At 61.0% G+C, this 55,880-nt stretch carries 54 protein-coding genes and 7 pseudogenes (1 of these 61 running past the window's edge); 34 read left to right on the top strand and 27 right to left on the bottom strand.

The features are described from left to right. Positions 1-616: the 3' portion of a Fic family protein gene (locus NKH91_RS29480; protein WP_352885455.1), read on the top strand. Its footprint begins 500 nt before the window's first position; the window shows 616 of its 1,116 coding nt (coding positions 501-1,116); its start codon lies beyond the left edge, outside the window; its stop codon occupies positions 614-616. 276 nt (positions 617-892) lie between these two features. Here the strand turns inward: NKH91_RS29480 and NKH91_RS29475 are convergent. Next, positions 893-1,882 (bottom strand): annotated as a pseudogene (locus NKH91_RS29475) (Tim44 domain-containing protein). Positions 1,883-2,233: 351 nt separating this feature from the next. Here NKH91_RS29475 and NKH91_RS29470 point away from each other — a divergent pair. The 5 genes from NKH91_RS29470 (at position 2,234) to NKH91_RS29450 (ending at position 7,116) form a co-directional block, all read left to right on the top strand. After that, the gene (locus NKH91_RS29470; protein ID WP_352484283.1) at positions 2,234-2,953 is read left to right on the top strand and encodes a FadR/GntR family transcriptional regulator; all 720 of its coding nucleotides are present in this window, start codon (positions 2,234-2,236) and stop codon (positions 2,951-2,953) included. Between the two features lie 15 nt (positions 2,954-2,968). Continuing rightward, entirely contained in the window at positions 2,969-4,174 is a 1,206-nt protein-coding gene (locus NKH91_RS29465; protein ID WP_352885454.1) for a mandelate racemase/muconate lactonizing enzyme family protein, read from the top strand. A 39-nt stretch (positions 4,175-4,213) separates the two neighbouring features. Beyond that, entirely contained in the window at positions 4,214-5,197 is a 984-nt protein-coding gene (locus tag NKH91_RS29460) for a sugar ABC transporter substrate-binding protein (protein WP_352484285.1), read from the top strand. A gap of 204 nt (positions 5,198-5,401) precedes the next feature. Next, positions 5,402-6,382, top strand: a complete 981-nt coding sequence (locus tag NKH91_RS29455; RefSeq protein WP_352590914.1) for an ABC transporter permease — start codon at positions 5,402-5,404, stop codon at positions 6,380-6,382. A 2-nt stretch (positions 6,383-6,384) separates the two neighbouring features. Beyond that, on the top strand, positions 6,385-7,116 hold the full coding sequence (locus tag NKH91_RS29450; RefSeq protein ID WP_031194992.1) for an ATP-binding cassette domain-containing protein: 732 nt from the start codon (positions 6,385-6,387) through the stop codon (positions 7,114-7,116). A 52-nt stretch (positions 7,117-7,168) separates the two neighbouring features. Here NKH91_RS29450 and NKH91_RS29445 read toward each other — a convergent pair whose 3' ends face one another. The 16 genes from NKH91_RS29445 to NKH91_RS29370 form a co-directional block, all read right to left on the bottom strand. Then, positions 7,169-8,083: a sugar-binding transcriptional regulator gene (locus NKH91_RS29445; protein ID WP_352717644.1), complete on the bottom strand. Its 915-nt coding sequence runs from the start codon at positions 8,081-8,083 to the stop codon at positions 7,169-7,171. Positions 8,084-8,266: 183 nt separating this feature from the next. Then, positions 8,267-9,322, bottom strand: coding sequence for a hypothetical protein (locus NKH91_RS29440; protein ID WP_352590919.1), 1,056 nt, complete (start codon positions 9,320-9,322; stop codon positions 8,267-8,269). After that, positions 9,323-10,405 carry an ABC transporter ATP-binding protein gene (locus NKH91_RS29435; protein WP_023722153.1) on the bottom strand — a complete coding sequence of 361 codons (1,083 nt, stop codon included), beginning with the start codon at positions 10,403-10,405 and terminating at the stop codon, positions 9,323-9,325. A gap of 80 nt (positions 10,406-10,485) precedes the next feature. Next, on the bottom strand, positions 10,486-11,811 hold the full coding sequence (locus NKH91_RS29430; protein WP_352590922.1) for an iron-containing alcohol dehydrogenase: 1,326 nt from the start codon (positions 11,809-11,811) through the stop codon (positions 10,486-10,488). Further along, a complete protein-coding gene (locus tag NKH91_RS29425; protein WP_352885453.1) occupies positions 11,804-13,333 on the bottom strand; it encodes a xylulokinase in 1,530 nt (509 codons plus the stop codon). Before NKH91_RS29425 ends, NKH91_RS29430 begins: the two co-directional genes overlap by 8 nt. A 65-nt stretch (positions 13,334-13,398) precedes the next feature. Then, a complete protein-coding gene (locus NKH91_RS29420; protein WP_352548605.1) occupies positions 13,399-14,928 on the bottom strand; it encodes an ABC transporter substrate-binding protein in 1,530 nt (509 codons plus the stop codon). Between the two features lie 47 nt (positions 14,929-14,975). Then, positions 14,976-15,875, bottom strand: coding sequence for a carbohydrate ABC transporter permease (locus tag NKH91_RS29415; protein WP_352590928.1), 900 nt, complete (start codon positions 15,873-15,875; stop codon positions 14,976-14,978). Next, a complete protein-coding gene (locus NKH91_RS29410) occupies positions 15,875-16,786 on the bottom strand; it encodes a carbohydrate ABC transporter permease (RefSeq protein ID WP_352590931.1) in 912 nt (303 codons plus the stop codon). Before NKH91_RS29410 ends, NKH91_RS29415 begins: the two co-directional genes overlap by 1 nt. 786 nt (positions 16,787-17,572) lie before the next feature. Further along, complete coding sequence (locus NKH91_RS29405; RefSeq protein WP_352484293.1) at positions 17,573-18,265, bottom strand: amino acid ABC transporter permease; 693 nt, start codon at positions 18,263-18,265, stop codon at positions 17,573-17,575. A 19-nt stretch (positions 18,266-18,284) separates the two neighbouring features. After that, a complete protein-coding gene (locus NKH91_RS29400; RefSeq protein WP_352885452.1) occupies positions 18,285-19,001 on the bottom strand; it encodes an amino acid ABC transporter permease in 717 nt (238 codons plus the stop codon). A 69-nt stretch (positions 19,002-19,070) separates the two neighbouring features. After that, positions 19,071-19,898 (bottom strand): transporter substrate-binding domain-containing protein, encoded by an 828-nt coding sequence (locus NKH91_RS29395; RefSeq protein WP_352484295.1) that lies wholly within the window; start codon positions 19,896-19,898, stop codon positions 19,071-19,073. Positions 19,899-19,922: 24 nt separating this feature from the next. Further along, on the bottom strand, positions 19,923-20,663 hold the full coding sequence (locus tag NKH91_RS29390) for an amino acid ABC transporter ATP-binding protein (protein WP_031212966.1): 741 nt from the start codon (positions 20,661-20,663) through the stop codon (positions 19,923-19,925). Positions 20,664-20,718: 55 nt separating this feature from the next. After that, positions 20,719-21,282 carry a peroxidase-related enzyme gene (locus NKH91_RS29385; protein ID WP_352817334.1) on the bottom strand — a complete coding sequence of 188 codons (564 nt, stop codon included), beginning with the start codon at positions 21,280-21,282 and terminating at the stop codon, positions 20,719-20,721. Continuing rightward, a complete protein-coding gene (locus tag NKH91_RS29380; protein ID WP_352848472.1) occupies positions 21,279-21,761 on the bottom strand; it encodes a CMD domain-containing protein in 483 nt (160 codons plus the stop codon). The genes NKH91_RS29385 and NKH91_RS29380 overlap by 4 nt, the downstream gene beginning before the upstream one ends. Then, complete coding sequence (locus NKH91_RS29375) at positions 21,758-23,227, bottom strand: NAD(P)-binding domain-containing protein (RefSeq protein ID WP_023723196.1); 1,470 nt, start codon at positions 23,225-23,227, stop codon at positions 21,758-21,760. Before NKH91_RS29375 ends, NKH91_RS29380 begins: the two co-directional genes overlap by 4 nt. Beyond that, the gene (locus NKH91_RS29370) at positions 23,224-24,207 is read right to left on the bottom strand and encodes a LysR family transcriptional regulator (RefSeq protein WP_023723197.1); all 984 of its coding nucleotides are present in this window, start codon (positions 24,205-24,207) and stop codon (positions 23,224-23,226) included. Before NKH91_RS29370 ends, NKH91_RS29375 begins: the two co-directional genes overlap by 4 nt. 230 nt (positions 24,208-24,437) lie before the next feature. Here NKH91_RS29370 and NKH91_RS29365 point away from each other — a divergent pair, with 230 nt between their 5' ends. The 4 genes from NKH91_RS29365 (at position 24,438) to NKH91_RS29350 (ending at position 30,680) form a co-directional block, all read left to right on the top strand. Continuing rightward, positions 24,438-25,508, top strand: a complete 1,071-nt coding sequence (locus tag NKH91_RS29365) for an NAD/NADP-dependent octopine/nopaline dehydrogenase family protein (RefSeq protein ID WP_031195544.1) — start codon at positions 24,438-24,440, stop codon at positions 25,506-25,508. An 801-nt stretch (positions 25,509-26,309) separates the two neighbouring features. After that, positions 26,310-27,983, top strand: coding sequence for a LuxR C-terminal-related transcriptional regulator (locus tag NKH91_RS29360; protein ID WP_352885451.1), 1,674 nt, complete (start codon positions 26,310-26,312; stop codon positions 27,981-27,983). Between the two features lie 202 nt (positions 27,984-28,185). Next, positions 28,186-28,866: a hypothetical protein gene (locus NKH91_RS29355; RefSeq protein ID WP_352885450.1), complete on the top strand. Its 681-nt coding sequence runs from the start codon at positions 28,186-28,188 to the stop codon at positions 28,864-28,866. Between the two features lie 62 nt (positions 28,867-28,928). Next, positions 28,929-30,680 (top strand): alpha/beta fold hydrolase, encoded by a 1,752-nt coding sequence (locus tag NKH91_RS29350; RefSeq protein ID WP_352885449.1) that lies wholly within the window; start codon positions 28,929-28,931, stop codon positions 30,678-30,680. A 201-nt stretch (positions 30,681-30,881) separates the two neighbouring features. Here the strand turns inward: NKH91_RS29350 and NKH91_RS29345 are convergent, their stop codons facing one another. After that, a complete protein-coding gene (locus tag NKH91_RS29345; RefSeq protein WP_023723149.1) occupies positions 30,882-31,928 on the bottom strand; it encodes an NAD(P)-dependent alcohol dehydrogenase in 1,047 nt (348 codons plus the stop codon). 727 nt (positions 31,929-32,655) lie between these two features. Between NKH91_RS29345 and NKH91_RS29340 the strand changes: the two genes are divergently transcribed. Continuing rightward, on the top strand, positions 32,656-33,075 hold the full coding sequence (locus NKH91_RS29340) for a hypothetical protein (protein WP_352885448.1): 420 nt from the start codon (positions 32,656-32,658) through the stop codon (positions 33,073-33,075). 1 nt (position 33,076) lies between these two features. Beyond that, positions 33,077-33,643, top strand: coding sequence for a type II toxin-antitoxin system VapC family toxin (locus NKH91_RS29335; RefSeq protein ID WP_023723151.1), 567 nt, complete (start codon positions 33,077-33,079; stop codon positions 33,641-33,643). A gap of 87 nt (positions 33,644-33,730) precedes the next feature. On the opposite strand, the gene NKH91_RS29330 is transcribed toward NKH91_RS29335, so the two are convergent. Continuing rightward, positions 33,731-33,910: a hypothetical protein gene (locus NKH91_RS29330; RefSeq protein ID WP_352885447.1), complete on the bottom strand. Its 180-nt coding sequence runs from the start codon at positions 33,908-33,910 to the stop codon at positions 33,731-33,733. A 167-nt stretch (positions 33,911-34,077) separates the two neighbouring features. Here NKH91_RS29330 and NKH91_RS29325 point away from each other — a divergent pair, with 167 nt between their 5' ends. Both NKH91_RS29325 and NKH91_RS29320 read left to right on the top strand, forming a co-directional pair. Beyond that, positions 34,078-34,431 carry a protein kinase family protein gene (locus tag NKH91_RS29325; RefSeq protein WP_023723153.1) on the top strand — a complete coding sequence of 118 codons (354 nt, stop codon included), beginning with the start codon at positions 34,078-34,080 and terminating at the stop codon, positions 34,429-34,431. After that, a pseudogene (locus NKH91_RS29320) lies at positions 34,374-34,766 on the top strand (phosphotransferase); the annotation flags it as partial. The gene NKH91_RS29325 and the pseudogene NKH91_RS29320, both read left to right, overlap by 58 nt. 290 nt (positions 34,767-35,056) lie before the next feature. On the opposite strand, the gene NKH91_RS29315 reads toward NKH91_RS29320, so the two are convergent. Further along, positions 35,057-35,296 carry a hypothetical protein gene (locus NKH91_RS29315; protein ID WP_023723155.1) on the bottom strand — a complete coding sequence of 80 codons (240 nt, stop codon included), beginning with the start codon at positions 35,294-35,296 and terminating at the stop codon, positions 35,057-35,059. A 45-nt stretch (positions 35,297-35,341) separates the two neighbouring features. Here NKH91_RS29315 and NKH91_RS29310 point away from each other — a divergent pair, with 45 nt between their 5' ends. Both NKH91_RS29310 and NKH91_RS29305 read left to right on the top strand, forming a co-directional pair. Beyond that, on the top strand, positions 35,342-35,731 hold the full coding sequence (locus NKH91_RS29310) for an antitoxin Xre/MbcA/ParS toxin-binding domain-containing protein (protein ID WP_031195508.1): 390 nt from the start codon (positions 35,342-35,344) through the stop codon (positions 35,729-35,731). Continuing rightward, on the top strand, positions 35,728-36,246 hold the full coding sequence (locus NKH91_RS29305; RefSeq protein ID WP_352885446.1) for an RES family NAD+ phosphorylase: 519 nt from the start codon (positions 35,728-35,730) through the stop codon (positions 36,244-36,246). The genes NKH91_RS29310 and NKH91_RS29305 overlap by 4 nt, the downstream gene beginning before the upstream one ends. 123 nt (positions 36,247-36,369) lie before the next feature. Here NKH91_RS29305 and NKH91_RS29300 read toward each other — a convergent pair. Next, positions 36,370-36,543 (bottom strand): annotated as a pseudogene (locus tag NKH91_RS29300) (integrase); the annotation flags it as partial. Between the two features lie 269 nt (positions 36,544-36,812). On the opposite strand from NKH91_RS29300, the gene NKH91_RS29295 reads away from it, so the two are divergent. From NKH91_RS29295 to NKH91_RS29270, 6 genes are all read left to right on the top strand, one after another. After that, complete coding sequence (locus tag NKH91_RS29295) at positions 36,813-37,622, top strand: class I SAM-dependent methyltransferase (RefSeq protein ID WP_352590970.1); 810 nt, start codon at positions 36,813-36,815, stop codon at positions 37,620-37,622. A gap of 628 nt (positions 37,623-38,250) precedes the next feature. Continuing rightward, on the top strand, positions 38,251-39,519 hold the full coding sequence (locus NKH91_RS29290; RefSeq protein ID WP_352885445.1) for an amino acid ABC transporter substrate-binding protein: 1,269 nt from the start codon (positions 38,251-38,253) through the stop codon (positions 39,517-39,519). 161 nt (positions 39,520-39,680) lie between these two features. After that, a complete protein-coding gene (locus tag NKH91_RS29285; protein ID WP_352496556.1) occupies positions 39,681-40,553 on the top strand; it encodes a branched-chain amino acid ABC transporter permease in 873 nt (290 codons plus the stop codon). A gap of 8 nt (positions 40,554-40,561) precedes the next feature. After that, positions 40,562-41,548: a branched-chain amino acid ABC transporter permease gene (locus tag NKH91_RS29280; protein WP_352496557.1), complete on the top strand. Its 987-nt coding sequence runs from the start codon at positions 40,562-40,564 to the stop codon at positions 41,546-41,548. Then, complete coding sequence (locus NKH91_RS29275) at positions 41,545-42,291, top strand: ABC transporter ATP-binding protein (protein ID WP_352885444.1); 747 nt, start codon at positions 41,545-41,547, stop codon at positions 42,289-42,291. Before NKH91_RS29280 ends, NKH91_RS29275 begins: the two co-directional genes overlap by 4 nt. Further along, complete coding sequence (locus NKH91_RS29270; RefSeq protein ID WP_352885443.1) at positions 42,288-43,004, top strand: ABC transporter ATP-binding protein; 717 nt, start codon at positions 42,288-42,290, stop codon at positions 43,002-43,004. The genes NKH91_RS29275 and NKH91_RS29270 overlap by 4 nt, the downstream gene beginning before the upstream one ends. A 130-nt stretch (positions 43,005-43,134) precedes the next feature. Here the strand turns inward: NKH91_RS29270 and NKH91_RS29265 are convergent, their stop codons facing one another. Together NKH91_RS29265 and NKH91_RS32440 are read right to left on the bottom strand one after the other, a co-directional pair. Continuing rightward, positions 43,135-43,374, bottom strand: a complete 240-nt coding sequence (locus NKH91_RS29265; protein ID WP_198030586.1) for a hypothetical protein — start codon at positions 43,372-43,374, stop codon at positions 43,135-43,137. Continuing rightward, positions 43,325-43,474, bottom strand: a pseudogene (locus NKH91_RS32440) (ISNCY family transposase); the annotation flags it as partial. The pseudogene NKH91_RS32440 and the gene NKH91_RS29265, both read right to left, overlap by 50 nt. 103 nt (positions 43,475-43,577) lie before the next feature. Between NKH91_RS32440 and NKH91_RS29260 the strand changes: the two are divergent. After that, positions 43,578-43,748, top strand: coding sequence for a hypothetical protein (locus tag NKH91_RS29260; protein WP_023723176.1), 171 nt, complete (start codon positions 43,578-43,580; stop codon positions 43,746-43,748). A 52-nt stretch (positions 43,749-43,800) separates the two neighbouring features. Here the strand turns inward: NKH91_RS29260 and NKH91_RS29255 are convergent, their stop codons facing one another. Beyond that, entirely contained in the window at positions 43,801-44,067 is a 267-nt protein-coding gene (locus NKH91_RS29255) for a response regulator transcription factor (protein ID WP_352885442.1), read from the bottom strand. Positions 44,068-44,208: 141 nt separating this feature from the next. Between NKH91_RS29255 and NKH91_RS29250 the strand changes: the two genes are divergently transcribed. From NKH91_RS29250 to NKH91_RS32435, 6 genes and pseudogenes are all read left to right on the top strand, one after another. After that, on the top strand, positions 44,209-44,664 hold the full coding sequence (locus NKH91_RS29250; RefSeq protein WP_023723175.1) for an SRPBCC family protein: 456 nt from the start codon (positions 44,209-44,211) through the stop codon (positions 44,662-44,664). A 203-nt stretch (positions 44,665-44,867) separates the two neighbouring features. Next, positions 44,868-45,926 (top strand): adenylate/guanylate cyclase domain-containing protein, encoded by a 1,059-nt coding sequence (locus tag NKH91_RS29245; protein ID WP_352885441.1) that lies wholly within the window; start codon positions 44,868-44,870, stop codon positions 45,924-45,926. Positions 45,927-46,808: 882 nt separating this feature from the next. Further along, complete coding sequence (locus NKH91_RS29240; RefSeq protein WP_031194889.1) at positions 46,809-47,237, top strand: SgcJ/EcaC family oxidoreductase; 429 nt, start codon at positions 46,809-46,811, stop codon at positions 47,235-47,237. Positions 47,238-47,307: 70 nt separating this feature from the next. After that, positions 47,308-47,493 (top strand): hypothetical protein, encoded by a 186-nt coding sequence (locus NKH91_RS29235; RefSeq protein WP_156948243.1) that lies wholly within the window; start codon positions 47,308-47,310, stop codon positions 47,491-47,493. 644 nt (positions 47,494-48,137) lie between these two features. Beyond that, positions 48,138-49,883: an adenylate/guanylate cyclase domain-containing protein gene (locus NKH91_RS29230; protein ID WP_352885440.1), complete on the top strand. Its 1,746-nt coding sequence runs from the start codon at positions 48,138-48,140 to the stop codon at positions 49,881-49,883. 161 nt (positions 49,884-50,044) lie between these two features. Further along, a pseudogene (locus NKH91_RS32435) lies at positions 50,045-50,181 on the top strand (integrase); the annotation flags it as partial. A gap of 179 nt (positions 50,182-50,360) precedes the next feature. On the opposite strand, the gene NKH91_RS29225 reads toward NKH91_RS32435, so the two are convergent. Both NKH91_RS29225 and NKH91_RS29220 read right to left on the bottom strand, forming a co-directional pair. Then, the gene (locus tag NKH91_RS29225) at positions 50,361-50,510 is read right to left on the bottom strand and encodes a hypothetical protein (protein ID WP_023721868.1); all 150 of its coding nucleotides are present in this window, start codon (positions 50,508-50,510) and stop codon (positions 50,361-50,363) included. Between the two features lie 348 nt (positions 50,511-50,858). After that, positions 50,859-51,073: pseudogene (locus NKH91_RS29220) on the bottom strand (LacI family transcriptional regulator); the annotation flags it as partial. Positions 51,074-51,318: 245 nt separating this feature from the next. On the opposite strand from NKH91_RS29220, the gene NKH91_RS29215 reads away from it, so the two are divergent. The 5 genes from NKH91_RS29215 (at position 51,319) to NKH91_RS29195 (ending at position 55,550) form a co-directional block, all read left to right on the top strand. Then, positions 51,319-52,107 (top strand): SDR family NAD(P)-dependent oxidoreductase, encoded by a 789-nt coding sequence (locus NKH91_RS29215; protein ID WP_352885439.1) that lies wholly within the window; start codon positions 51,319-51,321, stop codon positions 52,105-52,107. Next, positions 52,104-53,234 carry an S-adenosylmethionine:tRNA ribosyltransferase-isomerase gene (locus tag NKH91_RS29210; protein ID WP_352885438.1) on the top strand — a complete coding sequence of 377 codons (1,131 nt, stop codon included), beginning with the start codon at positions 52,104-52,106 and terminating at the stop codon, positions 53,232-53,234. Before NKH91_RS29215 ends, NKH91_RS29210 begins: the two co-directional genes overlap by 4 nt. 645 nt (positions 53,235-53,879) lie before the next feature. After that, entirely contained in the window at positions 53,880-54,488 is a 609-nt protein-coding gene (locus NKH91_RS29205) for a 2-hydroxychromene-2-carboxylate isomerase (protein WP_352590996.1), read from the top strand. 400 nt (positions 54,489-54,888) lie between these two features. Beyond that, on the top strand, positions 54,889-55,155 hold the full coding sequence (locus tag NKH91_RS29200; RefSeq protein WP_031194881.1) for an AbrB/MazE/SpoVT family DNA-binding domain-containing protein: 267 nt from the start codon (positions 54,889-54,891) through the stop codon (positions 55,153-55,155). Beyond that, entirely contained in the window at positions 55,152-55,550 is a 399-nt protein-coding gene (locus tag NKH91_RS29195) for a type II toxin-antitoxin system VapC family toxin (RefSeq protein ID WP_352885437.1), read from the top strand. The genes NKH91_RS29200 and NKH91_RS29195 overlap by 4 nt, the downstream gene beginning before the upstream one ends. An 87-nt stretch (positions 55,551-55,637) precedes the next feature. Here NKH91_RS29195 and NKH91_RS29190 read toward each other — a convergent pair. Further along, positions 55,638-55,781 (bottom strand): annotated as a pseudogene (locus NKH91_RS29190) (hypothetical protein); the annotation flags it as partial. Positions 55,782-55,880: the final 99 nt, after the last annotated feature.

Here is a 55,880-nt window from a genome sequence, read left to right as displayed (position 1 = left end):
GAAACCCGAAATGGATGCCTTCACTACTTGGTTCAACGATACCTCACCCAAAGGCAAGACACCGCTCCCAGCGTTGACGCGTGCCGCTATCGCGCACCTTTATTTCGAGAGCATTCACCCGTTCGAGGATGGCAACGGTCGCATAGGCCGTGCCCTCTGCGAAAAGGCGCTGGCGCAAAATCTGGGTGAGCCCAGCCTCATCGCGTTGGCCTATACGATAGAGCGCCGCCGCAAGGCCTACTACGACCATCTGGAGGCCAGCAACACGAGCAACGCGGTAACAGATTGGCTGCTCTACTTCGCCAACACGATCCTCGAAGCGCAGCGCGTAACGCTCGCTCGTGTCGAATTCTCCGTCGTCAAGGCCAAGTTTCACGAACGCTACCGGGATCACTTCAACGAGCGCCAGGAAAAGGTCATCGCCCGGATGTTCCGCGCGGGCATCGACGGGTTCAAAGGGGGGCTCAGCGCCGAGAATTATATCGCCATCACGCAGGCATCGCGCGCGACGGCAACAAGAGATTTGCAGGACCTCGTTGCCAACGGTGCACTGATAAGAACCGGCGAACGGCGACACACACGTTACGCGTTGAACATTCTTGATGGCCCCACGTAAACCAGAAGAGGCAGGCTGTCAAAGAGCCTGCCTGCCTGAGCATCGAGGGGTGGCGGGCTGCAACCCGGCAGGAGGTTCGTCGATTGGGTTACACGAGACCGGAAACGCAAAAAGTCGCGCGGTGCGATGCTGATTGTCCGGTCCCGGTTGAAGCCGGTGGTATAATGTTACCTCAACGCGCGTTGGGGGAAAGAAGCGCGCGGAAGGGGCGCGCTGGCCTTCGAGTGGTAGCGAGAAACCTGAACAAACTCTTGGCAGACATCAAGGCCGGGCACATCAGCTCGGCTGCTGTATTGCGGCAAGCTTCCAGTCACCGCCGTTCTGCCGCGTAAAGGTCCACAGTTCGGTTGTCTCTGTCGGCTGATCGGCCTGGCCCTCGACAATCTTGTCACTGATGCGATCGCGGGTCACGTCGCGAGACTCGTAGCGCAAAGCAGCGGTCGCGTAGTCGCGGTCATTCTCCCGCCAGCTTTCCGCAATATCGGCCTCCAACAGGCTGACGTCCGACACGTCATTCCGGACGCCCTTTTTGGCATTATCGGCAAGTTCCTCGGACAGATAGGAAACCATCTCGGGCGTCACCAACCGGCGCAAGGCAGCATGGTCCTCGCGCCCGAATGCTTCTTGAACTTCCGTCAGCCGTTGCTGGAACGTGTCGAGGTCGGTTTTAGTGAGCGTGATCTCATCGGAAGGGCTGGCCTGGCTCGTTCCGCCAAATCCCGACCCGATGCCTGGAATGGGGAATGCTTGGACGTTGCTCGGCTAGGGCCGGGCTGCTGCGCTTCGCCCAAAGCTCCCAGCACCTCGCGAGGCACCGGCCATAGCGGGCTCTGGGTTTTGCGCCGATTGCGAGCGGAAAAAGCGAATGGCCAGCATGACCACGCCGCCGATCAGCAGCACTTGAAGGAGAAGGCCGAACATGCCGGCCAAGCCGCCGAACCCATGGCCCAAAAGAACGCCGATCAAGCCGCCGAGCAGCAGCCCCCGCATCATCGATCCACCGAGGCCGTTGAAGAAGCCTGGACGCTGGAATGCCTGCGGCTGGCGGGCCGCATTGTTCGTTGCCGCATTGGGCGTCATCGAGCGCTCGACCGGTGCGGAAGGCTGTGGCGCCGTCCTGGTCGGCGGGACCGGCTGGAAAGTGCGCATGCCGCGACTGCCGAAGCTGCCGCCACGGCGCGCATCGGCGTGATCCACAGCGACCATGGAAAATGCCAGGAACAATCCCGCAAACAAAATTGCAAACCGTCCTGAACGCGAAATCAGCATAGGCAAGTCCTCAAGTGACACTCTTTCCGCTCATATGGGGTGCGTCGATCGAAATATCAGTGAATCATCCGCCAAGAAAATTCGAACGACATGGTCGGCGGCACGCCGCTGTTCACGACGAGAATGTCGAGCGCACCAAGCAGACAATCGCCTGCTCGACCGCGCGGGCTCCTGCACCCGGCCGACCCGGCGACGGTCGCGTCAAGAGCATCGTTCGTGCAAGCCTCTTGCCATCGGTCTCTTGGCGACGACGCCGGCCCGCCTGATCTTGACATACATCTTTCTCGCATACTATCAACACCTCAGGCAAACCTGCCATACAGGTTGGCCCCCTGAACTGGAGATTGCGTGAGCACGGCGGTATCCGCAAAACATTCCGACGCAGCGAGCCTGGTCAGCAATACGATCGGCGAGATCACGCGCCATATTCGCGCGCATGAACTCGGGCCCGGCGACCGGCTGCCCAGCGAGGCCGCGCTTTCGAGACAATTGAGCGTCTCGCGCACCGTGGTTCGCGAGGCCTTCAGCTCGCTCGCCGCCATGCGGCTTATCGACCTGAGGGCAGGCAGACGGGCTACCGTCGCCGAGCTGGATTATGGCGCCATGTCGCTGGTGATCGAGCATGGCGTCCACACCGAGCAGATCACGGTGCAGCAAATCTACGACGTGCGCCGCACGATTGAGACCCGCACCGCCATGCTGGCGGCCTTGCGCAGAACAGCCGACGAAGTGGAAAGGATCAGGACGCATGCGCTCGCCATGCGCGAGAATTTCCAGCGGCCGGAACAGGTCATGGAGCACGATCTCGCCTTTCACCTCGAAATCGCCAAGGCTGCAAAGAATCCGGTTTTCAGCCTCATCGTCGGCGCGTTCGAGCGCGTATCGCGCCAGACCTGGCCGATCGGCTGGCGGAGCCGCCCTTCGGATGCCGAGCAGTTGGAGATGATCCAAATCCATATCGATCTCGCCGAAGCAATCGAGACCGGTGATCCTCAGTCCGCTCGCGACCTGATGGCGAGGCATTTTGACGAGAGCGTCAAGGCCCTGCTGGCGGCTGGCATCGCCTGAGGAGCGGGGTGCGCGATGAAGATCACGAAACTGGAAACGCTGCGGCTCAAGGAGCGGCCGAACCTTCTCTGGGTCCTGGTTCACACGGACGAAGGCCTCGTTGGGCTGGGCGAGACCTTCTTCATGGCCGAAACCGTCGAGACCTATCTGCACGAATATGTCGCGCCGTGCGTGATCGGGCGCAACCCCTTGCAGATCGACCTGCTTGCCGCCGATCTCGTCGGCTATCTCGGTTTCCGATCGACGGGCGCGGAAGTCAGGGGCAACTCCGCTTTCGATATCGCACTGTGGGATCTGTTCGGAAAGGCGACGGGTCAGCCGATCGCACAACTCCTCGGCGGTTTCACCCGGCACGAGATCAGGACCTACAACACCTGTGCCGGTACCGAATACATCAAGAAGACCACCGGCCAGACGACGGCCAATTACGGGCTCGATAAGCCCGGCGACGCCTATGATGATCTGAACGGCTTCCTTCACCGCGCCGACGAACTGGCGCATTCGTTGTTGGAGGAAGGCATCACGGCCATGAAGATCTGGCCCTTCGACATGGCCGCCGAGAAAACGCGCGGCTTGTATATTTCGCAGCCTGATTTGAATTCCGCGCTGGCGCCATTCGAGAAAATCCGCAATGCGGTCGGCGACAAGATGGACATCATGGTTGAATTCCATTCAATGTGGCAGCTGCTGCCGGCCATGCAGATCGCCCGCGAGCTTGCCCCCTACAAGACCTTCTGGCACGAAGATCCGATCAGGATGGACAGCCTGTCCAGCCTGAAACGCTATGCCGAGGCTTCGCTGGCGCCGATATCGGCTTCGGAGACGCTCGGTTCCCGGTGGGCCTTCCGTGACCTTCTCGAGACCGGGGCGGCCGGCGTCATTATGCTCGATATCAGCTGGTGCGGCGGGCTCTCGGAGGCGCGCAAGATCGCTGCCATGGCTGAAGCATGGCACCTGCCGGTCGCGCCACACGACTGCACCGGTCCAGTTGTGCTCGGCGCATCGACCCACCTGGCGCTCAATGCGCCGAACGCGCTCGTCCAGGAGAGTGTCAGGGCCTTCTACAAGACCTGGTACCGCGACCTTGTGACCGCTTTGCCGCAGGTGAAGAACGGCATGATCACCGTGCCTTCCGGACCGGGCCTCGGCATGGAACTGAACCCGGAGCTCGATCGCGCCTTCACGGCGCTTCGACGGGTGACCGACGCATCGACTCTCTGAAAATGAACCTGAAGCAGCTTTCTACGGAGGAGGAGAACCATGAAGAAGCTACTTATCTCGGCAGCCTTGGGAGCAGTACTGGCTGGAGGCTCGGCAATCGGCTCACGCGCGCAGGAGCCGATGAAAATCGTCTTCACACATCATTCGTCGGCGTCAAACCCGTTCTGGCAAGCTGTGAAGAAGGGGTTTGACGACGCCTGCGCCAAGATCCAGGCCAATTGCCAGATGGTCTTCACGCAGACCGAAGGCTCGATCGAGCAACAATCGGCCAACATGCAGGCGGCGCTCGCGGCAAACCCGGACGCGCTGATCACCTCGATCGTCGACAACAATGCCTTCGACCAGATCATCGCCGACGCCCGCGCTGCCGGCGTCACGGTCATCGCATCCAATGTCGACGACACCGAGGGAGCCGCCGGCAATGCCCGCCAGGCTTTCATCGGCCAGGGCTTCATTCCCGCCGGCTACGAACTCGGCAAGAAGATGTCCGAGTTCTTCCCCAAGGAAGGCAAGATCAGGGCCCTCGTCGGCGTCTCCGCGCCCGGTCAGAACTGGTCGGAACAGCGCGCTGCCGGCGTCATGAAGTTTCTTGAGGAATACAAGGCCGCGAATGGCGGACGCGAAGTGGTCATTGAACGGCTCGACACCGGCACAGATGGCGCCGTCGTCGCCGATCGTGTTGGCGCCTATCTGTCTGCCCACCCGGACACCACGGTGTATTTCGACACCGGCCTTTGGCATGCCTACGTCGCCCAGGTACTGATCGATCGCGGCATCGAGCCGGGCAAGGTGCTGATGGGCGGCTTTGATATCGTCTCGGAAGTCCTGCAACAGATGGAAGCGGGTTATATCCAGGTCCAGGTCGACCAGCAGCCCTACATGCAGGGCTTCATGCCGGTGATGGAAGCCTATCTCGCCAAGAACGTCGGTCTGCTGCCGGCAGACATCGACACCGGCAAGGGCATCATCGTCAAGGAAGACGTGCCAAAGCTCAAGGAACTGGCCGCAAAGGGCGTGCGGTAGGCACGAAGCCGGCGTCCTCTCCTCGTTCTTACGGGGAGAGGTCGGCTGGACAAGGGGGAGGGCCAGGCAACACGGTCTTGGGCGTTGGCTCCGTCCCCATCCTCCAGCGGCATCTTCCCCGTCAAGGGCGGTAGAAGACAGACTGCCGCCATCCCCTTTGCCGATGCGATAACCAGCGGAAACGATCCCGAGCCGGAGCGAATGATGAAGCGTTTGATGAAGATTTATCTGGAGAAGCCGGAGCTTGCGGCGGTCGTGTTCCTGCTCCTGCTCCTCATCGTCTTTCAGATTCGCTCGAACGGCGTATTTTTGAACACACAGAACCTTCGCGGAATGCTTGGGCTGCTGCCCGAAATGGGGCTGGTCGCGATCGGCGTGACCCTGCTGATGATATGCGGTGAGTTTGATCTTTCGGTGGGCTCGGTCTTTGCGCTGACCCCGATGACCATGGCGGTGATGCTCGCGGCAGGCGTTCCGTTCGCGCCGGCCTTTGCCGCCGGCCTCGCGATCGCTGCCCTCATCGGCTTTTTCAACGGGTTCATAACGATTCGTTTCGCGATACCAAGCTTCATCACCACGCTTGGTATGCTGTTCATCGCGCGTTCGCTGACGGTGGTAATCTCCGGCGGCTTCCCTCCTGTCATACCAGCTAACGCTCTGCCCAAATGGCTGTTTACGGTCTATGTGGGACCGGGCGACCTCTTTCGCATGTCGTTCTTCTGGTTTCTCGCCGTGGCAATCCTGGTGACCGTGCTCCTGTCGCACACGAATTTCGGCAACTGGGTGCGCGCCACCGGCGGCTTTCTGCCCGCCGCGCAATCGATGGGCATCCCGACGGCCCGGGTGAAGGTCGCCTGCTTCATGATCTGTTCGGTGCTCGCCGGCTTTGCCGGTACCATTCAGGTGATGCGGCTCGGCGCCCCGCTGCCGTCGATCGGCGAGGGGCTGGAGCTGCAGGCCGTGTCGGCTGCCGTCATCGGTGGCGCCTCGTTGACTGGTGGCATCGGCACCATCTTCGGCGGCATCATCGGGGCTGCCCTTATCCGCGTCATCGACAACGGACTGGTGCTGAGCCAGGTTGACGCCAACTGGTTCAAGATGGCGATCGGCTTTCTGACTATCTTCGCGGTCGTCATGAACGCATGGCTTCGAAAGCGGGGCAGGGCAATGAAGGTCGAGACCTGATCATGGCGGCCCCCATCATCGCGATCAAGGGACTCCAGAAATGGTATTCCGGCGTCCACGCCTTGAAAAACGTTACGCTGGATATCTATCCCGACGAGGCACTGGGCCTCGTCGGCGACAATGGCGCCGGCAAATCGACGCTGATCAACATCCTCTCAGGCACCCAAAAGCCCGATGGCGGCGAGATCAGGATCGAAGGTGAACCGGTCCGCTTCTCTAACCCGCGCGACGCCATGGAACGCGGCATCGAGACGATCTACCAGTACAATTCCATGGTCCCGACCATGACCATCGCCCGCAACGTTTTCATCGGACGCGAGCCGGTGAAGGGTTCGGTTTTCGGTATCGGCATCCTGGACCAGAAGCGCATGCGTGACGAAAGCGTCAAGGCGATCGCCGACGTCGACCTGCATCTGCGGTCGCCCGACGCGCTGGTCGGCGAACTGTCGGGCGGCCAGCGCCAAGGCGTGGCGATCGCCCGGGCCATGCACTTCAAGTCGAAAGTCATGATTCTCGACGAGCCAACCAACCATCTCTCGGTGAAGGAAACGCGAAAGGTGATCGGCTTCGTTCGTGGCCTCAAGGCCCAGAACATCACTAGCGTCTTCATCAGCCACAACATGCATCATGTTTTCGAATGCTGTGACCGGGTCGTGGCGATGGCGCGCGGAGAGATCGTTCTGGACAAGCCGATCGGCGAGACTTCGATCGAGGAAATCCACGAGGTGCTGTGACGTGAAGAAGCAATCACTCGCGAGCCACTCTGCTGGTGGAGATCAGTCTGCGCTACGGCTTTTCCGTAAGGATCGCCTCAGCGGTTTTCTCGTCGGTGATCAGCACATCGACGACACCCAAGCGCAACACGGCGCGCAGCACCGGAACCTTGTCGAGGCCGCCGGAGGGCAGGATCACAGTGTCGACGTCGCGCAGATGTTCGGGGGCGAGGCCGATGACGCGACTGTTTAGCGGGTGATCGACCAGTTGTCCGTCGGCGCCGATCCAGTGGCCGCAAATATCGCCGACAGCTCCGGCTTGGCGGAGCGATCTGAGATCATCGTCCCCTACCAGTCCGATCCGAAAGATGGTGGCGTCCTTGTGCACCGCGCCTACCGAAACGAAAGCGGCGTCAACGTCGCGGGCATGGGTGAAAGCATCTTCCAGAATTGACTGGCGCATAAGCAGATCGCGTGTGGCCTCGGTATCCGTGAACACCGGTGCTGCGATGTAGAAGCATTCCGCGTCGAAGAGCGCCGCGAGCCGGGAAGCGATCTCGTAGATGTTGATCGCCGATCCACGTGTGAGCCCGCCAAGCAGGGAAACGATCGACATTCCTTTGACCGGGCGCACGGTCACCGACCGCAGACTGAGCTGGAGCGTCCGCCCCCATCCCACGCCCACCGATATCCCGTCACGGATTCTAAGCGACAGGGCTTCGCCGGCGGCGGCTGCGATGACCTGTGGCACCAGAGCAGGATCCGGCGGTGTCGGGACCACGATTGGATCCGAGACACCATAGGCGTCCCGCAGCCGGTTCTCCAACTCGATGCAGTTCGCCACCTTGGAATTGATGCGAATCTGAACGATCCCCCGCTGGCGCGCATGCGCCAGCATCCGGTTGACGCGAAGGCGGGTCAGGCCAAGAGACTTGGCGATTTGCGCCTGGGTGAGGTCACCGACATAAGCAAGCCAGGCGGCGCGCACGAGCAGCCCTTCCTCGCGATCGGCCGTGACGGAACTCGTTACGGCTTGGCGGCCGTCGCGTTTCTTTCGTGCTGGTTTCTCCATCAGATCATCCTGTCCACTCCGCGGCAGCGGGTTCAGAGCGGGCTCGGCCGAGCCATGTGCTCATCGATATGAGGCATCAATCGAGTTTCCCCGGCTCCGCTAGCCTCGATGATAGCGGTCGAAGGACAAAACCAGCGGAGCATCATGGCAAATCGCGTCGATGATGGCAGTCGTCAGCGGCAGGCGATCATGGGGAAGTACACCCCGGCCCATCATATTCTTCAAAGCCTGACCAAGGTCCAGCGCCAGTTGCGCCCCCTCAACCGTGTCCGAACTCATATGTTCGCGCTTCGCCACGGAATAGGGCAGGCCGCGGCCGAGCAGGCGTCCCATGCGACCGTTACGGCCCGCCTGGCAGGTCACATAAAGATCGCCGGAGCCGGCCAGCCCCAGCCCTGTTTCGATTTTTCCACCCAGAGCTTCGACCAGAATCGCCATCTCGGCGAGGGACTGCGAGAAAAGCGACGAGGCAAGGTTGTGCATGAGCGCACCGTTGGGCGCCTTGCCGTCTCGCTCAAGCAGCCCGACGGGAGCCCCAACGGCGAGTGTATAGAAGTTCTTGAAAGCGGCGCAGATCTCGACGCCAATGAGATCGGATGATGGTCGCGCATGATAGAAAGGCGCGCGCAGGATGCGTGACGCCGCGGCCAGCTGGTCGGGATCGTGCCCAGCCACGATCACGGAGGTATCGCGCTGTGCGGCCAGTTCGCCGGCAATGCAAGGTCCGCCGACGGCCATCACCGAGATCGACAAGCCAGTACGTTGCTCAATCTCGCGGGCAAGCAGATGCGGCAGGATTTCGATGCCTTCGTCGCTCGCGGCGAGTCCTTTCGTAATCATAAGTATCGGCATGGGCGACTTGATGCTTTCAGCAATGCGGTCGATCGCCCAAGGAACGCCGGCCGACGAGACGCCGAGTACAAGCAGGTCGGCTCCATCGTTCATCGCCGTCCCGAATTCGGTCCAGGAACAGGCGGCTACCGCGTCAGGCAGAGTGATGTTGAGGCGAGGGTGATGACCTGTGTCGGCCACAGAGCTGACGATCTCCTCGTCGAGATGGGTGCCGACAAGAGTGATGCGGTTACCCGCGTGAGCGGCCGGAAGCGTCATCGCAGAGCCCATGACGCCAGCGCCGAGGATAATGATCTTCGCCATTCAGCTTCTTTCCTTGTCCAGCCGCTCGCCGCTGCCTTGGTCGAACAGGTGGATTCGCTCAGGCGCTGGCTCCAGGTGGATCACAGCTCCAGGAGAGAGCTCCATGCGGTCATGCAGCACCGAGCAGATCGCAATGTTGCCCATGGCGGCAAAGATATGGATTTCGGGGCCAGTCGGCTCGACAACCGTAATTCTCGCCGGGATGCCGCGCCCGTCTGCCACAGGTCGAAGATGTTCGGGCCGAATGCCATAGATCACCTTTTGGCCGGGCCGGACCGCAGCCTCTGGCGGAAGCGGGAGGGATAGCTCGTCGGTCCGCACCACCCAGGCGTCGCGCTCGGAAGCCACCTCGCCATGGAACATGTTCATTGCGGGCGAGCCGATGAAGGAGGCGACGAAGAGGTTTGCCGGGCGATCGTAGACATCAAGCGGGCGCCCGATCTGCTCGATCTGGCCGTCGCGCATGATGACGATGACATCGGCCATGGTCATGGCCTCGATTTGGTCATGCGTGACATACACGGTGGTGGTCTTCAGCCGCTGGTGGAGCTCCTTGATTTCCGTGCGCATTTGCACGCGCAGCTTGGCGTCGAGGTTGGACAGCGGCTCGTCGAACAGGAAGACAGTTGGGTCTCGCACGATAGCGCGACCCATGGCGACGCGTTGCCGCTGGCCGCCCGAAAGCTGGCGGGGATACCGTTCCAGATAAGGGGTCAGATTGAGGATCGATGCCGCCCATCCGACCTTCTGTTTGATTTCTTCGTTGGGGCGTTTCTTCAACTGCATGGAAAACGCCATGTTGTCGAAGACGGTCATATGCGCGTAAAGCGCGTAATTCTGGAAGACCATCGCGATATTGCGGTCTTTGGGATGAAGTGTGTTGACGACCCTGTCTCCTATCGTGATCTCACCGGACGTGATGGGCTCGAGACCGGCTATCATGCGCAACAGTGTGGACTTGCCGCACCCGGACGGCCCCAACAGAACGACGAACTGGCCATCCTCGATCGAGAGATCGAGTCCATCGATAATCGAGAGGGCGCCATAGTCTTTCTTTATGTTGCTGATGGTGACAGACGCCATAAATTGTTATCCTTCGATTGCCCTTGCCGGTTGGGTTCAACTTTCGCCATGCGAGTCATTGGCGACGGTCGGATGCGGTCTCACCATTCGCTCTCCAGAAACTCCTCCAGCAGCCCTGCATCGGCGGCCAGATTGACAAAGGACCATCGGCCACGGATTTCCCGCGAATAGCGAATGGCATCGTGCCAAAGCGCGCGCGGCAGGCCTAGTTCCGCGCCGGTGACCGGCCCCCCCGCAGCCTTGAGTGCTGCCTCCATGCGGGCGACCGGCATCGCCATCGGCCGAACCTCCTGGCGCAGCGCCGGCCAGATTTCCGCAAGCCTGCGGTTGAAGATTTCCGTCTGGCGGACGTCGAGAGCCGTCTTCCTCATCTCGGCAATGCAAAGTGGTCCGAGCTGCGCGCCATAGCGGGCCAGCATCGCCGCCTCGTCGATGGCGGTCGGCTTCACCTGCGGCGGTTCGTCCATGTCGAGCAGCCGCGCTTGCAGACGCGCCATGACCATCGACGCAACCCCCACCTGCTGACCGTGCGTGGTGCCGGGATGATGGTCTTGCGCGAACATGTCGACCCAATGGGAAATCTGGTGCTCTCCCATGGATCCAGGATGGGAAACGCCGGCGAAGCACACACCCATCGAGCACAGCGTTAGGACGCGCTGGAGATGCCCGACGGCGGTGATGTCGTGCCTGGCAAGGCCAGGCGCATTGGCCAGCATCGGCTCCTCATCGCCCGCCTGCAGCAGGTAGGGCACGGCAGAATAGTAGGTGTCGAACAGCCGATGCGAAGCCCACCAATCGATCTGGGCGGTGGGACGACAGAGGCTGTCGCCAAGCCCGGCGGCGCTGAGCCAGGCGGGTGCTGCAGCCGACACGCCAAGGTCCAGGAAGATGCCCCGCGGCGCGTGCGAGGGCAGCGAGATCTTGAGCCCGGAGGCCAAGGTCACCGATGCTGTCGACGCGCCGTAGCCATTCATCGAGGCGGCCGTGCCGAAGACGGCATAGGGCCGCTCGTCGAGGAAGGTTGCATGCTTGCAGCTGTCGTTGAGGACGCCGGACCCGACGGCGACGACCCCGTCGGCATGACGCGTCTTCTCTCTGACCATCTGGATCGTTGCCTCATCGCAGTCGAGTCCGTCAGGCAGCACGATTTCGTCGATGTTGGCGATGGCACGCAGCGCCTTCGCGACGCGCCGGCCCATCACATCGACGGTGTTGATATCGGACACAACTGCGATGCGGCTGCCTAGCGCCAGGGGCGCAACGAGATCCGCCTCGCGGCCCTCCGTCGTCTCCAGCAATTCGATCGTCTGGAACGGCAGGATCGTGGCCGCGCCGGTCTTGGGATCTGTCCAGCGTCCCGCGACAACGTCCTCGATCAACGCGTTCCAGTTGGTCGTTTCAGCCATGATCGGCCCCCATGAAGGCCGCGAGGCGCTGGTTCCAGGCTGAAAGCGTTGGCCAAAGATCGGCATGGATCGCAAGAAGTTCGGCGTAGAGCTCGGCCCGTCTCGTGTCCGGTTCGAAGGTTTTGGCCGGCTCGCTGGCCATTGCCAAGGACGCTTCGGCGATGGTGGAAAACCAGCCCACGCCCTTTGCCGCCGCCATCGCCGCGCCAAGCGAGGAGGCTTCCACCGTCGTCGAACGCTTTATGGGACGATCGAGTGCATCCGCCAGAATTTGCATCCACAGGTCGGACTTCGCTCCTCCACCGATGGCTATGAACTGGTCGATGGTCTGGGCGGCAGCCGCAGCGGCCCGCTGACTTGTCGCGGCCTGATGCAGCGCTATGCCTTCCAGCACGGCGCGATAGATGTCGCCGCGGCGGCTGGAGCCGGATAGCCCGGCAATCACACCACGGGCCGCGCTATCCCAGTGCGGGTCCATGACGCCCTGCCAGTAGGGCAGGAGCATTATGCCGCCTGCGCCGATCGGGCTCGCAGCGGCTTCGGCCTCGAGCGCCTCCAGAGCATCGCTTGCGCCATGCAGATCGACGCCAAGCATTTCGCGCGCCATCCAGTCGACGAGAAAAGTGCCGGCGCGAAGGCACGTCTCATAGATATAGCCGTCATCGGCGACCGCCGTCTCGGTGCGGAAGGCCTGGTCGTGGACGTAGTCCGTGCCGAAGCTGCCGGAGACGACCGCCGTGCCGAGGTTGATGTAAGCGCATCGCGGCTGCAACACACCAGCGCCCGTTCCGGCGCATTGACCGTCGCCGCCGCCGGCGACGATCGGCGTGCCCTCGCGCAGGCCGGTCGAAATGGCCGCTTCCGAAGTCAGTTGGCCCAGAACGGTGCCGGGCCTTGCCAGGTCCGGCATCATGCGCCGGGCGATGCCCGCTGCGGCGAGTATTTCGTTCGACCAGTCCATAGCTCGCATATCGAGTATGCCCATCGGGTCGGCGGATGCGGTGGACGTCACCCACCGGCCGCTCAAGCGAAAGACCAGATAACCGTGGACTTCGGCCATTCGCTCCACGCGGGCAAAAATCTCGGGCTCTTCCTCGCGAAACCAGATCATGCGGTAAAGGCAAGGAATGACGTCCAGCGGCTTGCCGGATATTGCGTGGACGCGTGCCGCGCCGAAGCTCTCGCCGAAGCGGCGTGCTTTCCCACGGGCGCGCTCATCGAGCCAGAGGGTCGCGGGCCCGACCGCCTGGCCCTCCTCGTCGAAAAGGCCGAAGCTCTCGCGTTGGTTGGCAATCGCAAGGGCGGCAATGCGTGCGGGCGAAACTGTTGCCGCGACAGAACGAAGCGCCGTGACCGTCGAGGCCCACCATTCGGCCGGATCCTGCTCGAAATAGCCCGAACGCGGGTTCGACATTGCAAGCGGCGCACGACCTTCAGCCACGGCCAGACCATTGCGGTCCCAGGCGATCGCCTTGGTTGCCGAGGTCGAGGAATCGATGCCGATGACGAGATCCGGAACCATTGCCGCCACATTGCCAAAGAGCGAGGGCGGTCGAAGCCGCCTTCGCCCAAATCACCGACTACCCGCTAAAGACCGGCATCCTTGACTTTGCCGTCGACAATGCCGGCAATGGCATCCAGGCATGCCTTGGCGTCGCCGCCATAGTCCTGGCCCGTAAGCAATTTGCCGAGTTCAACCGGGATGTCGTTGTTCGACAGATCCGCCCAGATCGGCATGTCCGGCTCCGATCCCATCTGGTTGTCGATAGTGTATTTGATCGCCTCGAAATGGCGTGTCGTTCCGGGCCCGACAACAGCCTTCGCCTTGACCCGAGGATCTGTAAAAGAGGAATTGCGCATCGGCGAGGCGCCGCCGCCGAGCGTCGATACCCGCGCCATCACATCCTTCGAGCAGACCCACTGCATGAACAGCCATGCTGCTTCCTTGTTCTTGGAATATTGCGACAGCGAGATCGTCGAGCCACCTTGGTGGCCGACGGCCGGGATTTCGTTGAAGCCGCAATCGGCGGCGGCGCGGCGGCCAGGAACCTCCTTGGGCGCGGGCAGGGCCTCGAACAGGCCTTTGACCTTGGAATCGTTGGCGTCGAAGCCGGGGAAATCCTCGCCCCAGGTGATTGCCATGGCGGCCTGACCCTGTGTCAACGCCTGTCCCTGACCGTCCCAGGTCCAAGTCGTCGCCGAGGGCGGCGAGTTTTTGACCAGCTCCTGATAGAATTGCAGTCCGGCCACGCCGCGCTCGTCATTGCCGACAAACTTCTTGTCCTTGTTGAAGATCGAACCGCCATGGCCCCACAATGCGAAGGTCCAGTCGCATTCCAGCGAATAGTGGCCGGACTTCGCCTGGCACGCTGTGCCGAAGATGCCGTTGCTTTTTTCTGCCTCTGTGAGCGCCTGCACGGCCTTGAGGTAGGCGTCGAGATCTGTCGGCAGCGCAATATTGTGTTTGTCGAAAAGATCCTTGCGGTACATCAGGATGAAGATCGGAATATCGAATGGAATTCCGCACTGTTTGCCGTTGTACATGGCGATGCCGTCGACCAGCGGCTTGGAGAAATCGTCCCAGTCGAAGTTGGGCATCGCCAGTTCTTTGTTCTGGTCATAATACTCGCGCGGATCGACGACATCCTGTGCAAATGTCGCCATCCAGGACTGGTCGAGATAGTAGACGTCGTAGGTGCCAAGCTGGCCCTGCACGTCTTGCGTGGCTTTGGCGAGAACCTGCTCCAGCGGCACGATCTCGACTTCCACCTCAATGCCGGTTGCCTTGGTGAATTCACCCGCGACAAGCTGGTTGGCAACGATCGTTGGCGGCGTCGCTTCCGAAGTGTAGCGGATTTTGGTGCCGGCATATGGTTTGCCGACATCGGCCAGCCACTTCAGCATATCGGCGTCCTGGGCACGGGCTTCTTCAACCCCGAGCCCCAGCATCCCCCGATTGGTGCGGCCGCCACCTAGCATGGCCGATCCGAAGGCGGAAAAGCCGACACCAGCGAGCGCCATCTTCCTCATGAAGTCGCGTTTGGTTATTCGGCGCGCCGTAAAGTCATTGCAGGTATCGGTGACGAATGTCTTCTTGTCGTGTTCACTGAAGCTCATGATCGTTCCTCCGTTGCGGTTTTGTCGTCGTTCTTCTCGTCTGCGCCTCACTCCTTCAGAGATCCGAGGGTGAGGCCGCGGACCAGATGCCGTTGAACCAGCAGGATAAAGATGAAGCTGGGTATGATCGCGGACGTGCCGAGCGCTGTGATGTAGCCCCACTCGGTCGCGGTCGAGGTGACAAAGGTCGAGATCTTCACCGGCACAGTGCGGATCGACGTTGTCAGGAACAGTGAGAGCAGGAACTCGGTCCACGAAAAAATGAAACACAGCACGGCCGTCGCAGCGATGCCGCCCTTGACCATGGGAAGGACCACGCGTCGGAACGTCTGCCAGCGCGTCGCGCCGTCAATCAGCGCCGCTTCATCAACCTCGCGCGGAACATCGTCGAAGAACGACTTCAAAAGCAAAACCGCCAGCGGCAGGTTGATCAAACTGTGAACAAGGATGAGCCCCGTATAGGTATCGCGCAAGCCGAGATCCCGGAACATGAAAACGATCGGAATGACGATCGCGATTGGCGGCATGAAGCGCTGCGAGAGAATCCAGAACAGGAAGGACTGCTGGCCGCTGAACTGCATTCGCGACAGGCAATAGGCGGCCAGAGTGGCCAGCAGCAGCGTCAGCGCCGTCGATCCGACGGCTATGACGGCGCTGTCGAGCAGCGACTGGCGGGAATCGTAGGAGCTGGCGCCACCCTTGATGACCCCGGCCGCCTCGCCGCCCTGTTCCATGCCGATGTCGACGCGCGAAACGCCAAGCAAGGTCACACGGTAATTGTCCGGCGTCGGCGTGAAATCGACGTAGACCGGTCCGCTGCGGTCGAAGATCGCCGAATAGGGTTTGATGGACGACAGCGCCCACCACGCGATCGGGAACATGAAAATCGCCACCACCAGGACGGCGAGCACGTCACGGGCGATGGTTTGGGCGCGCGACGGTTCCATCAGAACCTCACCTTGAACAGCCTGACGAACAGGTTCGACACGACGATCAAGACGACGAGCACGATCAGCGACAGGGTCGCCGCATAGGGAAAGTCTCCGGTGAAGTAGATACGGCCAGCGTAGAATGAAAGCGTCTCGGTGGCCGTGCCAGGCCCGCCGGCGGTGATGATGTAGACGTAGTCGTAGATGCGAAAGAGATCGACGCCGCGGATCAGCACCGCGACCGCTATCACCTTGCGCAGCATCGGCAATGTGAGCCGCAAGAACGTCTGGATGCCGCTGGCGCCGTCGATCGCCGCGGCTTCGAAAGGTTCCTTCGGCAGCGCCCTGAGCCCTGCCAGGATGATGAGCACCATGAACGGCGTCCATTGCCATATGTCTGCCAGCAGGATCGCCGCCAATGCGGTTCCGGGCTGCGTCAGGATCGGCTGCGCCGGCGAGATCAGGTCGACGGCATAGAGGTAGAACGACAGGACGCCGAAAGAGCCGTCCTGCATCAGCAGGAACATCATTCCGGTCACCGCAGGCGGCACCACCAGCGGCAGTGTCATCAGCGCCCGCAGCACCCCGTAACCTTTGCGATCGGTGTCAAGCAGAAGCGCGATGAGGATGCCGAGCGCAAGCTGAACCGCAAGCGCGACGAAGGTGTAGATCAGCGTGGTTTCCAGCGAATACCACATACGCGCATCCGAGAAGGCGCGCGTCCACTGGTGGAGCCCGGCGAAGTCAAGCTGCCGGGAGACGACATTGCGTTTGTGAAACGATAGCCAGACCGAATAGGCGAGGGGATAGATGCCGAAAACGAGAAGCATCACCGTGATTGGCGCAAGCCAGGGGAAAGGATGCTCGGCCGTCATGAACCGGGGTAGCGCCCACCTGGAGGTCGGCCGCGTGAGGGCTGCGCTGCTCACGCGCAAGTCTCCGCTCGGTGACCGAGATGCATCGGCCTTCTCCCTATCGGCCAGATTGTGCCAACTTGAACTTTTGTAAGTTTGTTGTGCCTTTTGTTAAGAACGTGTCGGACGACCGCCAATTTGTCAAGTGTCGGTTCCATCAGCGCTTAAGGGATTTGCTCGTGGTCCCCGAGGATACGGTCGTGGCCGGGCATGGAGTTGTTTTTGAAGGGAACGCGGCAGTAAATGCCGTGTAGCAGCATCGAAAGCGCTCAGGGCCGCCGCCAACTTTGGCAGCCCAAGGAAAGCTACAGAACGTATCGAGGAGATCGGGAGGACAGCCCGGGGCTTTTGGAACTCCCTCCGGGCCCATCATTGTCGTTATTTATCAATGGTTTAGCGCTATATTTTGGCTCAGTTAGCCAAGTCATAGCTGGCGAACCTTCGAGTAGCGCATTGATATTGTTGATTTATGGTGGGCTTCCGAGGACCGCCGGTCGATTTGCTGCGCAAATGGGAGACATAAACGGAATCGAACGCGCGTTTCAGTTGAGGAGAAGCTGATCTTCCTACGGGTTGCCGCTATCGTCGGTACATGCGCAACGTTGCGTCGGGGCGATCAGTGGCTCCAGTCGGCATGAAGCCAGCCAGCAGCGCAAACAATGCGGTCAATCAAATCGCACCAAAATCATCTGTACATACATCGGCTACTCGGGTTTCTCCTCAAGCTTTTCATCTCCGAAAGAATTGTCTCCCAGGTGCGGCTCGATATCCGAAGCTTGGCGATTCTATCCCGCATCCTTATCACGTCCGCACCCTCAGCGCCTGCTCCAGCCTGTCGGCAATCTGGGTGACGATATAGGCAATCACCATGTAGATCACGACGGCAATCACGAAGGCTTCTAGGTAGTAGTAGTTCAGCGCGGCGGTCAATTGGGACTGGGCGAAGATATCGACAACCTCGATGGCGAACCCGAGGGAAAGCGCCTTCATGATGACCATCATCGAGGTTGTCAGGTCGGGAATTGCGGTGAGGGCCACCTGGGGAAATAGGATCCGTCGGAACAGTTGGCCGCTTGTATAGCCGAGCGAATGGGCGGCGTCCGACTGACCGGTGTCGAAGGCGTTCAGGGCTCCTTTGATGATTTCCGCTTGGAACGCCGCAACGCAGCCGGTGACTGCAATGACAAGGATTACCCAGTTGGGCGTTTCGTGGGCGTTGAAGTTGATCGCGAGCAACGAGAGCAGGAACTGGAATGCCGGGGGCAGACCGAAATAGGCGAGGAAAATCACGATCACCATCGGAACGCCTTTGAAGACGACCTTATAGGCCATGATGAGCTGTCGCAGCACGGGGATCCGCCTATGTTCGACGAGCGCAAAAAGGCTGCCGACGATCGTGGACAGGATGAAAATCGTGAAAGCCATGCCGAGCGTCACGGGTACGGCGCCCAGAATTTCCTGCGAGTCCTGGAGCAGAATATCGGTATCAAACATGGTCGGATTACCCCTTACGTCACACGCTCGCGACGGCCGCGTTCTTGATCTGAGCTGTTGTCGTCGCCTCTGGCGTTTGCATTGGCGAGCGAAGCTCGAAGAAGCGCACGATGAGCCACGCGACGAGGCACATCAGCGAATAGATAACCGCCAGCACGAGGTACGTTTCGAACTGGTACTGGTTATAGTCGCGCTCCATGATCAAGTGCGCGGTCGCCATCACATCCGCTGCCCCGATGTACATGACCAGCGCAACGTTATGGATCAGGTAGATGATGGCGTTTCCATAGCCCGGCAATGCGAAGTGCACCGCTTGCGGGCCGACTACGCGGGTGATCTTCTGTCGGAAGGTATATCCCAGACTGTCGGCCGCATCATGCTGGCCGCGATCGACGGCCAGGTATGCAGGTCGCATGACTTCCGACAGATACCCTCCATGATAGAGGCTCAGCCCCACCATCGCAGCGATCGTTGCAGAAATAAAATCCTCGGCGCCGAACAGGATCACCAACAAGGGCAGCCCGTAGAACGCGACGAATAACTGCAGGACGACGGGAACACTCCGGGCATAGGACACGTAGAGGTCAGTCAGGTGACTGATCACCGGTATCCTCTGAACTCGGAGTGTTGTCGCGACGAGAGCCAAGCAAAAGCCGACGACCATGGCCGTAACGGTGATGGCGAGAGTCAGCGGCAACGCCGAGAGCAACTCGGGAATCATAGCAGAAACATCCACTTTGAAACGCTCCTTCTTGCAATTCAGCCTTACCGCTGGCTATCGCTACATGGTTGGGAAAAGGTCCTGTTACTTCATGTATTTGACGATGTCCTCGCCGAACCATTTCTGCGAGAGCTTTTCGATCGTGCCATCGTCTTTTAATTCCTTGAGAACCTTGTTCACATCGTCGGCTAAAACCTTGTTTTCGTCCGACCTATGAATCAGCATGTAGGTGTTGTTGCTGAAGACCGGATCGGACGCCACGATATCGAGCTTCTTTTCCTCGATGACGGTCTGCTCACCGAGATTCGAAGGCAGAACAAGCGCGTCGAATTTGCCGTTCTGAACTTCGTCCAGTCGGTTGGGATAGGGAATACCGGCGCTCGATGCCGTAACATCAAGCTTGTATTGTGGATTTTCTTTTTGCCAGTTCATGATGAACTTGTAGGTGCCGCCGCCGGCCGTGGTCGGAACGATCCTCTTGCCGACCAGGTCCTTCATTTCCTTGATGCCGCTGCCTTTTTTGCTGTAGATCTTCATCAGGCTGGCGCCCATGGGGTTTTCCGGAATGAAGAACTGCTTGGCGCGCTCAGGGGATTTGTAGTAGCCACCGACGGCGATGTCGTACTTGCCCGTGGCGAGGCCGGTTTCCTGCGCGATATCCGAAACACCTTCCATTTCGAACTTATACTGCGGCAGCTTTGCGTTGATCGCTCTCAGAAGATCGGGTTCATAGCCTTGCGGCTCTACGCCGATCGCGCCCCATGCCAGCGGCTTGGATTCGGCAGACGTCGCGATCTTGATCGTGCGAACGGTCTGACCATTGCTGATCCCCGCGGTTGCAAGAGCAATTGCGATGCCGCCGGCAACAGCCAGGGCAGCGCGACGGGAAAAACTGGATGTGATTGCAGACATTTCTTAGGTTCCCTTCTTGTTGAGCTATTGAAAAGCGAGTTCTGACTGCAGGAATTGAGCAAGTCGTGGGCTGGATGGTGCATCGAAGATCTCAGCTGGACTGCCATCGGCGGCAACCACGCCACGATCCATGAAGACGATCCGGTTCGAGATGTTCTTTGCGAATTGCATCTCGTGGGTCACAAGCAGCGAAGTGATCCCTGACGACGTGACATCCTTGATCACCTTCAGAACTTCACCGACGAGTTCAGGATCCAGCGATGACGTAGGCTCATCGAAGAGCATCACGTTGGGACGAACCGCCAGCGCACGCGCGATGCCGGTGCGCTGGAGCTGGCCGCCCGACAGCTGGGACGGATAGCTGTCCCGCTTCGCTGAGAGACCGACCCGGTCAAGCTCTCGCAGCGCGATTTCACGCGCCTCGTCCGTTGACTTGCGCTGCACGACGACCAGCGGATCCATCACGTTCTGGAGGACGGTCATGTTCTTGAAGACATTGAACTGCTGAAAGACCATCGCTGTGCGAAGCCGGATCGCCTGGACAGCGGTCTTGTCGGCGCGCTGGTAGTCCATCCGAATCTGGTCGAACGCGATGGTTCCTGACGACGGCTTGGCCAGGTAGTTGATGCATTTCAGCAGCGTGGTCTTGCCGGTGCCGCTGGGGCCGATGATCGACACCACGTCACCCCGCTTTACCGAGAGATTGACGCCGTTCAGGACCTGCGTGCTTCCGTAAGACAGCTTTACATCTTTGAGTTCAAGCATTTCTGGTTGGTCCTTCAGAGTGGGGGACGGACTGCTTTGACCGTATGCGGCGTCATCATCCGCTCTCCGCGTGGCCGAGAACGTGCATCAGCCTGTTTGCCCAGCCGAAGATCGCTATGGCGTGGACAAGGTCGATGATCTCGGCATCATTCATGCCGACGGCACGCAGCGAGGCGATGTCGTCTACCGTTGCTTCCGACGGCGCCGCCGACAGACGGCGGGCAAAGCTGTAGATTGCCGCATCGCGCGGCCCGAGCGCCTCGGGTTTGTCGAGATAAAGCGCGGTGACCACATCATCGCTCTTGGTCAGCTCTGCATGGCGGCGGGCGTGAACAACGGCGCAGAATTTGCAGCCATTGACGATCGAGGCACCCAATGCGCCAAGTTCGCGGTCGGGACGGGCAAGCCCGCCTTCGACATACATGATCGCGTTGAACAAGACGGTGCGGGCAAGATAGCTCTCGGGATCATGCACAAGGGTGCGCACATACTCCGAAACTTTCTTGGCCGATGGCGTGACCTTCATCGCTTCGAGCTGTTCCGGCGTGGCCTCGGAGAGCTCGACCGGTGCGATGTGGGGATGCCAATTGAGCGGCTTCAGGCGAACAGAGGAAATCATGCCAACCTCAACAATCGCAGACCGGTCGCCACTCGGGTCTGAAAATTGACGAACGCAATCAGTTCGGAGAGTGCGACGATCTGAGGATTGTTCAGTCCGGCCGCAGCGAGGAGGGCGATGTGGCTCGCCTCCGCCTTTTTCGGCATCAGCGTGATCAGGTCGACGTGACGGGCGATGGTCGCCAATGGCTCATCGAGATCCGTTTCGCCCCGAGCCAATGCCCTGAGCTGCTCTGTCGGACCAAGTTGGGCCAGTTGCACATCATATTCGGCCATCAGGACGGGATCGGCATTCAGAGCGGCCATGCGACGGGCCAGAGCAACCCTCAAATTCGACGCCAGCCCCTGATCGTTTGCCGGCTGCAGGACGGAGAGGCGACATTCCTCCGCCCCTTGCACAAATTCGGGCCGAAACCGCCGCGCAGCGAAAAGTGCATCGTTCGGCGAAATACCGGCGGCCTTGTCCATTGCGTCGATCACAGCGCGGCCTCCTTATGCAGCAAGGGTGTTGAATCGACCCATTCGTCGCCCAGAAGCTCGGGCGTGTCGTAGGCGATCAGATTGGCGAAGTGGGTTTCGACATCTTCGGCAAACAGCGACGCGGCAATGCCGCGGACCAGACGGTCGGCACCGGCACTGACGGCCGGGATATCGCCGGAGACCTTGCCGTGGGTCAGCATGGCGGCGTCGTTGAAGCAGTGGATATGTGCTAGCATCGGGCAGGAGCCGGGAACGTGTTCGCGAAATTCGAAGGCGGGACCGAGATCTGGCGCCTCCGACATGCCTGTACGAGCCGGCCCCATATCCGGTGTATATCGGCCATCCGACCAGGTGCGGATGTGTGGGGCGAGTGCTGCAAATTCCGGGCGGTCGCTGAAATCGTTTGAAAAGCCGGTTGCCGCGATCATGAAATCGTAGCGCATCGGCCCTTGTGTGGTTTCGACCAGAAGGCCTTCGGCATCTTCCTTTACCGCGACTATGCCGCAGTCGAGAAAGAACCGGGCATTCGCACGACGAGACACCCGAAGCGTCGATGAACGCGGCGGCGGTGTTTGGGTCGAGGCGGTATAGTCGAAGAATTTCCACTTCCAGGCATCGGGCAGGTGATAAATGCCATGTACAACGCCCTGGCTGCCTATGCCGGTCAGCTTGTTGATGCGCGGCATTTCCTTGCGCCGGATCAACATGTCGACCGAGCCGGCTCCGGCCTCGAGCGCCGTCGCGGCATTGTCCATCGAAGAGGCACCGGCGCCGATAACCGCCACACGCTTACCTTTCAGTGCGTCGAAATCGATGTCGTCGGCAGAATGGGCCCAATAGGCGCGATCGATGCCCCTGAGGAAATCGGGCACGGCAAAACCGCCGAGACCGGACCGACCGGTGGCCAGAACGAGGCGACGGGTGAGAACCCGGCCGGCTTCCGCGCCCTCGATATCGATTGCAATCAGATCACCAACGGCTGCGACGCCGGTCATGCGCACGCTGTTGCGCACCGGCAGACCAAGAACCTTCCGGTACCAGACCAGGTAGTCCATCCACTGGCCCTTGGGGATTTTGTCCAGCGACTGCCAGGCCTCAGGTCCCCATTGTGCCGTAAACCAGGCCCGGAACGTGAGCTGCGGCAGCCCGAGCGACGGACCGTGGAGGGTTTTCGGCGAGCGCAGCGTCTGCATACGCGCAAAAGTTACCCATGGTCCTTCGAGCCCGGCCGGAGCCGCATCGTAGGCAACGACATTGGTTATCCCGGTCAGCACAAGCTTTGCCGTAGCAGCAAGTCCGCACATGCCGGCGCCAATGACAACGACGTCACGGACCGGGGCGCTATCGTGCGTGCGCTTGGGGACCCAAGGCTTGGCGGGCAGCTCGAGAAAGTCGAGATCCTGCGCGAGCTGGGCTTCCAGCGCGGCAAGGCCGCTCGATGCTGCCGGGGTGGGAATATGCTTCATATTCCCGTCCCGTTATTTGTGCCCGAGGCGGGATCGGTGACCAATTGGCCGGCCAAAGCTGGATCGAGTTTCCTGAAACCGGCGATCGACCGTTCAGCCACCGCTTCGACCGCATCCATCAGCGCCTGCGCAACTGGACGAAGGGGACGGTTTGAGGCAGCCACAACACCCCAATAAAAGAGAACGGTTACGTCGAGAGGGCGAATGACGACACCGGGCAGGGGCACGCCGTATGCCGTGAGGGGATCGATGACAGCCGCGACCCCAGTCTGACGCACGATCTGCAACGCGCCATAGGCAGTATTGGTCCGGATCACTGGGCCGGTGTCGATGCCGCGAGCCGCCAGCGCTTTGGCGACGTGCAACTGAAAACGCAGTGGATTGAGCAGCGTGGCGACGCGGCGGCCGGCAAAACCCGAAAGCGGCACGACATCAAGTTCAGCCAGCGGATCGTCCTCCCGCACGGCAGCGACGTCAGGCGCCGAGTACAGCCGTAGAACATCCAGACCGGGCGTATCGAGCGGCAGGCTTGAAAAGCCGATCTCGGCGCGTCCGCTGCGCACCTCCTGGGCTACGATCGAAGGAAGAAATTGCCCGAGATGCGTCTCGTGTGGAAGCTCGGCACCTTGGAGCTCGGCCAGGGCCGTCGGGATCAAGCCGGTCCCGATCGCAGATGTTGTGACAATCTGCAGGATCCGTCCCCTGCCGGCGGCGATCATTTTGGCTCGCGCTGCGAGTTCGGTGAAGGACATCAGCAGGCGCCGCGCTTCCTCTTCAAAGGCGACTCCCTCTTCAGACAACTGCACCCGTCGGCCGATCCGGTGCAGCAATTCGAAGCCAAGCTCGGCCTCGAGATCCTGAATCGTGCGTGTCACCGCAGGTTGGGAGCGCCCGAGCATGTCAGCCGCCTTGGTGATGCTGCCGCTGGCGGCAACCGCAAGAAAAGTCTGAAGGTCCCGGGTTTCCATGGTCTCCTTCATGCGCAATCCGTATGATTGACATCGTCTCATTCGTTTTTGATATATGTCAAGCGGAAACTAATGTTCGTTGCGGCTTTGTGCATTTGGCCGGCTTCAGAGCCGGAATCCCTGGCGGAGGCGGACGAGGACGGCAGACGCGACTCCGGCTTGCGGAACCTCCTGATGAAAACTTTCATGTGTGACGACGGCAAGGATTCTCGAACCACAAAGCCAGCAACAGGAGGAATATTATGCGCGTGAGTATTCTGGGCGCCGGAGCAATTGCTTATGGCCTTGCCGCGTATTTGGCAGGATCGGGACATTCGCCAACGCTTTGGTCACCGTCGGGACAGCGCACCAGGGCGTTGGCTGCGGGTGAATTATTGAAAGCCACAGGGGATATAGACGCGACGGTGCTGGTGCGCATTGCCAAGGATTGCACGGATGCCGTCGCCAACGCGGACGTGGTGGTGATTGCGCTTCCGGCCTACGGCCACAAGATGGTGATGGATGCCGCCGCCCCCCATCTGATTGATGGAATCCCGGTCATCATCAGTTCGCATTGTTCGTTCTCGGCGCTTTATCTCTCCAAGCGGTTGGCCGAACGCAAGGTCTCGTTGCCGATCGTCGTTTGGGGCACAACACTATTGACTGGCCGCCAGCTCGGACCAACCGAAGTCCATGTCACCGCCATTCGCCAGAAGCTTGACGTGGCGACGCTGCCTTTCAGTTACCAGGATCAAGGACACGAACTTTGCACGACCTTGTTCGGCGATCGTTTCGTCCAGCGCGACGGGATGCTTGCGATCGCGCTCAGCAACCTCAACCCGCAAAACCATCTAGGTATTGCGCTTCTTAACCTGACACGCATGGAGAAGGCCGAGCAATGGAGCCAGGGGGGAAACGTCACTCCCGCCGTCGGCCGTCTTATCGAGGCTCTGGATGCCGAGCGGCTGGCCATCGCGGCCCATTTCAGCATCGCCGTTCGCACCGTCAGAGAGCATTTTTCACTGTCGTTCCATGTTCCGATGGGAACCGTTTCGGAGATGAACCAGGAGATGGAGCGCCAAGGCCGTGGCGGCTTTGGCCCAACAACCATCGAAAGCCGCTATATTCTAGAGGATGTTCCGTTCGGACTGCTGCCGACCGTACTACTGGGGAAGCTAACGGGGAAACCGGCGATACTCCACGAGTCCGGAGTTTCGATATTATCGGCAGCTTGTGGTCGCGATCTCAAGGCAGATAATGATATTCTTCCTGCGGTCGGCATCGAGGGAATGGCAAAAGCCGATCTTGAAAACCTTTGCCGTAAGGGATTCTAACAACTCTTCACAATGGAAACAGTGGAAGTCAGCATAGCCAATATACCCGATAAGCCGGCAATGCGCCGGCGAGCAGGACATGGTTTCGGCATTCCTTGGAACGTTTCGTCCGCGCCTCTGACACTGAGCCGCCGGACTTAGGCCTCTCTCCATTGTTGTTGAGCCGGTCCTCATTCGGAGTTGTCGTCACTAGTTTCGCCACCAAATGCGAGAACATACGAAGGATATGGTTGGGCTAACCACCCGCTAAGTAGTTGTTTTTGTTGAAAAGACCACGTCCCTCCGGGCCCACCATTGTCGTTATTTATCAACGTGTTAGAGGTTATTTGTGCCCTCGGTTAGCCAAGTCCAAGATGGCGAACCTGCACGCATCGCTTTTGATTTCATTGACTTGTTGTGGGCTACTGACAATCGGAAGAGGCGGGTGAGGAGATGGTGGTCTACCACTCGTCGAGGTTTCGCAAGTAGCAGCTTTTGGTTGCGCCTAGCCTACTCCGATAACATAGCGAGCACTTGCTGCAGAGATCGCGCCAGATCACCGGCCGCAGATGGCAAGCTCAGGAGGGAGGATAAGGTCGGCCCGTTGCGCGGCAGGTCGTCGGACGGCTTTGTCGCGTCATGAGACGACATTTGCATCTTGTGCGATGAGCGTCGCGATCCGACCCGTTTGCTGTCGTCCGGAACGCTCTCATTCGGAGCGCTTAAGTGCATTCCGTTCATTCATTTTCGAGCATGCTATACTCCGCCTCGGAAAGTAGCCATTGATGGCTAGGATTTCTGTTCGTCTGCGGAGCCAATGGGATGGGCAGCTCAGATCGACAGCAATGCAACAGCGGCTCCCTGGAAGAGACGGATCAGCTCGCTCACGGTCGTGAGGCTTACGAAGAAAGGGCGTGGGGCGACGCCTATAGGTTCCTCTCGCACGCCGATGAGACGGCTCCGCTTGCTGTGGATGATCTCGAACGGCTGGCGATGTCGGCCTATTTGACCGGGCGCGACGAGGAGCACCTGCGGGCCTTGGAGCGAACCCATCATGCATATCTCGACGCTGGCGAATACCATCGCGCCGCCCGCTGCGCCTTCTGGCTGGGCCTGCGTCTTGTCTTTCGTGGGGAGATGGCTCCGGCGACCGGCTGGTTTGGACGGGCCCATCGACTGCTCGAACGCGAGCCACATGATTGTGTCGAACAGGGTTACCTGATGCTGCCCCACGTCGAACAGAATCTTGCTGCGGGCAACCTTAAGGCAGCCTACGCTGCGGCCAGCGGCGCAGTCGAGATTGGCGAGCGCTTTGCGGATGCGGATCTCGTTGCCTGTGCGCGGCACCTGCAGGGCCGTGTTCTGTTACGTCAGCGGCGGACCACAGAAGGTTTCGCGCTTCTCGATGAGGCGATGGTTTCGGTCACGGCCGGCGAATTGTCGCCGCTGCTTACCGGCCTGATCTACTGCAGCGTGATCGAAGCGTGTCAGCAAGTCCATGCTCTGGGTCGCGCACGCGAATGGACTTCCGCTCTGGGGCGATGGTGCTCGGAACAGCCCCAGCTGATCAGTTTTAGCGGCACCTGCCTGATGCATCGCGCTGAAATTAAACGGCTCAGCGGCGCATGGCAGGACGCAATCGACGAAGCGCAGCATGCCGTGGAGCGTTTGACGCAGTCAAATAATCGAAAAGATACGGCTGGGGCGTGGTACCAGTTGGCGGAAGTACACCGCCTCCGTGGAGACTTTGAAGCGGCCGAACAGGCATATCGGAGTGCAAGCCAATATGGCTTCGAACCGCAGCCGGGCCTTGCCCTGTTGCGGTTGGCCGAAAGGCACATCGATGCGGCTGTGGCCGCAACCCGGCGCGTCATGGCCGCGACGACCGACCAAGTGAAGCGCATTCGGCTGCTGCCAGCTCACGTCGAGATCATGCTGGCGGCTGACGACATCGAGGAAGCACGGCGTGCCTGCCACGAACTGGCGGACGTTGCAGAAAGCTACGGGACCGAACCGTTGCGCGCCCTTGCCGCCCACGCGCGGGGAGCGGTGGAACTGGCAGAAGGCGAAGCGCAGGCCGCGGCGATTTGTCTGCGCCGGGCAATAGAGGAGTGGCAGCAAGTCGACGCGCCATACGAAGCAGCGCGCGTACGGGTCATCATGGGCCTGGCATGCCGCGCCCTCGGTGACGAAGACGGCGCGACACTGGAGCTGCAGGCAGCACGGACAGTATTTCAGCAGCTTGGTGCCACGCCCGACGTTTCTCGCATCGATGCTCTGCTTGACATGCGGTCGGAGGAAGCCAGCGGTCTCTCTGCCCGCGAGTTGCAAGTCCTCCGCCTGATCGCTTCTGGCAAAACCAACAAGGAAATCGCCAACGAACTGCATTTGAGCGGAAAGACAGTGGACAGGCACGCAAGCAATATCTTCAACAAACTCGACGTCCCCACTCGCACCGCCGCCACCGCTTGGGCCTACGAGCACCGCCTAGTCTGAGCGTGCCCGGCAATGGGTGGAATCACCCATGCATCGTCGGCGCCGATTGGGTAGTTCGCCCGAAGCGCCGCCTTCCCTTCCGGCCTAAGCTTGCACCTGTCGGCTATGGATGCGCGGCGCCTCGGCGCAACTCGCCTGCAGACTGCAGGACGGACTCGGTGATCGCGCTGCAAACATCCGGCCACAATGAAAGGAGGAAGCGATGTCACGTACCGATACCAGGATGCGGGTCGCGGGCGTCTGGCTTGCGATTGCTTCTGTACTCTTAGGTTTCGTCCTGGTCGGTCACGGGCCGATTCATCCCGACCTCGCCCTTCAAATGCACATCATCGCCAACAACGTCACCCTGTGGGTGGTCGTGCATTGGGCCGCCGCAGCAGCACTGTCGCTGTTCGTCGTCGCGAGCCTGATCGTGTTGACCGCGGGCTCTCGCCTGACCGAACACTGGTGGACCCTATCCGCCTGGGCGGTGGTGCCGGTCGGCGCCCTCTGGACGATGACCACCGCCGTGGCCGAGGCCACCACCGTCGCCGATGCCGCCGCCGCCAACGATATGGCGCGCTTCACGGCCTGGTGGGCGTTCGCCGAAGGCAAGGCCAACGGATTCATGTTCCTGTGTCTGGCGGTTGTCGTGATCGCCGGCAATGAGGCGCTGAGCCGGCAACAGATAACGCCGACCTGGGCGTCACTGGTCGGAGTTGTGGCTGGGCTTGCTGCCTTTGCCGGCTGGCCGTTGGGCATGTGGGTCGGCATCTGGCTGGGCAGCCTCGTCTGGGTTGCGTCGTCTTTCGTGATGGCCCTTTGGACGTTGTGGTTCGGATTGGGGCTCGCGCGAACCGAGATCAGCGTGTCAACCGCTCGCAGCTCGCGCTCTAGCACGTGAGCAACCCAAGAGGCCAGGCGGCATGTGCAAGACGAAATCGCCCTATCAACATGAGGGAGGCCATGATGACTCACGTTGAAGACTACACCGCCACCCCGGCGGCAATTGAATCGAACCGCATATCCGGAGAAGCTGCGCGCAAGCGCCTGCTCACCGGGCTGTCGAGCGCCGAACGGCGGCTCGAATTGGCCGGCATCTCGACCGTGCTACTGGACGGGGGCGCGGGATCACCGATCGTGCTGTTGCATGGCCCAGGAGAACATGCAGCAAAGTGGCTGAGAATTCTTCCGGAGCTTGTGAGAACGCATCACGTAATCGCGCCCGATCTGCCGGGCCACGGCATGTCGGGGACCGTCGAGGGTCCGATTCATCCCGATCGTGTTCTCGCGTGGCTTGGCGAACTCATCGAACGCACCTGCCCAACACCGCCCATTCTTGTCGGCCAAATTCTCGGCGCCGCAATTGCTGCTCGCTTTGCCGCCAAGCACGGTAGCCAGCTCCGCTGCTTGGTGCTGTCGGACGCGCTCGGCCTTGCGCCGTTTCAGCCGGCGCCTGAATTCGGTGCGGCCCTCGCCGCGTTCATCACGGAGCCAAGTCCGGAAAGCCATGACCGCCTCTGGCAGCAATGCGCCTTCGACCTCGACACGCTGCGTGATCATATGGGCGAGAACTGGGAGCGGCTGCGAGGCTACAATCTCGATCGCGCGCAGGCGCCGGAGTTGAAGCCGACCCAGCAAGGTCTGATGGAGCAGTTCGGATTTCCCGCAATCCCATCAGAGGAACTAGCGCGCATCAGAATCCCGACCTTCCTGATCTGGGGGCGGCACGATCTTGCCACCCCATTGCCTGTAGCGGAAGCGGCGAGCGTCCGATATGGGTGGCCGCTCCACATTATCGACGGCGCCGCCGATGATCCGCCGATCGAGCAGCCTGCCGAATTTGTAAAGGTGCTGCGGGCTGCGCTTGCCGCAGCCGGATCCGCGACTCCTCAGGCGCTGCCGGACACACGTGAGGCTTGGGACCGAATTGCCTCGGGTTACGATCGGACGAATACCGAAACACAGATGTGGCTTGGCAATGAGAGTCTGGCCAGGGCAGGGCTCCGCCCAGGTATGTGCCTTCTTGACATTGCATCCGGCAGCGGCGCGCTCAGTATCCCGGCAGCTCGGATCGGTGCCGAGGTAGTCGCCGTCGACCAGTCGCCCGTCATGCTCCGCCTGCTGCGAGAGCGCGCCAGCCGCGAAAGCCTGGAAATTGACGCCCGCGTAATGGACGGGCATGCGCTTGCCTTTGTCGACGACAGCTTCGACGTGGCGGGATCTCAGTTTGGGGTCATGCTCTTTCCCGACATGCCGATGGGCATTCGGGAGATGACGCGGGTTGTCAAACCTGGAGGGCGGGTGCTGGTCATTGCCTATGGCGACCCGCATCGAATTGACTTCCTCACTTTCTTGGTTGGGGCCGTTCAATCGGTACGCCCGGAGTTTAATGGTCCGCCAATGGATCTGCCGCCACTGCCGTTTCAGCTCAGCGATCCGGAGCGGCTTGCCCGCGAACTGGCAAAGGCTGGACTGAACGGCGTCAATGTCGAGATGATCACCGAGAGCACGGCGTTCAAGTCAGGTGCTGAGCTATGGGATTGGATCGTATGGAGCAATCCGATTGTCGAGGAAGTGCTTGGCAGCCTCGCGTTGAGCGAAGGCGAGCGCGCGGTCATTCGCCAGACGCTCGATCGCATGGTGCGCGAACGGGCCGGCGATGACGCTTCGGCCATTCTGAGAAACCCCGTCAATATTGGCATCGGGACCAAATGACCGCGCGGGCGATGGACCGGAGGATGGTGGCCGAGAAGGTGGCGCGCCCGAACAGATTCGAACTCCTGCCCCGGGGCCTGGAGGAGCGCAAGGTGCGACGAAGTCGTTTCTGGGTTTTATCCTAGGGTTCGCCGGACCATACGAGATGATACGAGACATATGGGTTGGCGAACCAGCCGCTCTGTAGAAAACAGCGTCCCCTTAATCCGGCAATCGGATCTGAAGCTTTACGTCCGCCGGCCGGGCTTCCACTGCGCGGTCGAAGGCGGTGATGGAATCTTCGAAGGGGAAGGTCGCCGAAATGAGTGGCTTCAGGTCGACCCGGCCCGACCCCATCAGCGCGATTGCCCGCTCATATTGGTGGGCATAGCGGAAAACGGTCTCGATACGGACTTCCTTGGTCGAGGCCGTGGCAATGTCGAGCGCCACAGGCGCCACGGGCAGGCCGACCACCACCGCCGCGCCACCGGGCCGCGGCAGATCGAGCAGGGTCTCCCATGCCTTGGACGAGCCCGAGCATTCGAAGACGACGTCGGCGCCCCAGCCGTCGGTCAGGCGCTTTACCTCCGCCGCCAGGCTCTTGTCGCGGATGTTGACCGGGATCACACCTTGATAGCCGCCGGCGATGTCGAGCTTGGGTTGGGCGAGATCTGCAACAATGGCGCGGGCACAGCCGCCGGCGAGCGCAGCGATCGCCACCATCGTGCCGATCGGCCCTGCGCCAATCACCACCGCCGTGTCGCCCGGCGCGATCTTTGCTTTGGCAGCCGCCTGCAACCCGACAGCGAAAGGCTCCACCATGGCGCCTTCGGCGAAGCTGACATTATCGGGCAGTTTAAAAGTGTAGTTGGCGGGGTGAACGACATAGGGTGTCAACACGCCGTGGATCGGCGGCGTTGCCCAGAATCTGACAGCCGGGTCGATGTTGTAGAGGCCGAGCCGGCTCGCTCGCGAATTCGGGTCGGGGATGCCCGGCTCCATACAGACGCGGTCGCCGACCTTCAGATGCTCGACGCCTTCGCCTGTTTCGACGACGGTGCCAGCGGCTTCGTGACCCAAGACCATCGGCGCCTCGACCACGAACGGGCCGATGCGGCCATGCGTGTAGTAATGCACGTCGGAACCGCAGATGCCCACCGTATGGATCTTGATGCGCACTTCGCCCGGGCCAACCGTCTGCGGCAAGTCGATGTCGCGCAGCTTGAGTTCGTGCTGGCGTTCAAGGACAAGGGCGCGAACGTTCGTCATCGACGTAATCTCCTCTAATGCCGATTGTTCGAGGCCTCCTCGACCTTACTTGCATTCGGCACGCTCATCATAGCCGCTTATCCGCGGCTTCAAAATCCAGTTCGGAAGGGTGTTGCTTGATTCCGACTATGCGTACCAACTTCCCGGCCAAGGGCTTTGAAGGCCGACCATGACGCTGCGGAATTAGCGTTTGGATCATCCAGCGTGCTCTGAGGTATCCAGTGATGGGTTGGCAACAGGACAGGAACCCAGTGTTTAGAGGGCGACGTGCACGCTCGGTGCACACAAAAGTCGCCCATTTTTCGGTTCTGTTTTGGCGAAGCGGCGCAACAAGGGATGGGTGACGCGATTTTGCGACAGTGTCGCCCGGCTTTGGCCGCCCGAGCGACAGAGCGCCTGACGTTAGGCGATGTAGGTGCTGCGTCGATCATGGCTCCACCAGTTGCTGGATTGCGTGCATCGGTAGGACCAGCCGGAGGGAGTCCGGCAGCCGCACGAAGCCGTTTCCCTCATAGAGGGCAGCGGCGCGCTCGCTGAGGAACCGACTGTGGCCGCGCTCGCATAGGCGCGCCGCACGGCGTCGGCGAGAAGCATCGCATCCAGGCGTTCGCCCTGCCGGGCTTCCGAGACCGCCAGCCGTCGCCGCATTTCGGTGGCTCCTTGAAAATTGTCTCAATCATGTTATGTTGGACGAAATCGTGAAATGTCAGACATTGGAGGCTGCGTCATGGCGAAGGCAGCGAGGAAGGAACACACGGGTGGTGGCGCGGAACGGCAAGGGAGATTTGCCATTCAGAAGCGCGCCGGTATGGCCGGTATAATCGAAATGACGAGGAAGGCCGGCGAGCCACTTCCGAAGACTGGTCGGGCAACAAAGACCGGCAAGTCTGTCGCGGTCAGCAGAACCCGTGTTGAGGCCGTCATGAAGGCGGCGGAACGTTCTGGTCTGCTGGGTGAGAAGAGCACGCGGATCGGTGGTCGTATCAGTCCGGCGCTGATCGAAAAAGCCAAGAAGCAGACCGGGATCAAGACTGACACCGACTTGATCGAATTCGCCCTCGCCAATGTCGCCCTCGACGACAATTTCGGACAGACGTTCAGAAAGACGAGAGGCACCATCGATCCGACGCTTAAGCTCGGGTTCTGAGTTGACTGACTTTGATTTTGCCAGTTCTGTCCGCTGGGCACGATTCGATCCTCAGGAAAGGCTGTCTCGCCGCAAGGACGACGACCTTCCGTTCCTCGGTGATACTGCCGAGGCGGGGCAAGAGCTGATGCTCGATACCTGTGTCTACATTGATGGTTTGCAGAGCCACGCCCCGGATGTTGTCGCCGATCTGCTCGATCTCAGACTGAGTAATCATTCGACGGTTGCCATCCAGAAACTCATGCACACCGTCGGCGTGCTGGACCCCAAGCATCCCGGTACAAAGACTGCAATCAAACAGATTGGCGCTACCATTCGCGTCATGCACCCGCATCGTGTCTTCGCACCGGATACGGACGTGCTTGGAAAAGCTGCGCTGCTGTCCGGCATCATGTGCCGCCTTCAGGGCTACCAGAAAGATGCTCGCCTCCGCGCGCTTCAGGATTGTGTCTTGTTCCTGCAGGCGCAGAAGCTAGGGTTCACGGTACTCACAGCGAACATCAGCGACTTCGATTATCTTCTTCAGCTAATTCCGACCGGACGGGCGCTGTTTTACCGGCAAGCCTGATCGTCACGCCCGGGACACCATCATTTGCAAGCTCTGCTTAGCGTCCCGGAGCACAAGAACCCTATCAATCGGTTCCTGATCTGGGATCTACCGTCCGGTCATTCGCGGCGTGCTGAAGCAAAGACACTCAGCATCGCGCTCGCGATTGTCGACATTGCCGACGTGGCCCGACATCGACGCATCCATCATGCTGCCGAGGCCGCCGGCGATCTGCGCGTCGCCACGGTTTACTCCCTGGGAATAGGGGGACCTCTGCTTGATGCTCATAGACCGCGATCGGCGGGCTGAGGTATCGTGGCGAAAATTTCTGGGCGTCGGCATCTATGCCAAGCGAAGCGCCGCAAGGAAGATTTTGATGGCATCGGTGGAGGTAGGACAAGAGTGTGGAATGCCTCGGGTGCTGCGCATATTCGAGCTCGGCAGGACGAGAATTCATGATGCATGACGACCAGGTGGATATCGACATCGATATCGCCCGCCAGATGATCCGCGACCAGTTTCCCCAGTACCGTCATGAAGACATCACCTCAGTTAGATCGTCGGGAACCGTCAATGCCATCTTCCGCATTGGCTCGAAGAGCACGGCGCGGTTCCCACTGAGGGCGATGAATCCGACCGAATGCGCCAATATGCTTCGGTCAGAGGCCGCTGCCATGGTCGAGATTGGGGAACATTGCTATTTCCGACGCCTCAACCGATTGGGCTCGGCGAGCCAGGTCCTCACTACCCAATGCCATGGGCGTTACAAACTTGGATCGAAGGCGAGGTTGCCACGCCGCACGGGCTAAGTGGATCGACGACGTTCGCCCTAGACCTTGTACACCTCGTGGCATCGTTGCGCCAAGCGGACACACGGGGCCGACGCTTCGACGGGCAAGGACGTGGTGGACATCTCTCCGATCATGACGATTGGATGAGTGTTTGCTTTAAAAACAGCGAGGGCCTTCTTGATGTGGCTCGACTGCGCGATTTGTGGACTCGCTTCCGGGAGTTGCCATCCGCTGGGCCTGTCGTGATGACTCATAGGGACCCTATCCCAGCAAACCTTCTCGTGCAGGGCGGGCGTCTTGTCGGAGTGCTTGATGGCGGCAGTTTCGGACCAGCCGACCCGTCGCTAGATTTGGTAGTCGCGTGGCATCTTCTAGACCGCGAGCGAAGAGCGACCTTTCGGTGCGCCCTTCAGGTTGAAGATCTTTGGTGGAAGCGTGGTGTTGCTTGGGCATTCCAGCAGGCAATGGGTCTCGTCTGGTATTACCATCGCACCAACCCCGCCATGAGTGCGCTGGGGCGCAGCACGATCTCTCGCATTCTCGACGATCCGGACATCGGGGTTTGTCTACCATGCGCCGGAGTGTCGCGAGACACCGAACCAACTGCTCGCGGCGCCAATCGCGCACATCACGAGGATATCGCTCAAACTTTTGATCGGCCACCAACCTCCTCCCTCCGCTTGCCTTCGTCTTTGAAAGACAACGTCAGCGTTTCGTGCAATTTGCCGAGTGTGCCGTCCTTGCGAAAACGAATTCCCTGGAGGACGAAGGTGACATGCCCGCGGAACGAGATCTGGCGGGTGCTGTCGCCCGGGGCACGCGTCCAGAAGCCGCCAAACAACGCCATGCGCTTGGGGGCTTGAAACCAGTCGAAAAGCGCCATATGTTTTGCACAGTAAATACGGCTGCTAATATGACAAGGAACTCCATGGGGCAAGCCCTCAAGAAATCCATGCAGAATGAACCCCTGGTTTTGTCCTATATGGACCGTGCCGGGAAAATTGCCGTTGACCAGGTGGCCGACAGCTTTGGAATGTCCAAGGGTCAGTTGGCTCAGACGGCCGGGCTTGCCCGCGAAACCCTCTATCGGCTGGAGCGCAGCCGCACGGCAAAGACGCAGGGGCGTCTGCGCGAGATGCTCGAAATCATCAGCCGCGTGACGGATTGGGCGGGAGGCAAGGAACAGGCCATGGCCTGGTACCGAGCCCAGCCGCTGCCGGCATTCGGTGGACGCACCGCCGAAGCCCTCGTGAAGGACGGCAAGGCCGCTGCTATTCGCGACTACCTCGATCACATGGCCCTGGGTGGCTTTGCTTGAGGTTTGTCGGAACCTGCTACAGGGCGCATGATCCACGTTGGGCATTCAAGCCGAGTTCCGGTGATGGAGCGGCGATCAGGGGCGCTCGATTCAATCCCAAATGTGTGCCCGCGCTATATCTGGCGCTGACCGTCATGACGGCTGTCAAGGAAGCCAACCAGGGCTTCGCGCATCGCATCGACCCCTGCGTGCTGTGCTCTTATGAGGTGGACTGCGAGGACATCACTGATCTGACAACCGAGCAGGGGAGGGGAGAATATTCTGTCACGCTTGCGGACATGGGGAGCGCCTGGGCCACGGCTCTCAGCAACGGAGAGCGACCTGCATCCTGGTCCATCTATGACCGGCTGCGGCCTGAAGGCATCGCTGGAATTCTGGTGCCGAGTTTTGCTCCGGGCGCGGAGACGGAAGACCGCAATCTGGTGCTATGGGAATGGGGTCCCGATCTTCCGTACAAAGTGAACGTGTTCGATCCGAGCGGTCGGCTGCCGAAAGACCAGCTGTCCTGGCGATGAAACAGGCCCGGAGGTTCCGGGGCTGCCCGAATGGCCGAAAACCAGTCTTTTGGCGCTCAGGGTGAGGCCGTTCGCGCGAACCTGAGCGGCGGAATAACGGCAGAGGAGGGGGTTTTTGCCTCGTTAGAGGTCGGAAGCCCTGGTCAGGTTGATGCGGATGCGATCTCTGCGGCGCTGATAGTGGCGGGTCATCTCCGAGGAGTTATGGCCGAGCTGTTTTTGCACATCGAGTTCGTCGACCTCGGCCGACGAGGCGAGGCCAGCGCGCAGCGAGTGGCCGGCGAATTTGACGATGCGGGCCATTGTCGAGAAGCCCGGACAAGGCGCAGCAATGACGATGATCGAATTTTCTCTTCAAAGGCTGGGTTGTCGAATAGGATAACTAGGACTAGCAGCCCCGCCAGCGCGTGTCCCGCTGGCCGCCGTGCCAGCGTTAGCGCGAGGGGCTGGCTCCCACGCCCTCCATCGCCAGCGACCGATCGGGAGCACCTGCTGCTCCGCAGACTCGACTTCATATCAGCTGGCGCTAATTATCGTCCCCTGGGTGAAAAAACCTTAGAGGCGACATGCTGAAACCATCAAGGAAGAACAATGTTCGAGAGAGCCGACTTCTTTCTCTTTTTCGCAGCTATGGTGATCGTATCACAGTACGGCGGGTCACACGCAAACTTCATTCGTACCGAGATTGGCTCAGAGCCTTTGCCCTGACGCACCTCCCGACGAGCAAGACTCATCACTGCAATGCCTGCGATCGCGATGTAGCGGCTTTTTACCGTTTCGGAGCGTACACTCTTATCTGCCCGCTTTGTCATGCCGTGGATCGTGAGCGGTTTTTGATTTGTGCTCTAGACCGTAGGCTTATCAAGTTGCCGGCGGGGCAGCTTGAAATTCTCCAGATTGCGCCGAGCGAGAAGGGTCTTTCAAAGAGACTCTCTCAAGCGGGCAATCTAATCAAAGCCGATTTCGAGCCGGGACGGTACGGGCCCGATACCGTGAAAATTGACCTGATGGACATGCGTCGCACCAGCGATCTCGATATCGTCGTCTTAAGTCATGTCATGGAACACGTACCTGATGATCGGCATGTGTTTCGGCAACTTTGGTCATCTCTTAAGCCCCGAGGGCAGGTCTGGATCCAGGTGCCGCTTATTTATCGCCAAACGATCGAAGCGACGCCATCTATGTCACTGAGCGAGCGCGACGAGCGCTTTGGTGGATCGGATCACGTGCGAGCCTACGGACCGGATATCAAGGAGCGTATCGAGGACGCCGGCTTTACGGTCACCCGAATAAATTCAGATCGTATACCCGCCGCGGATCGCGACCGGCTTGGGCTTCTCTCCGATACTCTCTTTGTGGCAGAACGGCCCGAGTAACCCAATTTGGAATGAAAGCATTGTTGCCACGCTTGTCCGCTTGGGCCTGCCTTCGGGCGCCGGGCCGGCTTTGCCCAGCCAACCCGGACGCGAGCGGACAGATTTGGTTCCGTGGGGCTCCATCTTCGAAACTGCGGCGACCGTTTTAAAGAAATCAAAAGGCTGCCGAAGGCGTCATCTTGGCGAAGAGGCCATGATCGGCGGATCCCACCCCTCCGCGACCATGATCCGAGGGCTATCTCGCGCCTTGCCTCTCAAAAAGTGGTTTGTCTACCATGCGACGGAGCGTCGCGAGGAACATAAATCAATAGAAAAATCAATGTCTTAATGACTAGACCTTCGTTCCTTGATGCCTCGCAAACTTGTCTAGGTGCAGAATAGGAGCCGCGTCTACAACTGCTCGCGGCGCCAATGGCGCCCAAAAGGCATACGTCGACGAAGCTGGTGCACGACGAGGCATTGAGCATCCACAGCCTGCGGCGCCTCTACGCGTTGATGACCCGAAGCCGCCTTACGCATTGCCTGTTGACCCAGGCATATCTTCTCTGTCCGCACAAAAGGCATACAGTGGTATAAACAGGAGATATCGTCGGTTTCCAATCTGATAACGGATGAAGGGAGTTGAGTGATGTTCACGAACAGCAAACGTTTTTCGCGCCGTCGGTTCCTCGGCGTCAGCGCCGGCGCCTTCGCAGCCGGCCCGTTGGGCCCGTTTGTGCGAGCGGCATGCGCGCAGGTGACGACATTCAAGGCCGGCGTTATCACCTCGCTGTCGGGCGAGAACATCCTCGGCGGCAACCTGACCAAACGCGGTTACGACCTATGGGCGGATGCCGTCAACGCCAAGGGCGGGGTTGAAGTCGCCGGCGAGCGTTTCAAGGTCGACATGTTCTACGGTGACGACCAAAGCAACCCGGCGACCGGCGCCGATGCCGCCGAGCGCCTGATCGTCCAGAATGAGGTCGACGTGCTATTCGGCCCTTACACCAGCGGCTCGACTATCGCCGTGCAGCCGATTTGCCAGAAGTACCAGGTGCCGATGATTTCCGGCTCCGCGGAATCCCCAAACGTCTGGAAGGCCAAGCCGGAATTCAACTTCGGCATCATCCCGGCCGTGGATACCACTGCGGGTAAATCGCTGGCCGTGCTGGCGAAACTGTCTAACCCCATGGCCAAGACGATTGCTGTGATCGGCGTCAACGAACCCTTCTCGAAGGAAACCGGCGAAGGTTTTCGCGACGGGGCCAAGGAGGCCGGATTGGAAGTCGTCGCCTACGAATTGGTGCCGGCCTCTGGCGACCTTACCCCCGTCATCTCTAAGATCGCAGCGCTCAATCCCGATATCGTCGCCGTCGGCGGCCATGAGGAGCCGCTGATCAATGTCGTCAAGACCTCCAAGTCGCTGAACTTCCGGCCCAAGGCGCTGATAATGCACTATGGCGTCACCGACCCGGCCTTCGCCCAGGCGCTCGCCGCGGACGCCGACGGCACCTGCGGCGTCTCCGTGTGGCTGCCGTCAGTTTCATATAAGGACGACCTCTTCGGCACCGCAAAGGAGTTTGCCGAGATGGCGCAAAAGAAGTCCGGGCACGAGCCCGACTATACCGAAGCGGCCTGCGCGGCCAGCGGTCTCGTTTTCGGCGATGCCGTCAAGCGGCTTGGCAAGAAGCCGGGGCTCACGCCTGAAGACAGGGTTGCTCTTAAGGACGCGATAGCCGCGACCGACATCCAGACCTTCTACGGACCGATCAAGTTCGAGAAGGAAGGCAACCACTACCACGACAACGTCCAGCCGGTGCCGGTGCTGATCCAGATTCAGGGTGGCAAGACCGTAGCGGTGGGGCCGAAAGAGGCCGCGGCAGCGGACCTCACCTACCCGCTGCCAGCTTGGAAATAGCCGGTTCTGGACAGGGTGGGGGCGGCCTCGTCGCCATCACCCTTGCCCGGCGCAATGACGGTGGTTGCGCGTGCTCGGAAAATGACGGACCATGCTATCGTGTGTACGGCCGCTTTGCCGCGGCACTCCGCTCTTTCGTTGGCTGACGGACGGTTCCCGCGTTGGATCTATTCCTACAGACCTTGCTGAACGGCCTTCTGATCGGCGGCGTCATCGCCACTTTTACGATCGGTTTCCAGCTCGCTTTCGGCGTGCTGCATGTCATCGATTTCGCGGTGGGCGGCTGGGTCGTGCTGGGCGGCTATCTCGGCTACTATATGGGTGCCGGACTTGGTGTCGACGGATTCCTGGCGATCCCCGTGGCCTTCATGCTATTCGGCGCCATCGGCTATCTGATTGGGCCGATCCTCTACAATGTCCGCAACAGCCGCACGGCGCGGCCGGAATTGATGGCGCTGGCGTTGACCTTCGGCCTGTTCACACTGCTGCGCGGCGGCATGCTGACCGCGTGGGGCTTCAATACCCACAGCGTGCCGACCGTGTTGAGCGGAGAGAGCCTCGCCGTCGGCCCCGTGACGGTGCCACTGATCCGCGTGGCCGCGGCGGTCTTTGCGATCGCCATCGCCGGCGGACTGTTCCTGTTCCTCTACCGCACCCGCTATGGGTTGGCGATCAGAGCGACGGCTGAAAACCGGCAGAACGCCGCACTGATGGGCGTCAACATCCGCCGCCTCAGCGCCACTGTTTACGGGCTCTACGCAGGCATCACTGCCATGGCCGGCGTACTAATGGGTGCAATCTTTTCAGTGAACCCGGAAGTCGGCCTGCGCTATACTCTATTCGCATTTTTCGTGGCTGTGCTTGCCGGCTTGGGCTCCGTCGGCGGTGCCCTCGTCGCCGCGCTGCTGCTCGGCGTCATCGAAGCCTTCGTCGCGACCTATGTCGGGTCGAGCTATTCGCTGCTGGCGATCTTTGGCACCCTATTCCTCGTCCTTCTCGTGTCTCCGCGCGGGATCCTGCGGCACGGCTTGTGAGGCGGGACATGAAGCCACGCTGGGCCGTCCTCCTCCTGCTGATCGCCGTAATCGTTGTGCTGGCGCTGCTGCCGATGCTGGTCAACAACTACTGGCTGCGCATTGCCACCGGCGCGCTGATGTGGGCGGGGCTGGCCTGCTCCTGGAACATGCTCGGCGGCTATGCCGGCTACATCAATTTCGGCCATTCGGCCTTCTTCGGGCTCGGCGCCTATGTTACGGCGCTGCTGATGGGCGACAGGCTCGCCTGGCCCTTCTTCGCCACCCTCCCGGCCGGTATCGTGGTGACGGCGCTGTTTGCCATCATCATCGGCGCGCCGACGCTGCGCCTGCGCGGCGCCTATTTCGCCATAGCCACCTGGGCCTTCGCCGAGGTGCTCATACAGTTCGCCTCGGTGATGGACTTCACCGGCGGCATCGGCGGTATTGGGCTGCCGCCCTTTCTTGACGAGCGCTTCTTCTACTTCGCCATGTTCGGCGCGGCTGCGCTCACCTATCTCATTACGTGGGCGCTGTTCGAGCGCTCGCGTTTCGGGCTGAAGGTCAAGGCACTGCGCGATCATGAGCCGGCGGCCGAGGCTATCGGTATCAATACTTCGCTGGTCAAGCTGCAGACCTTCGTGCTCAGTGCCGTCACCGCCTCGGTATTCGGCGCGATCTTCGCCTACTGGGTCACGTTCATCAATCCGAAAAGCGTCTTCGGCGGCGACATCACCGATCAGATGGTGGTGATGGTGCTGCTGGGCGGGCTGGGCAGCCTGTGGGGGCCGGCATTGGGCGGTGTGGCGCTCTTTGTCGTAAACCGCATCATCTGGATGTATTGGGGTGACACCGCCTTCTATATCGCCATATTGGGCGCGGCCATCGTGCTGGTGGTGCTGTTTCTGCCGAACGGCATCGTCGGCATGTTTTCGAGGCGCGTGGCCAAGTCTGGCGCCGTGCTGGACAAGGCGGTCGGCAATCTTGTCGGCGGCGGCCCGGGACGGCCCAGTTGAGCGCCGCCGAGGGCAAAACGGCTGGCACCGGCGAACCTATTCTCGTCGTGCGCGAACTCCACTGCCATTTCGGCGGCATCAAGGCCGTCAACGGTGTCTCCCTGGACGTCGGTCGGCGCGAGATCGCCGGCCTGATCGGACCTAACGGGTCTGGCAAGTCGACTCTGTTCAACCTGATATCGGGCACGGTGACGCCGGATCGTGGCCAGATCCGCTTCGACGGTCACGAAATCGGCGGCCGAAAGGCTCACGCGATCGCGCGGCTGGGGCTTGCTCGCACCTTCCAGATTCCGGCCATGTTCGACAATATGAGCGTCACCGAAAACCTGCTGGCGGCTGCGGCCGAGGGCCACTGGCAGGGCGCGCGCGAACGGGCGGCCGATACGCTGGCGCTGCTCAAGCTGGAGCATGTCGCAGACAACCGCGCATCCGATCTTTCGGGCGGCCAGCAGAAACTGCTGGAGTTCGGGCGCGTTGTGATGCGCCAGGCCTCGCTCATTCTGCTCGACGAGGTGACAGCGGGCGTGCATCCCAGCATCCGCAAGATCATCGTGGAGGCCATCGCGCGGCTGCGCGAGCGCGGCACCACCGTCCTGGTCATCGAGCACGACATGGAAATGGTGCGGAACGTGTGCGACCGCATCATTGTCATGGATGCAGGCCGTGTCGTGGCCACCGGGCCTTTCAACGACATCGTTCGCAATTCGGAAGTTATGCAGACCTATCTGGGGCGGCCGCAATGAGCACCACGCTCACCGCCGACAACATCGTCACCGGCTACGGCAAGCAGGAGATCGTCCATGGCGTCTCGCTGAGCGCGGAAGCTGGCAAGATTACCTGCATCCTCGGGCCGAACGGCAGTGGCAAGTCGACCCTGCTCAAGGCCATTGTGGGCGCGCTGCCGGTGTGGAGCGGTACGGCGCGCCTGGGTGAATCAACACTCTCCAACCTTGCCGTCCATGAAGTGGTGCGCCAGGGTCTGGTGTTGATGCCGCAGGGCGGCGGTGTGTTTCCGCGCCTGACAGTGATGGAGAATTTGCGCATGGGTGGCTACGCCATCGCAGACCGGCGGATAGTCGAGCAGCGCATCGAGGCGCTGATCGAGCAATATCCCTCTTTAGCACGGCGGCGGCGTACCGCGGCCGGTTCGCTTTCGGGCGGCGAGCAGGCAATGCTTGCGCTGGCGCGGGCACTGGTTTCGGAACCGCGCTTCATTCTGCTGGACGAGCCTTCCGCCGGATTGTCGCCGGCCATGGTCATCGAGACGCTCGAACGCATTACCACCCTCACCGCGCACGGCATTGGCATCGTGATGGTGGAGCAGAACATCCGCGAGGCGATGCCGATTGCGGACAAGCTTTACATCCTGGCGGCCGGCGAAAAGCGCTTCGAGGGGACGCGTCGGGACGTGCGCGACGACCGGCAGATCATGGAAATCTATATGGGGGGAGCGTGAGAGAAGCGGTCGACACCCCAGCGCGAGTTGCAAATGCCAAATGTGGCTTGGCGGTTAGTTGTAAGAAGGCGGTCATTTTCGGCAGTCAATTGGGAGAATGATCAGGCTGAGTTCGTTGTCGTACAGAAGTTCAAGCCTGCTGCTCAGAACCTGAACACTCGCCCTGTGGCCGACTTGGCGAGACCTTTGCGTCGAGCAACATTTCCGTTCTCATATCCAACTCCCGTCGTTCGTTTCGTGGAATGCCGAAGATATCGCCGCAAAGGGGAATGTTCAGATCACCGGCCCGGCGCTTCGCCGAAGCCACCGGCAGGATCGTCCTTGCCAAAGCGAGCGTTGAAGTCCGCCATGAACTCAGGTGCATAAGCATTGGTCTCCTTTGATCGTGCTGATGACGCGCAGGCGCAGTGCCTTCACAAGCCGGTCCTGGAGTGTCTGATGGCGCGCTCAACACGTCCTTTGGCAACCGGCACGCGTCCGCCTGCAGAATAATAGAGAGATGGTCCCGAAATGGATGTTGCGTAGGAGCCCGGGATCGACGGGCGTCACTGCAGCACTTCTTGATGGACTATCATGTCCGCGGCCCGCTGGCCGATCATCATACTGGGCGCATTGGTGTTGCGGCCGATCAACTTCGGCCGCGTCCAGGAGGGCAAGGGCCGCAAGGACCGCCACTCCACGATGTCGCCGCGACTGCACGAACTGCTCCGCGTCTGGTGGCGTGAGGGCGACGACGGGGCATGAAGCTGCCGCAGCTTGCCTGTTTCCGCGCCGAAACCCCGGTCACTGACGGGAATCAGCTACGCGTAGGAGCACCGCGCCAGTTTTGGCGCTTAGGTTCTGCGAATTTGCAGAGGTGCCGGTCGATGGTCTTTCCGCTGAGGCAGAGCTCATGAGCGATCACCTTATTCGACCTGCCGGTCGCCACCAGCCGCAGCACGTGCAGCTCGCGTGGCGTCAGCCCGAAACCAATCTCCGGTGATGCAACTGATCTCTGAGAATCGATCCTCGGGATATCGGATGCGGCACCCAACGCTTCGAACGCTCCCGAAGCGGAGCGCATGCGCCGCGGCTGTGATCGGCGAGTGCCCATCGGAATCTCGCCACACTTGTCACTCCAGAGTAGATGTCCGATCCTATTCTATCGCACGAGCAGCCAACTGGTTTACAATTGCTCCAACTGTCGCAACTATAAAGGAAGCCGATGCAAGAGGCCCTCGTCGTCCGCCGCGAGACACACATCCCGGCGCCCCCCGCTGCGCTGTTTGCCCTCCTGACCGATCCGGAGAAGATCCTGCGCTGGATGGGAACAGAGGCGCAGCTTGAGCCGCAGCCCGGCGGGCTCTATCTCGTCAATGTTACCGGGGCTCGCGTCGCTCGCGGCACCTTCCGGGAGGTGGTGCCGGTGCACCGTCTGGCATACAGCTTCGGCTGGGAAGAGAGCGATGAGGTGCCGCCGGGATCGAGCCTGGTTGAGATCGATCTGATCGAGCAGCCGGACGGAACGCTGCTGCGCCTGACCCACACCGGCCTGCCCAATGCCGAGCAATGCGCCGGCCATGCGGAGGGCTGGGCTCATTACCTCGGCAGGCTGGGCGAGGTTGCAGCCGGGCGTGATCCCGGCCCGGATCCCAAATACGGCCACACGGGCAGGGGGTGACGGCCTTCCGCGCGCGATATCGCCGCCCGTGAGCCCGTTGCAATTTGACGGCGGACGCCGGCTCGCAGGGCGGGTCGAACCCGGCGCCATCGAGGATCGGACCGTACCAGCGCCGGGGGCGGGGGGAGGATAGATCGGCGGGCCGGCTGCGCATCGTCACGGCGCGGATGACAGGCCGGGTGCGGTGGCCGCATAATCGCGCCATGGATCTGCCCGCGCCTCTCGCCTGGCTGGTGGACGAGGCCGGCGCCTCGGCCGCCCCCGATCGGTTTCTGGCCGAGCTCGGCGGCCGACTTCTGGCTGACGGCCTGCCGCTGGCCGGCGGCGCGCTGACGCTCGCGGTGCCGCATCCCATCATCACCCGCCGCACCTGGCTTTGGCGGGCGGAGACAGGGGCGGTGATCGAGGCGCTGAGCTTCGCCGGCGGTCCGCTCGGCCAGGCCGGGCGCGACTGGCTGGCGGAGCTCGGCCCGGTGCAGGAAGGCCCGGTTGGCCGGGCGCCGGATAGTCCGGTGCTGGGCTGGGCTGGAACCCGGCCGTTCGGCCCCGCCGAGGCTGCCCGGCTGCGCCAGGCCGCGCGCTTCGCCGCGGCGCCCCTTGCCGCACTTACGGCGCGGGCGGCGCTGACAGCGCTGCTCGAGGCTTATCTCGGCCGGCGCAGTGCCGCCCGGGTGCAAGGCGGGTCCCTGCGCCGCGGCACCGGAGAAACCATTCGCGCCGCGCTGCTCTATGCCGACCTGCGCGGCTTTACCGCCCTGTCCGAGTCAACCGAGCCCACGACGGTGATCGCCGCGCTCGACGCCTGGTTCGACCGCGTCGCCGGCGCGGTGCACGCCTTTGGGGGCGAAGTGCTGAAATTCATCGGCGACGGCATGCTGGCGATTTTCCCGGTCACCGCTGCGCCGGCCGATGCCTGCGAGGCGGCGCTGCGCGCCGTCGTCGCCGCCCGCGCCGGCATGGCCCATCTCGATGCGGGGCGGCAGGCGCAGGGCCTGCCCCGGCTGCCGTTCGGCGCGGCGCTGCATCTCGGCGAGATGCTGTGGGGCAATATCGGCGCGGTCGACCGGCTGGATTTCACCGCCATCGGCCCCGCGGTCAACCTGGTCAGCCGGCTGGAGGGGCTATGCCGGCCGCTCGGCCGCTCGGTGCTGATCTCGGGCGCGCTCGCCGCCGAGATCACCACACCGCTGGTGCCGCTGGGCGAACACGTGCTGCGCGGCATCGCCGCGCCCTGCACCGTCTTCACCCTGCCGGATGCGTAATCGCGGTCCTGCGGGGCGGCGGCGTCAACCGCAGATTTGGTTTAGCTTGATTTTGGCCATCTAGTCGTCTCCGAACGTCAAAAACTAGGAGCAGAATAGGGGCACTCAGACCCACTGCTCCGGACTACTGCCGCGTGCTAGAGAAAGGTCGAAGGCTCAAGAACGCAAGCTAAGTCATTGCATCGTAGTGTCTTTTCGCATTTTTACTTGCAACGGCGGACATGAACTTAGACGAAATTGGCGGGCTCTTAGTCGGCTTCCGCCCCCCTTCGGCGTCTGCATCCGGTACGGTTTCATCAAAGATGACCGACCAGACAACATCCATCAGCCTGCGGCGCCTGACGCCAGGATTGTCACTTGGGGGAAGGCCGGACTGGCGCCCTGAGCATTTGTGGCGCAACTGCGACGCATGGCATGTGCATGGAATGGCGCGAAGACACCGTCCTCGGGCAAGGTGCGGCAACGCTATCATGTCACGATGATAGCCATCAATTCGCTCTTCTGCCGTGCAGACTTTGGTCTTCCGCTTGATTGGCGCGAACGCGACTTCCTATTCCAAGCGCGCTCGAATGCTTAGGCTCAGGTTTAAGGTGGCGGCGCATTGCGGTCTGGGCAATCAAAGGTTGAGCCTTCTTCACATGGAGAAGGCTGATCGCCAACGCCGCCATAACGTTCAACGAGTTTTGCGAATCCGTAGGCGAAGGCGGAAAGAAGAGCCAGGATACTATTCGGATGGCCATAGGGGATCGTAACAGGATCCCACATTGGATGTCGCAATTCCTCCGCTGCCGCTAGTGCGTCAATTTGAAATTTGACCTTTGCCGTGTCGCATCCGGTCCCGGCTCCTATATGCTTAGCGGAGGTACGCAGGAGACGTGGGTCATGAGCGTGACGTCTGATAAGCCCGAGCATGTCGCTACCGCTTTTGCGAACGCTTGGAACCGGCATGACATGGATGAGTTTGCGTCTCTGTTCGCTTCCGATGCTAATTTCGTTAACGTCGTAGGTGTTTGGTGGAAGAACCGATCCGAGATCGAAGCGGCGCACCGAGCCACCCATGACACCATGTTTCGGGATAGCCGATTAGAAGGCGATATCTCGTCGGTTGTGGAATTGGCTCCGGGGCTTGCTTCTGTTCATTACACTTGGACGCTAACGGGAGCATTTGCTCCGGACGGCTCCCCGGCCGGGGTTAGGAAAGGCATATTGCTTCTGATTGTCCAAGAAGGGCAGTCGGGATGGCGAATCAAGGTGGCTCAGAACACGGATATTGTTCCAGGCGCAATCGCCCCAGCCGGCTCGAAAGGCTAGCTCGCGTCAACCAGAGGCGGAACAGGGCGTCCGCCAGCGAGCCTGACCACCAATACGTATGCGTGCCGGAATGCCGAATTCGACTGGTTTGATCCTCGTCACCGAGGCCGTCAACGCCACGCGTACCGAATTCCTGGTCTTCGCCAAGGCCCATGGCGCCATGGACCTGAGGGTACCGGCCGAGGTGGGCGTCGTTGCGAAAGTGACTATCCTCGGCTCAGGCAAACTCGATTTCTCCGCCGTGACAAAATGGTGAGCGGCGAAGACATGAAGCCCGAGCGGCTTGACAATAGCCGACTGAGGAAGTCGGCGTGTTTGCCCAATCACATGCAACTAAGGCCATCTTGGCTCAAAGGTAGCCTTTGGCCGAGGTCGGTTCTGAATTGAAGCCGGCCTACATCTATCACGAAGTGAATGGCAGTTTTGCGCTTTAATATCGGCCGCAGAGGCGGATTTGCTTTCGCCCAAAAGCCAGACATCGCAGCTGACCATGCTGAAGGTCGCGCCCGCACCACCTGCCGACCTCAGCACCTCTAAGCGCAAACGTCTGGTGTAATGCCCGATGCGCGCGCTCGCAGGCCATCTCGCTGTTACATCGCCGTGACAAAAGCACCGCCACGGTGGCGTCAACCGGTTACACAGGGCAAGAAATATCTCCGGCCTTCTGGGAGTGACGTGTCAGCGTCTCCAGAGGCTGCGTGGGCGCGGCGACTGGAACGCTCCACGCCTCGCAAGAGGGATAGCGAAACCTCGTGAAGGCAAGGTCGAGCTGCGTTCTGCGCTCTATATCGGCGGCGGGCGGCGACCGGAGAGATGGATACCATGCACATGGGGCGTCTGGAAGTTGGCAGGACACGGACACGGGGCGGCCCGCGTGCAGGCGCTTGGCTGAGCGATGCAATGACCACGCAGCGCCACCTCGCAGCGATCCTGGCTTGCGACGTGGTCGGCTATTCGCGCCTGACGGAGCGCGACGAGCGCGGCACGCTCGAGCGGCTGAAGATGTACCGCAAGGACCTCCTCGAACCGCTGGTCTCTGTGCACCAGGGTCGGATCGTCAAGCTCACCGGCGACGGCATGCTGTGCGAGTTCGCGAGCGTCGTTAACGCGGTGACCTCGGCAATGGCGATTCAGCAGGCCCTGGCAGAACATGAGGCGGAGATGCCCGAGGAAGAGCGGATTCGCTTGCGCATCGGTGTCAATCTCGGCGACGTGGTCTGCGAGGAGGACGGCGACCTCTACGGTGACGGGGTCAACATCGCCGCCCGACTCGAAAGCATCGCCGATGCCGGCACCGTGGTCGTCTCCGGCACCGCGTACGACCACCTTCAGGGCAAGCTCGATTGCGGCTTCAGGCCGCTCGGCAACCTGCGCCTCAAGAACATCGAGCGGCCCGTGCGCGCCTACCGCGTCGAGTCCGACGCCAGCGCCTCGGTGGCTGCATCGCCTCCCTTGCCCGAGAAACCCTCGATCGCGGTCCTGCCTTTCACCAACATGAGCGGCGACCCCGACCAGGAATACTTCGCCGACGGGCTGGTGGAGGACATCATCACGGGATTGAGTCGGGTGAACTCCTTCTTCGTGATCGCCCGCAACTCGTCCTTCACCTACAAGGGCCGGGCGGTAGACCTGCGCCAGGTCGGGCGCGAGCTGGGCGTCCGCTACGTGCTAGAAGGCAGCATCCGCAGAGCAGGATCGCGGGTGCGTATCAGCGGGCAGCTGGTGGACGCGATCAGTGGGCACCATGTCTGGACTGACCGCTTCGAGGGCGATGTGAGCGACATCTTCGACCTGCAGGACAAGGTGACCGAGAGCGTCGTCGGTGCGGTCGAACCGAGCATCCGGCTGCAGGAGATCAAGCAGGCGCGCATGAAACCGACCGAGTACATCAGCGCCTACGACCTCTACCTTCGCGCGCTGCCGCGCTTCTACAGCATGACGCGCGAAGGCTTTGCCGACGTGCGCCGGCTCACCAACGAGGCGCTCAGCATCGACCCTGGCTTCAACTTGGCGAAGGCACTCGGCGCCTCTATCCGCAGCCTATCCGTGAGCCAGTGCTGGCACGAGCCCGACGATATCCGAGTCGCCGCGCGCATGGCGCGAGAGGTACTGGCGGAAGCGCGCGACGATCCCACGAGCCTGCGCTTCGCCGCGCAGGTGATCGCCTACAGCGCGAAGGACTACGAGATGGCGTTGCGCACGATCGAGCGATCCCTGCTGCTCAACCCCAATTCGGCGCAGGGCCATACGGGCAGCGGCTGGGTGAACGCACATTCCAGCCGCCCGCTCGTCGCCATCGAGCACTTTCACAGGGCAATGCGGCTGAGCCCGATCGACCCCGAGAAGGGCATCGCGCTCTCCGGCATCGGGATGAGCTACCTGATGCTCGAGCGCTACGAGGAAGCGCTGGCATGGGGAGAACGCGCGCTGCACGAGATGCCGAACTACGGCTCCTCGCACCGGGTGGTGATCATGGCGCTGGTCAAACTCAACCGGCTGGACGAGGCGCAGGCGGCGGCGCGGCGTCTTATGAAGGCGTTCCCGACCTACACGCTCACCCTGCAGAGACAGATCAACCCGTGGCTGGACGAGGTGTTCGCCGAGCGTTATGTCGAGGCGCTGGGCATCTCCGGCGTGCCAGAGTGATCGTCGCAGTTGCAAAGATGCCCGGCGAGGCGACGTTCCCTTGACCTGCGTCGCTTCTGGAAGGCCAGTTCTCTGGCGGCTTGTCTTAGGACTGAGCGCGTAGAGCAGCGTGAACAGCCGGCGAGCTCTCCGTTGAATTCGCGTCGAACTTCCGGTTTCGATCCGCTTCTTATAAGGCAACAGGCAACCTCCGGGCGGTTCAGATCCTGCTTGGGCACACCGAGATCGAGAATACGGTTCGCCATCCGGATGTCGAGGTCGGGGACGCGCTCACATCGCCGAGGGAACCGAGATCTGATCACGATGGCCTCTCGACTTCGCGGAGAGGTCATCATGTTCTGAAAAGCCACCGCTCAGTTACGGGGCTCGCTTTCCGCAATGCGTCGCATCACAGCCGTTCGGCATGGAAGATGGTCATCCCGAAAACCGCCGGTCCACTGTCGCCCATCAATGGCGGAACTATGCGGCGTTGAGGCGCTAGGCGAATTTGCGCCTCGTCTCGGCGGTTGAGACGAGCTCTGCTACTTCCTGAAAGCGGTCGCTAGCGGCGATCACAAGCCAGATCCGGCCGAGCACCCAGAGGGAAAGCGCCCACCGGAGCAGCAGCCAGAGATGCGGTGTTGGCATTTTCGGGCCCCCTGAATCCGGCCCGGCTGAGTTTGATGGAGAAGTTCGAACAGGCGCCAGGCATTAATCGGCAGCAGCACCAGTTCCATCAGGCTCAGGGTAGGCTGCCGATGAGGGGCGCCATAGGCGGCAAAGCACAAACAGCTCAGCACCGCCGTTATGCGCAGCCACAGCATGGCTTCATTGAGGCTTCATTGAGTAGGTGAGAACGGCGAAGAAGCTTCCGAGGAAGCCGATCGTCTCGGTCCAGATCATGATCATATTTCTTTGGTTGAGTGAAGCCGGTGGGCCTCGGTCAGCCGGAGAAGCCGCCGTCATCGAGAAAACGTCTCCGCGTCCGCCGTTCCTCTCCTGGTCGCGGCTGGCACTGACCACGACCGAGCATTGGCCCCGGCTGCGCACATGTCCTCAAAAGTCTGCGCCATGGCGGAGAAGTAACGATTGTCGTGGATGGGCGGCATCAGTCCGACCAGGCCCGATCGCGAGCCTCCCAAGCCCCGCGCCTGCAGATTGGTAGTGTACTGGTGGCGTTCGGCGAGGCTGAGAATTGTTTCCGCCGCCGCAATCCGATGGCGCTTGCACGGCGACACGCTTCCTTCACCGGCCTGATAATCACGGCGAACTCGGAGCCGATCGCCTCGATCGACAGCCAATACGCGGCGTCAAGACGATAAGGCGATCCGGCTCCGCACGATCGCGGCTGCGCTTGCGCCCGTTCCGGCCCGCTCGCATGCGATCAGCCCGCTGGCCGACAAGGCGAAGGTGCGCCGCGATACGTGAGTCTGGTCGGCATCGATCCACGGAATGAATGCTTGACCTCAAGTTAACTTCAGCTTGTACCAAACTGGTTGTACGAATTGAAGGAGTATCATCAATGCTGACCAACATTGATCTTCAGGGACTTCGTGTAGCAGTCACGGGCGGCACGTCCGGTCTAGGACTGGCGCTTGTCCGGCAGCTTGCCAGAGAGGGTGCGTTCGTCGCCTTCGTTGCCCGCACGGCCGCGAATGTCGAACGCATCGCCGACGAGACAGGCGCACATGGCATTGTCGGCGACGTCGGCAAAAAGGACGACATCTACCCGATCGCGTTGCAGGTCACCGCGAGCTTAGACGGGCTCGACGTTCTGATCAACAATGCGTCGAGCCTCGGGCCCGTCCCAATGGCGCTCCTTGCCGATACCGAGTGCGAGGAGCTGGAAAATGCGCTCGCGGTCAATCTCGTCGGCGCGTTCCGGCTGACGAAAGCACTGTTCGGTGCACTTGCCGCGTCCGCGCGCGAGGGCCGTGGCGCACTGGTGATCAACATCTCCAGCGACGCGGCGGTGAACGCCTATCCCGGCTGGGGCGCGTATGGTGCGAGCAAGGCCGCTCTTGCTCAACTGACGGCGATTTGGGACGAGGAGGCGAAGGCCGACGGCATCCGGCTCCTCGCGCTCGACCCCGGCGATATGGACACCCCGCTGCACGCGCTGGCGCTTCCTGACGCCGATCCGTCGACATTGAAGCGTCCCGACCTGGCTGCTGCCGAGATCATCGAAAAGATGCTCGACACGCTGCCGGCCGGCGCAACACTTCTCGCCGAGACACGCGGATGATTGCCGCCGACCGTCCGGATCGGCGCGCCGCCAGGCTGTTCGTCGTCGAGGCGGACGGCACGATGCGCGACCTGCCGCGAGCTGGACTCGCGACGCTGTTCAACCCCGGCGATCTGGTCGTCGCCAATGACGCCGCGACCTTGCCTGCCAGCTTGCTCGGCACGCATGTCCCAAGCGGTGAGGCGATCGAGATCCGCCTGGCGGGCTGGCTGTCACTTCCCGATCCAACGCGCTTCGTAGCGATTGCCTTCGGCGCGGGCGATCACCGGACGCGCACGGAAGACCGGCTGCCTCCACCTCCGCTGTCACCAGGCGATCGCCTCCGGCTCGGCTCGCTTGACGCCGTCGTCGAGCGCCTTCTCGACCATCCACGCCTTCTCGAGTTGCACTTCCCAGGCAACCGCGCAGCGGTGCTTGCAGGACTGGCGCAGCACGGCCGGCCGATCCAATACGCGCATGTTCCCGAGCCGTTGGCACTGTGGGATGTTTGGACGAAGATTGCCGCCGGGCCGGTCGCGTTCGAGGCGCCGTCGGCAGGCTTCGCGCTCGACTGGCGCACGCTCCAAGCCTGGCGTCGGCACGACGTTGGCTTTGCAACACTCACGCATGCTGCGGGCGTCTCTTCCACCGGCGATCCCGCGCTCGACTCGCGCCTTCCCTTCGACGAGCCATACCGCATCCCTGGGCACACCGCGGCGCAGGTCGCGCGGGCGAAGCTGCGCGGCAGCCGCATCATCGCAATCGGCACGAGCGTGGTGCGCGCGCTTGAGGCAGCTGCCAACCCCGACGGCAATGTGCGTGCCGCAAATGGCATTGCGACCGGGCGTATCGCGCTGGGCACGCCACTTCGCGTGGTCGATGCGATTCTCACAGGCGTCCACCAGCCCGGCGAAAGCCATTTCGAGCTGCTGCGCGCCTTTGCCTACGATGCTCTGCTCGCCAAGGCCTCCGCAGCCTTCGCCGAGCACCGATATCGCACGCATGAATTCGGCGATTCCATGCTGCTCAATCGCCAACGGCTGGATCGATCGCGGACAGAACCAGGAAGTGCGCGAGACGAAGCCTCTACTCTAGGCGATCCGATGATCTTGGATTTCCAAGGCTTTCGAAAACGACATTTTGATTAAGTAATTCATCTAAAACAACTATTTTGACACTAGTAACTTCGACTCTAGGGGTCCGGAGTTCGAATTTCGCCGCCGGGAGTCACGCGCGAGCTGCGGCTGAGACGCGGATAGGCCCGCGCCCTGTGCCGCGGTGATCGCCACCACCTCACCAATGCCTATTCGCCGCGCCAGGGTGAGCCGGGAGCGACGATGGCGGTATTCAAGTTGACGCTAATACAATATTGCCTACGCTCCAACGTTGGGCGATAGTGTGCGTCGGGAGGCAGGAGGCCATAGTTGGCTTTAGCTTAGACTTTGCCCAATCACGAGAGAATACCTTGCAGCTCGTGAATCGGTTCAAGGCAGCAGCTTGTGCTTCAGCCTAGGCGGAAGATGCCAGGTGGATCGTCTCTTCCACTGTAACGTTGCGTGGTTGGGAAGCAATTCGGCAAGCCTTTTCACAGAGCGAAGACAGGGATCTCGCTTGCGCAATACAGGAACTCAGCAATTACCCTGATGTTTGGGCAGGATGCCTTCGATGCGCCATGACGACCAGGAAACTGGGAGGCGACGCGTGAAGTCTTGGTAAGGGCAGCTGGCAGCGTAGTGGTGGCGTCGACGATCGCGTGAACGCCCGGGCTCCAGACAGTGTCGAGGAGACAGCGGATGAGGCAACTCGAATTTTTCTATTTCCTTGGGAGTGGTTATGCATACCTCTCCGTCATGCGTATCGGCCCTTTGGCGAGGGACGCTGGCATTACCGTCAGATGGCGTCCATTCAATGTCCGCACCGTCATGGCGGAAAACAACATTGCGCTTCGCTCGCAGACCGCCAAGGTCAAATACATGTGGCGTGACGTGCAGCGCAGGGCGCGAACTCACGCGCTACCCTTCGTAAATGCACCCATCTGGCCAACCGACCCCGACCTTCTGGCCAACAGGGTTGCTATGGTCGCCGCGGAAGGCGGCTGGTGTGAGGACTATACAATCGAGAGCTTCAAGGCTTGGTATTTGGAGGGCGTGGCCCTCGGCGACAGAGGCCACCTTGAACACGTGCTTCGGCCACTCGGCAAAGACGTGGATGCGGTGATCGCTCAGGCCAACGCACCCGCCGCCCACGAGCGGCTCAAGATGGAAACCGATGCGGCGCGCGAATACGGAATTTTCGGTTCGCCTGCGTTCGTGGTAAATGGCGAAACTTTTTGGGGAGACGACCGGCTCGAAGAAGCGCTTTCTTGGGCAACCGGTCGGCATCGGTTGCAAGATGTCCATTAGCACGGAAGTGCGCGAGCCCCTTGGATCCGCCAATCGTGGCTGACCTGCCCTGTTTGTCCGCTATGAGCGAATTCGCCAAGGTGATGGTCGTTTCTGGCCGGCGGCGGAAAATCTGAAGAAGATCGCAGAGCAGATGGAGGGCAGCGGTCCAGACCGGCCGCAACGTCGAAAAAGCTATCTCGAGATACTCGAAGCGACCGTTCGTGATCCACTCGACGTTGGGAAATCAACGAATCTGCCGAACTAGGGGGCGAGAGCGAATCCACAGTCCCTGGCGGCTTTCTAAACGGCAGGAATGCGATTCTGTCGCCGCATGGACGCCAAGCTTGGCCCCGACGATCTGCATTGATAATAATGCAGATTTGCATTATCTTATTGCGATGAACAGGAAATGTTTAATATGACAACGTTGACAGTGACGACAAGGGGACAGGTGACGTTCCGCAAGGACGTGCTGCAACATCTGGGCATCAAGCCGGGCGAGAAGATCGAGCTTGATCTGCTGCCCGACGGTCGGGCGGAATTGAAGGCGGCACGGGCGAAAGGGTCATTCCGGGACCTCCACGGCTTCCTCAGAGGCAAGACGAACGGCCAGGTGCTCAGCATCGAGGAGATCAACGAGGCGATAGCGGAAGCGGGCGCCGCGGCCGGGTCCGGCAAGGAATGAGGGTTACGGCCGACACGAATGTGCTGCTGCGCGCCTATGTCGCCGATGATGAGGGGCAGGCGGCCGTTGCCGTCGACCTGCTGGCCAAAGCGGACATCGTGGCCGTGAGCTTGCAGGCCTTGTGCGAGTTCGCCTGGGTTCTGGCCAGGCAATACCAGACAGAGCGCGAAAATATTGCCGCGGCGATCCGGGCGTTGCTGAACACCGCGAATGTTGTCGTCAACCGGCCGGCAGTTGAGGCAGGGCTGTCAGTCCTCGATGCCGGCGGCGATTTCGCGGACGGCGTGATCGCTTTTGACGGCGGCTGGCTTGGCGGGGAGACTTTCGTCTCGTTTGACTGGAAGGCCGCCAAACTGCTTTCGGCGCAGGGACAATCCGTACAGCTTCTTTCCTAAGTTTTCCGCGGTGGTCTTTCGCACTGCGCTGTCGCGTCTGTTAGAGGCTGCTGCGAGGAATCGAATTCTGTTTGTCCCGTGCCACAATCATCTAGGTGCGGCAGGCAGGAGAGGCAGGTGCCAAATCTGATTGCGCGTGCCGGGAGTGCAGCTTTCCATAGTGAACTGTGCGCCGTCATGCGCGGTCAAGCATAGGCCGGAAGCACGACTCCTAAGTTGGCCGCCAGTATGATCCCAGCGTTGATGGAACTGTCAGGAATTCTGTGCGCGAGGCCGGTTTCGTCATTGGCTGACGAACCTTTCGCCGAAGACGACGGCGAACTGGGTCTT

Origin of the sequence: Mesorhizobium sp. M0894 (genome assembly GCF_040319725.1) — a bacterium.
Lineage (GTDB): Bacteria > Pseudomonadota > Alphaproteobacteria > Rhizobiales > Rhizobiaceae > Mesorhizobium.
This window is presented reverse-complemented; position numbering and strand designations above follow the sequence as displayed.

Excerpts from the sequence above, each read along its gene's own strand:
- NKH91_RS29440 (WP_352590919.1), bottom strand. The coding sequence starts at position 9,322 with ATGGCGAAGATCATTATCCTCGGCGCTGGCGTCATGGGCTCTGCGATG.
- NKH91_RS29340 (WP_352885448.1), top strand. The coding sequence starts at position 32,656 with ATGGCGAAGGCAGCGAGGAAGGAACACACGGGTGGTGGCGCGGAACGG.
- NKH91_RS29230 (WP_352885440.1), top strand. The coding sequence starts at position 48,138 with ATGACCACGCAGCGCCACCTCGCAGCGATCCTGGCTTGCGACGTGGTC.
- NKH91_RS29385 (WP_352817334.1), bottom strand. The coding sequence starts at position 21,282 with ATGATTTCCTCTGTTCGCCTGAAGCCGCTCAATTGGCATCCCCACATC.
- NKH91_RS29280 (WP_352496557.1), top strand. The coding sequence starts at position 40,562 with ATGAAGCCACGCTGGGCCGTCCTCCTCCTGCTGATCGCCGTAATCGTT.
- NKH91_RS29360 (WP_352885451.1), top strand. The coding sequence starts at position 26,310 with ATGGGCAGCTCAGATCGACAGCAATGCAACAGCGGCTCCCTGGAAGAG.
- NKH91_RS29450 (WP_031194992.1), top strand. The coding sequence starts at position 6,385 with ATGGCGGCCCCCATCATCGCGATCAAGGGACTCCAGAAATGGTATTCC.
- NKH91_RS29235 (WP_156948243.1), top strand. The coding sequence starts at position 47,308 with ATGCCGAATTCGACTGGTTTGATCCTCGTCACCGAGGCCGTCAACGCC.
- NKH91_RS29215 (WP_352885439.1), top strand. The coding sequence starts at position 51,319 with ATGCTTGACCTCAAGTTAACTTCAGCTTGTACCAAACTGGTTGTACGA.
- NKH91_RS29460 (WP_352484285.1), top strand. The coding sequence starts at position 4,214 with ATGAAGAAGCTACTTATCTCGGCAGCCTTGGGAGCAGTACTGGCTGGA.
- NKH91_RS29365 (WP_031195544.1), top strand. The coding sequence starts at position 24,438 with ATGCGCGTGAGTATTCTGGGCGCCGGAGCAATTGCTTATGGCCTTGCC.
- NKH91_RS29205 (WP_352590996.1), top strand. The coding sequence starts at position 53,880 with ATGAGGCAACTCGAATTTTTCTATTTCCTTGGGAGTGGTTATGCATAC.
- NKH91_RS29430 (WP_352590922.1), bottom strand. The coding sequence starts at position 11,811 with ATGGCTGAAACGACCAACTGGAACGCGTTGATCGAGGACGTTGTCGCG.
- NKH91_RS29255 (WP_352885442.1), bottom strand. The coding sequence starts at position 44,067 with ATGCGCTCCGCTTCGGGAGCGTTCGAAGCGTTGGGTGCCGCATCCGAT.
- NKH91_RS29250 (WP_023723175.1), top strand. The coding sequence starts at position 44,209 with ATGCAAGAGGCCCTCGTCGTCCGCCGCGAGACACACATCCCGGCGCCC.
- NKH91_RS29325 (WP_023723153.1), top strand. The coding sequence starts at position 34,078 with ATGATGCATGACGACCAGGTGGATATCGACATCGATATCGCCCGCCAG.
- NKH91_RS29425 (WP_352885453.1), bottom strand. The coding sequence starts at position 13,333 with ATGGTTCCGGATCTCGTCATCGGCATCGATTCCTCGACCTCGGCAACC.
- NKH91_RS29405 (WP_352484293.1), bottom strand. The coding sequence starts at position 18,265 with ATGTTTGATACCGATATTCTGCTCCAGGACTCGCAGGAAATTCTGGGC.
- NKH91_RS29370 (WP_023723197.1), bottom strand. The coding sequence starts at position 24,207 with ATGAAGGAGACCATGGAAACCCGGGACCTTCAGACTTTTCTTGCGGTT.
- NKH91_RS29260 (WP_023723176.1), top strand. The coding sequence starts at position 43,578 with ATGTCCGCGGCCCGCTGGCCGATCATCATACTGGGCGCATTGGTGTTG.
- NKH91_RS29455 (WP_352590914.1), top strand. The coding sequence starts at position 5,402 with ATGAAGCGTTTGATGAAGATTTATCTGGAGAAGCCGGAGCTTGCGGCG.
- NKH91_RS29375 (WP_023723196.1), bottom strand. The coding sequence starts at position 23,227 with ATGAAGCATATTCCCACCCCGGCAGCATCGAGCGGCCTTGCCGCGCTG.
- NKH91_RS29295 (WP_352590970.1), top strand. The coding sequence starts at position 36,813 with ATGCTGAAACCATCAAGGAAGAACAATGTTCGAGAGAGCCGACTTCTT.
- NKH91_RS29210 (WP_352885438.1), top strand. The coding sequence starts at position 52,104 with ATGATTGCCGCCGACCGTCCGGATCGGCGCGCCGCCAGGCTGTTCGTC.
- NKH91_RS29310 (WP_031195508.1), top strand. The coding sequence starts at position 35,342 with ATGGGGCAAGCCCTCAAGAAATCCATGCAGAATGAACCCCTGGTTTTG.
- NKH91_RS29330 (WP_352885447.1), bottom strand. The coding sequence starts at position 33,910 with ATGAGCATCAAGCAGAGGTCCCCCTATTCCCAGGGAGTAAACCGTGGC.
- NKH91_RS29390 (WP_031212966.1), bottom strand. The coding sequence starts at position 20,663 with ATGCTTGAACTCAAAGATGTAAAGCTGTCTTACGGAAGCACGCAGGTC.
- NKH91_RS29270 (WP_352885443.1), top strand. The coding sequence starts at position 42,288 with ATGAGCACCACGCTCACCGCCGACAACATCGTCACCGGCTACGGCAAG.
- NKH91_RS29265 (WP_198030586.1), bottom strand. The coding sequence starts at position 43,374 with ATGCTTATGCACCTGAGTTCATGGCGGACTTCAACGCTCGCTTTGGCA.
- NKH91_RS29290 (WP_352885445.1), top strand. The coding sequence starts at position 38,251 with ATGTTCACGAACAGCAAACGTTTTTCGCGCCGTCGGTTCCTCGGCGTC.
- NKH91_RS29435 (WP_023722153.1), bottom strand. The coding sequence starts at position 10,405 with ATGGCGTCTGTCACCATCAGCAACATAAAGAAAGACTATGGCGCCCTC.
- NKH91_RS29225 (WP_023721868.1), bottom strand. The coding sequence starts at position 50,510 with ATGCCAACACCGCATCTCTGGCTGCTGCTCCGGTGGGCGCTTTCCCTC.
- NKH91_RS29315 (WP_023723155.1), bottom strand. The coding sequence starts at position 35,296 with ATGGCGCTTTTCGACTGGTTTCAAGCCCCCAAGCGCATGGCGTTGTTT.
- NKH91_RS29465 (WP_352885454.1), top strand. The coding sequence starts at position 2,969 with ATGAAGATCACGAAACTGGAAACGCTGCGGCTCAAGGAGCGGCCGAAC.
- NKH91_RS29350 (WP_352885449.1), top strand. The coding sequence starts at position 28,929 with ATGATGACTCACGTTGAAGACTACACCGCCACCCCGGCGGCAATTGAA.
- NKH91_RS29355 (WP_352885450.1), top strand. The coding sequence starts at position 28,186 with ATGTCACGTACCGATACCAGGATGCGGGTCGCGGGCGTCTGGCTTGCG.
- NKH91_RS29345 (WP_023723149.1), bottom strand. The coding sequence starts at position 31,928 with ATGACGAACGTTCGCGCCCTTGTCCTTGAACGCCAGCACGAACTCAAG.
- NKH91_RS29240 (WP_031194889.1), top strand. The coding sequence starts at position 46,809 with ATGAGCGTGACGTCTGATAAGCCCGAGCATGTCGCTACCGCTTTTGCG.
- NKH91_RS29245 (WP_352885441.1), top strand. The coding sequence starts at position 44,868 with ATGGATCTGCCCGCGCCTCTCGCCTGGCTGGTGGACGAGGCCGGCGCC.
- NKH91_RS29420 (WP_352548605.1), bottom strand. The coding sequence starts at position 14,928 with ATGAGCTTCAGTGAACACGACAAGAAGACATTCGTCACCGATACCTGC.
- NKH91_RS29395 (WP_352484295.1), bottom strand. The coding sequence starts at position 19,898 with ATGTCTGCAATCACATCCAGTTTTTCCCGTCGCGCTGCCCTGGCTGTT.
- NKH91_RS29415 (WP_352590928.1), bottom strand. The coding sequence starts at position 15,875 with ATGGAACCGTCGCGCGCCCAAACCATCGCCCGTGACGTGCTCGCCGTC.
- NKH91_RS29195 (WP_352885437.1), top strand. The coding sequence starts at position 55,152 with ATGAGGGTTACGGCCGACACGAATGTGCTGCTGCGCGCCTATGTCGCC.
- NKH91_RS29200 (WP_031194881.1), top strand. The coding sequence starts at position 54,889 with ATGACAACGTTGACAGTGACGACAAGGGGACAGGTGACGTTCCGCAAG.